The 57,671-nt window shown below is 63.7% G+C and carries 52 protein-coding genes, 1 tRNA gene and 1 CRISPR repeat array (1 of these 54 running past the window's edge); of the genes, 45 read left to right on the top strand and 8 right to left on the bottom strand.

The annotated features are described in order from the left end of the window. From cyoB to HU729_RS02035, 10 genes are all read left to right on the top strand, one after another. Positions 1 to 257, top strand: partial view of a cytochrome o ubiquinol oxidase subunit I gene (gene cyoB, locus HU729_RS02080; RefSeq protein ID WP_186668303.1) — the 3' portion only. Its footprint begins 1,762 nt before the window's first position; only the last 257 of its 2,019 coding nucleotides appear in the window; the start codon falls outside the window, past its left edge; its stop codon occupies positions 255 to 257. 3 nt (positions 258 to 260) lie between these two features. Continuing rightward, complete coding sequence (locus HU729_RS02075) at positions 261 to 884, top strand: cytochrome o ubiquinol oxidase subunit III (protein WP_186668302.1); 624 nt, start codon at positions 261 to 263, stop codon at positions 882 to 884. After that, positions 884 to 1,216 carry a cytochrome o ubiquinol oxidase subunit IV gene (gene cyoD / locus HU729_RS02070; protein WP_054892515.1) on the top strand — a complete coding sequence of 111 codons (333 nt, stop codon included), beginning with the start codon at positions 884 to 886 and terminating at the stop codon, positions 1,214 to 1,216. The genes HU729_RS02075 and cyoD overlap by 1 nt, the downstream gene beginning before the upstream one ends. An 11-nt stretch (positions 1,217 to 1,227) precedes the next feature. Then, positions 1,228 to 2,115 (top strand): heme o synthase, encoded by an 888-nt coding sequence (gene cyoE / locus HU729_RS02065; protein ID WP_054892516.1) that lies wholly within the window; start codon positions 1,228 to 1,230, stop codon positions 2,113 to 2,115. A gap of 120 nt (positions 2,116 to 2,235) precedes the next feature. Beyond that, the gene (locus HU729_RS02060; RefSeq protein WP_186708087.1) at positions 2,236 to 3,363 is read left to right on the top strand and encodes a hypothetical protein; all 1,128 of its coding nucleotides are present in this window, start codon (positions 2,236 to 2,238) and stop codon (positions 3,361 to 3,363) included. 159 nt (positions 3,364 to 3,522) lie between these two features. Further along, the gene (gene alaC, locus HU729_RS02055; RefSeq protein ID WP_186708085.1) at positions 3,523 to 4,731 is read left to right on the top strand and encodes an alanine transaminase; all 1,209 of its coding nucleotides are present in this window, start codon (positions 3,523 to 3,525) and stop codon (positions 4,729 to 4,731) included. Positions 4,732 to 4,931: 200 nt separating this feature from the next. Continuing rightward, positions 4,932 to 5,315: a YkgJ family cysteine cluster protein gene (locus HU729_RS02050; protein WP_186668298.1), complete on the top strand. Its 384-nt coding sequence runs from the start codon at positions 4,932 to 4,934 to the stop codon at positions 5,313 to 5,315. 284 nt (positions 5,316 to 5,599) lie between these two features. Then, on the top strand, positions 5,600 to 19,582 hold the full coding sequence (locus HU729_RS02045; RefSeq protein WP_186708083.1) for an autotransporter-associated beta strand repeat-containing protein: 13,983 nt from the start codon (positions 5,600 to 5,602) through the stop codon (positions 19,580 to 19,582). A gap of 173 nt (positions 19,583 to 19,755) precedes the next feature. After that, positions 19,756 to 20,319: a GNAT family N-acetyltransferase gene (locus tag HU729_RS02040; protein WP_186668294.1), complete on the top strand. Its 564-nt coding sequence runs from the start codon at positions 19,756 to 19,758 to the stop codon at positions 20,317 to 20,319. A 50-nt stretch (positions 20,320 to 20,369) separates the two neighbouring features. Beyond that, positions 20,370 to 20,909 carry a hypothetical protein gene (locus tag HU729_RS02035; RefSeq protein ID WP_186668292.1) on the top strand — a complete coding sequence of 180 codons (540 nt, stop codon included), beginning with the start codon at positions 20,370 to 20,372 and terminating at the stop codon, positions 20,907 to 20,909. Positions 20,910 to 20,919: 10 nt separating this feature from the next. On the opposite strand, the gene HU729_RS02030 is transcribed toward HU729_RS02035, so the two are convergent. Beyond that, positions 20,920 to 21,399, bottom strand: a complete 480-nt coding sequence (locus HU729_RS02030; protein ID WP_186708081.1) for a DMT family transporter — start codon at positions 21,397 to 21,399, stop codon at positions 20,920 to 20,922. Positions 21,400 to 21,489: 90 nt separating this feature from the next. Between HU729_RS02030 and HU729_RS02025 the strand changes: the two genes are divergently transcribed. Together HU729_RS02025 and HU729_RS02020 are read left to right on the top strand one after the other, a co-directional pair. Beyond that, positions 21,490 to 22,407 carry a LysR family transcriptional regulator gene (locus tag HU729_RS02025; protein WP_186708079.1) on the top strand — a complete coding sequence of 306 codons (918 nt, stop codon included), beginning with the start codon at positions 21,490 to 21,492 and terminating at the stop codon, positions 22,405 to 22,407. Positions 22,408 to 22,494: 87 nt separating this feature from the next. Next, positions 22,495 to 22,884 (top strand): lysozyme inhibitor LprI family protein, encoded by a 390-nt coding sequence (locus HU729_RS02020; protein ID WP_186708077.1) that lies wholly within the window; start codon positions 22,495 to 22,497, stop codon positions 22,882 to 22,884. A 204-nt stretch (positions 22,885 to 23,088) separates the two neighbouring features. On the opposite strand, the gene mnmH is transcribed toward HU729_RS02020, so the two are convergent. After that, positions 23,089 to 24,192 carry a tRNA 2-selenouridine(34) synthase MnmH gene (gene mnmH, locus HU729_RS02015; protein ID WP_186708075.1) on the bottom strand — a complete coding sequence of 368 codons (1,104 nt, stop codon included), beginning with the start codon at positions 24,190 to 24,192 and terminating at the stop codon, positions 23,089 to 23,091. Further along, positions 24,192 to 25,226: a selenide, water dikinase SelD gene (gene selD / locus HU729_RS02010; RefSeq protein ID WP_186708073.1), complete on the bottom strand. Its 1,035-nt coding sequence runs from the start codon at positions 25,224 to 25,226 to the stop codon at positions 24,192 to 24,194. Before selD ends, mnmH begins: the two co-directional genes overlap by 1 nt. A 125-nt stretch (positions 25,227 to 25,351) precedes the next feature. On the opposite strand from selD, the gene HU729_RS02005 reads away from it, so the two are divergent. The 4 genes from HU729_RS02005 to phnE are packed head-to-tail and all read left to right on the top strand — an operon-like array spanning position 25,352 to position 28,582. Next, positions 25,352 to 26,206, top strand: coding sequence for a putative selenate ABC transporter substrate-binding protein (locus HU729_RS02005; RefSeq protein ID WP_186708071.1), 855 nt, complete (start codon positions 25,352 to 25,354; stop codon positions 26,204 to 26,206). Then, positions 26,203 to 26,997 (top strand): phosphonate ABC transporter ATP-binding protein, encoded by a 795-nt coding sequence (locus HU729_RS02000; RefSeq protein ID WP_186668277.1) that lies wholly within the window; start codon positions 26,203 to 26,205, stop codon positions 26,995 to 26,997. Before HU729_RS02005 ends, HU729_RS02000 begins: the two co-directional genes overlap by 4 nt. Then, positions 26,991 to 27,818 (top strand): phosphate/phosphonate ABC transporter permease, encoded by an 828-nt coding sequence (locus tag HU729_RS01995; protein WP_186708070.1) that lies wholly within the window; start codon positions 26,991 to 26,993, stop codon positions 27,816 to 27,818. The genes HU729_RS02000 and HU729_RS01995 overlap by 7 nt, the downstream gene beginning before the upstream one ends. Then, positions 27,815 to 28,582: a phosphonate ABC transporter, permease protein PhnE gene (gene phnE, locus HU729_RS01990; RefSeq protein ID WP_186708068.1), complete on the top strand. Its 768-nt coding sequence runs from the start codon at positions 27,815 to 27,817 to the stop codon at positions 28,580 to 28,582. Before HU729_RS01995 ends, phnE begins: the two co-directional genes overlap by 4 nt. Positions 28,583 to 28,677: 95 nt before the next feature. On the opposite strand, the gene HU729_RS01985 is transcribed toward phnE, so the two are convergent. After that, positions 28,678 to 29,568 carry a bestrophin family ion channel gene (locus HU729_RS01985; RefSeq protein ID WP_186668270.1) on the bottom strand — a complete coding sequence of 297 codons (891 nt, stop codon included), beginning with the start codon at positions 29,566 to 29,568 and terminating at the stop codon, positions 28,678 to 28,680. Between the two features lie 258 nt (positions 29,569 to 29,826). On the opposite strand from HU729_RS01985, the gene HU729_RS01980 reads away from it, so the two are divergent. The 4 genes from HU729_RS01980 to HU729_RS01965 all read left to right on the top strand — a co-directional run bounded on the left by HU729_RS01980 (position 29,827) and on the right by HU729_RS01965 (position 32,910). Then, positions 29,827 to 30,882, top strand: coding sequence for a diguanylate cyclase (locus HU729_RS01980; RefSeq protein WP_186668268.1), 1,056 nt, complete (start codon positions 29,827 to 29,829; stop codon positions 30,880 to 30,882). A gap of 533 nt (positions 30,883 to 31,415) precedes the next feature. Further along, on the top strand, positions 31,416 to 31,655 hold the full coding sequence (locus tag HU729_RS01975; protein WP_186708129.1) for a hypothetical protein: 240 nt from the start codon (positions 31,416 to 31,418) through the stop codon (positions 31,653 to 31,655). A 113-nt stretch (positions 31,656 to 31,768) separates the two neighbouring features. Continuing rightward, positions 31,769 to 32,455 (top strand): hypothetical protein, encoded by a 687-nt coding sequence (locus HU729_RS01970; protein ID WP_186708066.1) that lies wholly within the window; start codon positions 31,769 to 31,771, stop codon positions 32,453 to 32,455. Further along, positions 32,446 to 32,910 (top strand): hypothetical protein, encoded by a 465-nt coding sequence (locus tag HU729_RS01965; protein ID WP_186668255.1) that lies wholly within the window; start codon positions 32,446 to 32,448, stop codon positions 32,908 to 32,910. Before HU729_RS01970 ends, HU729_RS01965 begins: the two co-directional genes overlap by 10 nt. A 62-nt stretch (positions 32,911 to 32,972) precedes the next feature. On the opposite strand, the gene HU729_RS01960 is transcribed toward HU729_RS01965, so the two are convergent. Both HU729_RS01960 and HU729_RS01955 read right to left on the bottom strand, forming a co-directional pair. Beyond that, positions 32,973 to 33,230: a DUF3077 domain-containing protein gene (locus HU729_RS01960; RefSeq protein ID WP_186708064.1), complete on the bottom strand. Its 258-nt coding sequence runs from the start codon at positions 33,228 to 33,230 to the stop codon at positions 32,973 to 32,975. A 13-nt stretch (positions 33,231 to 33,243) separates the two neighbouring features. Beyond that, positions 33,244 to 33,477, bottom strand: coding sequence for a hypothetical protein (locus HU729_RS01955; RefSeq protein ID WP_186708062.1), 234 nt, complete (start codon positions 33,475 to 33,477; stop codon positions 33,244 to 33,246). A 374-nt stretch (positions 33,478 to 33,851) separates the two neighbouring features. Here HU729_RS01955 and HU729_RS01950 point away from each other — a divergent pair, with 374 nt between their 5' ends. Then, a complete protein-coding gene (locus tag HU729_RS01950; RefSeq protein WP_186668251.1) occupies positions 33,852 to 34,472 on the top strand; it encodes a LysE family translocator in 621 nt (206 codons plus the stop codon). 113 nt (positions 34,473 to 34,585) lie between these two features. Further along, positions 34,586 to 35,096: a CRISPR direct-repeat array (repeat unit 28 nt; unit sequence GTTCACTGCCGTGTAGGCAGCTCAGAAA). A gap of 226 nt (positions 35,097 to 35,322) precedes the next feature. On the opposite strand, the gene HU729_RS01945 is transcribed toward HU729_RS01950, so the two are convergent. Then, positions 35,323 to 35,407 (bottom strand) — tRNA-Leu (locus HU729_RS01945). Positions 35,408 to 35,515: 108 nt separating this feature from the next. Here HU729_RS01945 and queA point away from each other — a divergent pair. The 6 genes from queA (at position 35,516) to HU729_RS01915 (ending at position 41,589) form a co-directional block, all read left to right on the top strand. Continuing rightward, a complete protein-coding gene (gene queA, locus HU729_RS01940; RefSeq protein WP_186668249.1) occupies positions 35,516 to 36,565 on the top strand; it encodes a tRNA preQ1(34) S-adenosylmethionine ribosyltransferase-isomerase QueA in 1,050 nt (349 codons plus the stop codon). Between the two features lie 14 nt (positions 36,566 to 36,579). Next, positions 36,580 to 37,695, top strand: a complete 1,116-nt coding sequence (tgt, locus tag HU729_RS01935; RefSeq protein WP_162144435.1) for a tRNA guanosine(34) transglycosylase Tgt — start codon at positions 36,580 to 36,582, stop codon at positions 37,693 to 37,695. Between the two features lie 41 nt (positions 37,696 to 37,736). Next, positions 37,737 to 38,072 carry a preprotein translocase subunit YajC gene (gene yajC / locus HU729_RS01930; RefSeq protein ID WP_186668247.1) on the top strand — a complete coding sequence of 112 codons (336 nt, stop codon included), beginning with the start codon at positions 37,737 to 37,739 and terminating at the stop codon, positions 38,070 to 38,072. Between the two features lie 65 nt (positions 38,073 to 38,137). Continuing rightward, complete coding sequence (secD, locus tag HU729_RS01925) at positions 38,138 to 40,000, top strand: protein translocase subunit SecD (protein WP_186668245.1); 1,863 nt, start codon at positions 38,138 to 38,140, stop codon at positions 39,998 to 40,000. Positions 40,001 to 40,010: 10 nt separating this feature from the next. Then, entirely contained in the window at positions 40,011 to 40,919 is a 909-nt protein-coding gene (gene secF / locus HU729_RS01920) for a protein translocase subunit SecF (RefSeq protein WP_186708060.1), read from the top strand. A 121-nt stretch (positions 40,920 to 41,040) separates the two neighbouring features. Then, on the top strand, positions 41,041 to 41,589 hold the full coding sequence (locus HU729_RS01915) for a glycine zipper 2TM domain-containing protein (protein ID WP_186668241.1): 549 nt from the start codon (positions 41,041 to 41,043) through the stop codon (positions 41,587 to 41,589). 96 nt (positions 41,590 to 41,685) lie between these two features. Here HU729_RS01915 and suhB read toward each other — a convergent pair whose 3' ends face one another. Next, positions 41,686 to 42,504, bottom strand: a complete 819-nt coding sequence (gene suhB / locus HU729_RS01910) for an inositol-phosphate phosphatase (RefSeq protein WP_186668239.1) — start codon at positions 42,502 to 42,504, stop codon at positions 41,686 to 41,688. 151 nt (positions 42,505 to 42,655) lie between these two features. Between suhB and trmJ the strand changes: the two genes are divergently transcribed. The 18 genes from trmJ to bamB all read left to right on the top strand — a co-directional run bounded on the left by trmJ (position 42,656) and on the right by bamB (position 57,610). Further along, positions 42,656 to 43,414, top strand: coding sequence for a tRNA (cytosine(32)/uridine(32)-2'-O)-methyltransferase TrmJ (gene trmJ, locus HU729_RS01905; RefSeq protein WP_186668238.1), 759 nt, complete (start codon positions 42,656 to 42,658; stop codon positions 43,412 to 43,414). 5 nt (positions 43,415 to 43,419) lie between these two features. Then, positions 43,420 to 44,205 (top strand): serine O-acetyltransferase, encoded by a 786-nt coding sequence (cysE, locus tag HU729_RS01900; protein WP_054892548.1) that lies wholly within the window; start codon positions 43,420 to 43,422, stop codon positions 44,203 to 44,205. Between the two features lie 167 nt (positions 44,206 to 44,372). Then, positions 44,373 to 44,864 (top strand): Fe-S cluster assembly transcriptional regulator IscR, encoded by a 492-nt coding sequence (iscR, locus tag HU729_RS01895; protein WP_054892549.1) that lies wholly within the window; start codon positions 44,373 to 44,375, stop codon positions 44,862 to 44,864. Positions 44,865 to 44,905: 41 nt separating this feature from the next. After that, positions 44,906 to 46,120 (top strand): IscS subfamily cysteine desulfurase, encoded by a 1,215-nt coding sequence (locus tag HU729_RS01890; RefSeq protein WP_054925565.1) that lies wholly within the window; start codon positions 44,906 to 44,908, stop codon positions 46,118 to 46,120. Between the two features lie 46 nt (positions 46,121 to 46,166). After that, on the top strand, positions 46,167 to 46,553 hold the full coding sequence (gene iscU / locus HU729_RS01885; RefSeq protein ID WP_003443374.1) for a Fe-S cluster assembly scaffold IscU: 387 nt from the start codon (positions 46,167 to 46,169) through the stop codon (positions 46,551 to 46,553). A 24-nt stretch (positions 46,554 to 46,577) separates the two neighbouring features. Continuing rightward, positions 46,578 to 46,901 (top strand): iron-sulfur cluster assembly protein IscA, encoded by a 324-nt coding sequence (gene iscA, locus HU729_RS01880; protein ID WP_003248536.1) that lies wholly within the window; start codon positions 46,578 to 46,580, stop codon positions 46,899 to 46,901. Positions 46,902 to 46,909: 8 nt separating this feature from the next. After that, the gene (gene hscB, locus HU729_RS01875) at positions 46,910 to 47,431 is read left to right on the top strand and encodes a co-chaperone HscB (protein WP_186668236.1); all 522 of its coding nucleotides are present in this window, start codon (positions 46,910 to 46,912) and stop codon (positions 47,429 to 47,431) included. Between the two features lie 43 nt (positions 47,432 to 47,474). Further along, positions 47,475 to 49,337 (top strand): Fe-S protein assembly chaperone HscA, encoded by a 1,863-nt coding sequence (hscA, locus tag HU729_RS01870; RefSeq protein WP_186708058.1) that lies wholly within the window; start codon positions 47,475 to 47,477, stop codon positions 49,335 to 49,337. A gap of 3 nt (positions 49,338 to 49,340) precedes the next feature. After that, complete coding sequence (gene fdx, locus HU729_RS01865; RefSeq protein ID WP_134689986.1) at positions 49,341 to 49,682, top strand: ISC system 2Fe-2S type ferredoxin; 342 nt, start codon at positions 49,341 to 49,343, stop codon at positions 49,680 to 49,682. A gap of 10 nt (positions 49,683 to 49,692) precedes the next feature. Further along, positions 49,693 to 49,893 carry a Fe-S cluster assembly protein IscX gene (gene iscX / locus HU729_RS01860; RefSeq protein ID WP_027920277.1) on the top strand — a complete coding sequence of 67 codons (201 nt, stop codon included), beginning with the start codon at positions 49,693 to 49,695 and terminating at the stop codon, positions 49,891 to 49,893. A gap of 87 nt (positions 49,894 to 49,980) precedes the next feature. Beyond that, the gene (gene ndk, locus HU729_RS01855; protein WP_011532343.1) at positions 49,981 to 50,406 is read left to right on the top strand and encodes a nucleoside-diphosphate kinase; all 426 of its coding nucleotides are present in this window, start codon (positions 49,981 to 49,983) and stop codon (positions 50,404 to 50,406) included. 28 nt (positions 50,407 to 50,434) lie between these two features. After that, entirely contained in the window at positions 50,435 to 51,583 is a 1,149-nt protein-coding gene (rlmN, locus tag HU729_RS01850) for a 23S rRNA (adenine(2503)-C(2))-methyltransferase RlmN (protein ID WP_054892553.1), read from the top strand. A gap of 12 nt (positions 51,584 to 51,595) precedes the next feature. Continuing rightward, positions 51,596 to 52,357 (top strand): type IV pilus biogenesis/stability protein PilW, encoded by a 762-nt coding sequence (pilW, locus tag HU729_RS01845; RefSeq protein WP_186708056.1) that lies wholly within the window; start codon positions 51,596 to 51,598, stop codon positions 52,355 to 52,357. After that, positions 52,354 to 53,361: a RodZ family helix-turn-helix domain-containing protein gene (locus HU729_RS01840; RefSeq protein ID WP_186708054.1), complete on the top strand. Its 1,008-nt coding sequence runs from the start codon at positions 52,354 to 52,356 to the stop codon at positions 53,359 to 53,361. The genes pilW and HU729_RS01840 overlap by 4 nt, the downstream gene beginning before the upstream one ends. A gap of 3 nt (positions 53,362 to 53,364) precedes the next feature. Beyond that, complete coding sequence (gene ispG, locus HU729_RS01835; protein WP_054892556.1) at positions 53,365 to 54,474, top strand: flavodoxin-dependent (E)-4-hydroxy-3-methylbut-2-enyl-diphosphate synthase; 1,110 nt, start codon at positions 53,365 to 53,367, stop codon at positions 54,472 to 54,474. Between the two features lie 24 nt (positions 54,475 to 54,498). After that, positions 54,499 to 55,785 (top strand): histidine--tRNA ligase, encoded by a 1,287-nt coding sequence (gene hisS / locus HU729_RS01830; protein WP_186668219.1) that lies wholly within the window; start codon positions 54,499 to 54,501, stop codon positions 55,783 to 55,785. Positions 55,786 to 55,824: 39 nt separating this feature from the next. Then, positions 55,825 to 56,466, top strand: a complete 642-nt coding sequence (locus HU729_RS01825; protein WP_054892558.1) for a tetratricopeptide repeat protein — start codon at positions 55,825 to 55,827, stop codon at positions 56,464 to 56,466. A gap of 1 nt (position 56,467) precedes the next feature. Beyond that, complete coding sequence (gene bamB, locus HU729_RS01820; protein ID WP_288377005.1) at positions 56,468 to 57,610, top strand: outer membrane protein assembly factor BamB; 1,143 nt, start codon at positions 56,468 to 56,470, stop codon at positions 57,608 to 57,610. Positions 57,611 to 57,671: the final 61 nt, after the last annotated feature.

Raw genomic sequence — 57,671 nt, 5'->3', positions numbered from 1 at the left:
ACACCTCGACCGGTCTGTTCATGGGTCTGTTCCTGACCATCTTCGGCTTCGCTTTCATCTGGCACATCTGGTGGCTGGTGGGTGCGAGCCTGGTAGCAACCATCGCGGTCTTCGTTCGCCACGCTGCACGTGACGATCAGGGCTACATGGTTCCTGCCGAAGAAGTGGCGCGCATCGAAGGCGAACGCCAGCGGGCCCTGCAGCTTGCCGGTGTACCTACCGGTGGCGCACGTGTCGAAACCTTTGAACGGGTGTAATCAATGTCCAGTCAAGTAATTCACGGCGATGCGCATGGTCACGACCATGGGCACGACGATCACCACCACGACTCGGGCCAGATGACCGTCTTCGGTTTCTGGCTGTACCTGATGACCGACTGCATCCTGTTTGCGTCGCTCTTCGCCACCTACGCGGTGCTGTCCGGCAGTTTTGCCGGCGGCCCGTCGGGTCATGACATCTTCCAGCTCGACTTCGTGCTGGTCGAAACCGCGTTCCTGCTGCTGTCCTCGATCACCTTCGGCTTCGCCATGCTGAAGATGTTCGCCGGTAACAAGGCAGGCGTACTGGGCTGGTTGGCTATCACCTTCCTGTTCGGTGCAGGCTTCATCGCGATGGAAATCTACGAGTTCCATCACCTGATCGTTGAAGGCTACGGCCCGCAGCGCAGTGGTTTCCTGTCGGCGTTCTTCGCGCTGGTCGGCACCCACGGCCTGCACGTGACCTCGGGTCTGATCTGGATGGCCATCCTGATGTACCAGATCAACAAGCACGGCATCACGCCGACTGCCAAGACCCGCATGAGCTGCCTGAGCCTGTTCTGGCACTTCCTGGACGTGGTCTGGATCTGCGTCTTCACCGTCGTCTACCTGCTGGGGGTTCTGTAATGGCTAACGCACACGACACTCACCACGAAGGTAACCACGGCAGCGTGAAGTCCTACATGATCGGCTTCATCCTGTCGATCATCCTGACCGCGATCCCGTTCGGCCTGGTGATGTATCCGACCCTGCCGAAGAACCTGACCGTCCTGATCGTGGTGGCCATGGCCGTCATTCAGGTCGTGGTGCACCTGGTGTACTTCCTGCACATGGACCGCTCGAAAGAGCAGCGCTCCACTGTCTCGACGTTCCTGTTCACCGCTCTGGTAATCGCACTGCTGGTAGGCCTGTCGCTGTGGATCATGTTCAGCATCCACTACGAAATGTTGGCCAAGTGAGGTAAGACTGCATGTCCGTGAAGCACTTTATCCAAATCACCAAACCGGGGATCATTTTCGGTAACGTGCTTTCCGTGGCAGGCGGTTTCTTCCTTGCCGCGAAGGGCCATGTGGATTTCGCCCTGTTCCTGGCGGTGGTGGTAGGTACTTCGCTTGTGGTTGCGTCCGGTTGCGTGTTCAACAACTGCATCGACCGTGACATCGACCAGAAGATGGAACGTACCAAGAACCGCGTCATGGTTCAGGGCGGCATGTCGCTGCCCCTCGCACTGATCTACGCCACCCTGCTCGGGGTGGCGGGTTTCAGCCTGCTGTATGTCCAGGCCAACCCGCTGTCGGCGTTCTGTGCGTTGATCGGCTTCGTGGTCTACGTCGGCTTCTACAGCCTGTGGCTCAAGCGCAAATCGGTGCACGGCACCCTGGTCGGCAGCCTGTCCGGTGCCATGCCTCCGGTGATCGGCTATTGCGCAGTGAGCAACAGCTTCGACCTGGCAGCGGTCACGCTGCTGGTGATGTTCAGCCTGTGGCAGATGCCGCACAGCTTTGCCATCGCCATCTTCCGCTTCAAGGATTACAGCGCAGCCAACATCCCGGTCCTGCCGGTGGCTCGCGGTATCCTGGCGGCGAAGAAGCAGATCGTGCTGTACGTGCTGGCCTTCGTGCTCGCCACGTTGATGCTGACGCTGGGTGGGTACGCCGGTCTGGGTTACCTGGCCGTCGCAGCCGCCATGGGTCTGTACTGGTTGTACATGGCCTGGGGTGGCTACAAGGCCGAAGATGACAGCAAGTGGGCACGCAAAGTGTTTGGCTTCTCCATCCTGACCGTCACCGCGCTGAGCGTGATGATGTCGGTGGACAGCCAGACTGCTGCCGACGTGCTGATGACCTACGCACGCTGAAGCCTACGCGCATTACAAGAACCCGGCCTTTGGCCGGGTTTTTTATTGGTAGATTTTCCGTCTGCGCGCTGGTATCCGAACGCACTAGTTTGAGCTTCCAAGTCATAAGGAAGCATCCAAATGAGTGTTTTTACCGTCTATTTCTGCGGAACCGGCTCCCACCGTTTCGATCACAACAACCCTAATTTCTGGAATGGCGAGCTGATCGCCACGCTGGCCAACCATACCTTCGGCAGGGAGTTCGTCGACTGGATCGCAGTCGATGGCCCAGGCAGTGGCAACCTGCAGGACGATGCCTTGTTCGTAGACGACGGCGACTACTACAAAGTGACCGGCACGCTGTTCGGCAAAGGTTGGGATGAGAACGTGCGGCATGCCCTGCAGGTCATCAAGGGCAAGAGTACCTGGGCCCGCACCAAGCTCACCGAGCAGCAATACCAGAACCTGAAGAGCGCTGGCATTCCAATTCCTGATGCCGAGGCCGGTGGCTCGTGGTTCTGGCGCACCTACGACTATGGTGATCGCGCGGTGACCCCCCAGGCCTTGCAAGAGCAGATGATCAGGCAACTGCGCAAACCGTTGATCCCGACCACGGTCAACCTGGTGGGGTGGAGCAGGGGCGGAATCAGTTGTCACATGCTCGCCAACGCAATGGCGCAAGATCCGGAGCTGCGTGATGTGAAGGTCAACATCTTTGCCATCGATCCGGTGCCGGGGGTAGGTAACCTGAAGTCTGAGCGCGTGCAACTGGGAGCCAACGTGAAGGAGTACGTGGGGTTCTATGCGCGAGACGAGCGATCCAAAGGGTTCGCCTGTGTGGTGCCTGCCACAGCGTACGGTACACGTGTCAGCGTCCTGCCGATGCCGGGCCGCCATGCAACGCTGGTGGGCAATGCTTCGATAGACGGCGCAGGTTCTGGTAAGGCACTGCCTGAGCCGGGGATGATCGTGCGGCACTTCGCGGAGGTTTGCCTGAAGCGTTGGGGCGTAAAGCTGGACAAGTGTCTGGAGTTGGACGATGCGGGGCTGATGACCTATCACAAGACCATCGATGCGAACGATGAGCTTTACCGCGCCATGCGCAAGAAGTCCTATACCGTACTGACCGAAGGCACTGCCGATGAGCGTATGGTTCATCGCGGCAGCATTGCCACGGAGTTCAGCCAGGTGCGTGGCGAGCACCTGGACCCCAGCGATGGGTTGAGTATCCAGCGTTTCGACCTGCACGCCTACAAAGCCCTGCGCTGAGTTCTTCGACCCACCAGCGGGTAAGTCTCGCTGGTGGGCGGCGAATCTATCGACAGCCCCTTTACAACGCCGGGGCAACCAGACTATTTTCTGCCTCGGCCACCGCTGTGGCCAACGTCGCTCGGACGGTTCCGGGCGCTTACGTCTCTCGAGGAAAGCATGGCCAACCCAGGTTCGCCGCGCCGCTTTGCGCGCATCGATCGTCTCCCCCCCTACGTCTTCAACATCACTGCCGAGCTCAAGATGGCGGCACGCCGTCGTGGCGAAGACATCATCGACCTGAGCATGGGCAACCCGGATGGCGCGACCCCGCCACACATCGTCGAGAAGCTGGTGCAGGTCGCCCAGCGTGAAGATACCCACGGCTATTCCACCTCGCGCGGCATCCCGCGACTGCGCCGCGCCATTTCCAACTGGTACAAGGAACGCTACGACGTCGAGATCGACCCGGACAGCGAAGCCATCGTCACCATCGGCTCGAAAGAGGGCCTCGCGCACCTGATGCTCGCCACCCTCGACCATGGCGACACGGTGCTGGTACCCAACCCCAGCTACCCGATTCACATCTACGGGGCTGTGATCGCCGGTGCCCAGGTGCGCTCCGTGCCGCTGGTGCCGGGAGTGGACTTCTTCAATGAGCTGGAGCGGGCGATCCGCGAATCGATCCCCAAGCCGAAGATGATGATCCTGGGCTTCCCCTCCAACCCGACCGCGCAGTGCGTGGAATTGGACTTCTTCGAACGAGTGGTGGCCCTGGCCAAGCAGTACGACGTGCTGGTGGTGCACGACCTCGCTTACGCCGACATCGTCTACGACGGCTGGAAGGCGCCTTCGATCATGCAGGTGCCTGGCGCCAAGGATATCGCGGTGGAGTTCTTCACCCTGTCCAAGAGCTACAACATGGCGGGCTGGCGGATCGGCTTCATGGTCGGCAACCCCGAGCTGGTCAGCGCCCTGGCGCGGATCAAGAGCTACCACGACTACGGCACTTTCACGCCGCTGCAGGTGGCGGCGATTGCCGCGCTGGAAGGTGACCAGCAGTGCGTGCGCGACATCGCCGAGCAGTACCGCCAACGCCGCAACCTGTTGGTCAAGGGGCTGCATGAGATGGGCTGGATGGTCGAGAATCCGAAAGCCTCGATGTACGTCTGGGCCAAGATCCCCGAAGCCTATGCACACCTCGGCTCGCTGGAGTTCTCCAAGAAGCTGCTGGCCGAGGCCAAGGTCTGTGTCTCGCCCGGTATCGGTTTTGGCGACTATGGCGATGACCATGTGCGCTTTGCCCTGATCGAGAATCAGGACCGCATCCGCCAGGCCATCCGCGGTATCCGTCAGATGTTCCGCGCCGACGGGCTGACCAGCAAGTAAGCCCCAGGCGTCAAGCCGCAAGCCGGTCTGCGATGGCAGGCCGATTGCGGCTTTTGCCTGCCACGGTCGGCATGGCGCTCGAGGGCTGCGACCAGCGGCCGTCTTTTTTTCATTTCCCCTCTATCCAGCCGCTCGTGCTTGGATTAAAAATGGCGCCGCGAGCGCCCGCTCGATAACAACAACTTCCCTTCCTGGCCATCATGTCCGAACAGAACCCTTGCCTGACCTGCGGCGCCTGCTGCGGCTACTTTCGTGTGTCTTTCTTTTGGGGTGAATGCCAGTCTTCGGGCGGGTTGGTGCCCGACGATCTGGTGGTGCAGATCAATCCGACCCGCGTGGCCATGATCGGCACCGACGCCAAGCCTTGCCGCTGTATCAGCCTGGAAGGCGAGATCGGCAACAAGGTGGGGTGCACCATCTACGAGAATCGTTCCAGCCCCTGTCGCGAGTTCGACGCGTCGTGGGAGAACGGCGTGCACAACCCCAGCTGTGATGACGCCCGTGCCGCCTATGGCCTGCCACCGCTGACCCCGCCTGGCGCCAACGAACCGCACTGGCCTGACGATGGGGCAGAGGTCGCCTGAACGGCCAAACACATCACGTTTTGCCCACCGGACATGACCGTTCGTCGGTTGGATCCAAGCGACACCCTGCTGCAGCCCGCGAAATACGTGCTGCCTCGAGAAAGTATTAACACCATTTGACCGTCCCCGCGTCCCTTCGCGCCTGCTCGCCAGCGGCTACACATTCCCAACAAGGAATCATGTAGCCATGGTCAGGTGTTTCGTCGTCGCGTGTTCGACTAACCGGCAACATAGCAGTGCACGCGTTCAAGGACCGAACCACCTGATCCACGAAGGAGCTCTCCGTGGACAGAAGCGTCGCCTCCATTTTGCCTACCCGTCTTTCCCATTTGTCGCTCGCTGTGAGCCTGGCTGTCGGAGGCCTGGCCTTCGGTCTGACGAGCGAGCAGGCCCTGGCCGTGTGCAGTGCGGCCGGTTCCACCATCACGTGTAACGGCGCCGCCAACCCTCTGGCACCGAGCTATACCAACGGCGGCAGCGGCCTGACGGTCAACGTGAACCCTGGCGCCAGCCTGGGTACCTTGCTGGGCGTAGGGGGCACTTCGCTGTCGCTGGCGGGCAACAACAACACGTTGAACAACTCCGGCACCATCGACCCTACATTGCTGGGGCTGTTGAGCATTCAGTCCAGTGCAGTGCTGATCGGCAATACCGGCACCGGCAGCACGCTTAACATCAACAACAATGCCACGGGTGTGATCAAGGGCACGGGTGCCTTGCTCGGCGCCAACCTTCTTAACCTCACGGGCATGGCGCTGGACGCGCGCAACGGTGCGGCCGGTACCACTACCATCACCAACGCCGGCAGCATTGGCTCCTCGGCATTGGCTTCACTGACGCTGCTCAGTGAAGACACCCCGGTCATCGCGGTTACCGGCGGCAGCACGGTGAACTTCACCAACACCGGCACCATTCTTGGCCGGGCAGCGTTCGAGGCTTCTGCCGCAGGCAACACCTTCACTAACGCCGGCACCTTGACCGGCAGCTTGTCGATGGGGGCCAACAGCACCAACCGCTTCAATGCCATCACTGGTTCGAGTGTCGGTGCCGGGCTTGGTATCAGTGTCGCCTTGCTGGTCACCAGTAATCCCAACCTGGCTTTCGCAGCCGCCGGCAAGATCGACGGCGGTGCCGGCGGCACCAACACGCTGGCCTTGCAGAACGCTATTGGTGGCGGCAGCGGGACTGCCGGCAGCGGCACGATCAACGCCAACAACTACATCAACTTCAGCCGTCTGATCGTCGATAGCGGCACCTGGAGCCTGATCGGCGCGGTGCTCAGCGGCACGACCCAGACCACCCTCAACGGCGGCGTGCTCAACTTCGACAACTCCAGCGCCTTCGGCAGCGGCGGCATCACCGTCAACGGTGGCAGCCTGTTGGGCAGTGTCGCGGGGTTGAGCCTGGCCAACGCCCTGACCCTCAACGCCGGCCTGAGTGTCGGCGGTGGCAACGACCTGGCCCTCAACGGCGTGGTCTCGGGCGTCGGCGGGCTGACCAAGACCGGCGCCGGCCTGCTCACCCTCGGTGCCACCAACACTTACAGCGGCGGCACCAACCTGACTGCGGGCGGCCTCAACCTGACCAGTGCTGCGGCGCTCGGCAGTGGAGCGCTCACCGTCAGTGGTGCGGGCAGCCTGCAAGGCAGTGTGCCGCTGGTATTGAACAACGCGGTGGCGCTGAACGCGGCGCTGACCTTGCCCGGCAGCAACGCCCTGAGCCTTGGCGGCGTGCTGAGCGGCACGGGCTCGCTGGTCAAGAGCGGTACCGGCAACCTGACGCTCAATGGCGTCAATACCTTCTCCGGCGGCACCACCCTCGGCACAGGCACGCTCACCCTCGGCAATGCCAGCGGTCTGGGCAGTGGCGCGTTGACCCTGACCGGCAACGGCACCCTCGATACCACGGCCGTCATGACCCTGGGCAATGCCATCAACCTGGGCAGCAGTGCCTTGACCCTGACTGGCAACAACGCGCTCACACTGGGCGGTGTGATTGGCGGTACCGGCAGCCTGGTCAAGAACGGCGCGGCCGACCTGACCCTGAACGGCGTCAATACCTTCAGCGGCGGCACCACGCTCAGCACCGGCAAACTCACTGTCGGCAACAGCGCCGCGCTGGGTACGGGCGCTCTCGCATTGACTGGCAACGCCAGCCTCGACGCCAGCGCAGCGGTCAGCCTGGGTAACGCGATCAACCTCGGCGCCAACACCCTCAACCTGCTGGGCACCAGCGCCACCACCCTGGGCGGGGTGATCAGCGGCACCGGCGCACTGGTCAAGAGCGGCGCAGCCGACCTGGCGCTCAACGGCAACAACACCTTCAGCGGCGGCCTGACCCTCAACACCGGCAAACTCACCGTGGGCAACAACAACGCCCTGGGCGGCGGTGCCCTGACCTTGGGTGGCAATGCCAGCCTCGATGCCAGCACCGGTGTCAACCTGGGCAACGCCATCAGCCTGGGCGCCAATACCCTCAACCTGCTGGGCACCAGTGCCACCACCCTGGGTGGGGTGGTCAGCGGCACCGGCGCGCTGGTCAAGAACGGCGCCGCCGGCCTGACCCTCAACGGCGCCAACACCTTCAGCGGTGGCACCACCCTCAACGCCGGGGTGCTGACCGTCGGCAACAACGCCGCACTGGGCACCGGTGCCCTCAGCCTGGGCGGCAATGCCAGCCTCGACGCGGGCGTGGCCGTCAACCTGGGCAACGCCATCGACCTGGGGGCCAACACCTTGAGCGTGCTGGGCAGCAACGCCACCACCCTGGGCGGGGTGGTCAGTGGCACTGGTGCGTTGATCAAGAGCGGTGCCAGCAACCTCACCCTCAGTGGTGCCAATACCTTCAGCGGCGGCCTGAACCTCAACGCCGGCACCCTGACCCTGGCCAGCGCCGTGGCGCTGGGCACCGGCGCGCTCAACGTTGGCGGCGCATCCACACTCGCCAACAGCGCGGCGATGACCCTGAACAATGGCGTCAACCTCGGCGCCAACCTGACCCTCTCCGGCGCCAACAACCTGACCCTGGCTGGCAACCTGAGCGGTACCGGCGGCCTGATCAAGAATGGGGCGAGCACCCTTACCCTGAGCGGCAGCAACACCCAGAGCGGTGCCACCGCGCTCAACGCCGGCACCCTGGTGGTCGGCAGCGCCACCGCCCTGGGCACAGGCGCGCTCAACGCCGCCGCAAACACCACGTTGGATTCTTCGGTGGCCGGGCTGACCCTGGGCAACGCGTTGAACCTGGCCGGTAACATCACCCTCGCCGGCAGCAACGACCTGACCCTGGGCGGCGTTATCGCCGGTATCGGTGGCCTGACCAAGAACGGCAGCACGACCCTGACCCTCAATGGCGCCAACACGCAGTTCGGCGCCACCAACCTCAACGCCGGCACCCTTGTGGTCGGCAGCAACACGGCCTTGGGCACTGGCGCGCTGAATGCCGCTGCCGGTACCCACCTGGACGCCAACACCGCAGTCAACCTCGGCAACGCCGTGAACCTGGCCGGTGCCCTGACCCTCGACGGCACCGCCAACCTGGGCCTCGGTGGCGTGATCGCCGGTGCCGGCAGCCTGGTCAAGAACGGTGCCGCCACGCTGACGCTCTCCGGCCCCAACACCTTCCTGGGCGGCACCACCCTCAATGCCGGTGGCCTGGTGCTGGGCAATGGAGACGCACTGGGCGTCGGCAAGTTGACCGTCGCAGGTGCCGGTACCCTGGATACCACGGCTGCGCTGACCGTTGGCAACGCCGTTACCCTGGATGCCGACCTCACCCTGGCCGGCAGCAACAACCTCAACCTCTCCGGCCTGGTCGATGGCACCGGCCGTCTGATCAAGAATGGCACCAGCACGCTCACCCTCGGCGGCCTGAACACCTATGCCGGTGGCACACTGCTCAACGCTGGCGCCCTGGTGCTGGGCAATGGTAGCGCCATCGGCACCGGCGACCTCACCGTCGGTGGCGCCGCAAGCCTGGACGCCAGCGCCGCACTTAGCCTGGGCAACAACATCGGCCTGAACGCCGACCTCACCCTCACCGGCAGCAACGCGCTGACCCTCGGTGGTGTAGTCAGCGGGACAGGGAAGTTGGTCAAGAACGGCAATGCCAGCGTGACCTTGGACGGGGTCAACACCTATGCCGGTGGCACCACGCTCAACGCGGGTGGCCTGGTGATAGGCAACGGCAGCGCCCTGGGGACCGGTGCCCTAACCGTGGCCGGCGCCGCCAGCCTGGACAACAGCGCGGTCGCTACCCTGGGCAACGACATCGCGCTCAACGCCAACCTGACCCTCGGCGGCAGCAACGACCTGACCCTGGGCGGTGTCATCAGCGGTACCGCAGGTCTGATCAAGAATGGCCTGGCCGACCTCACGCTGACCGGCAACAACACCTTCAGCGGCGCCGTCGACTTGCTCGGCGGCAGCCTCACCACCATAGGTACTGGCGCCCTCGGCAACAGCTCGGGCGTCAACGTCGGGGCGGGCGCCAGCCTGAACCTCGGTGCCAGTACCACGATCGGCGGCCTGAGCGGTGCCGGCGCGGTGAGCGTGGCGGGGGGCAGTGACCTGACGGTCGGCGGCAACAACCTCAACAGCGTTTTCAGCGGCGCCCTGGCCGGTAGCGGTGGCCTGATCAAGGCAGGTACCGGTGCTCTGGAGCTGTCCGGTGTGAACGTGCTTGGCGGCGCCACCACGGTCAATGGCGGCCTGCTCAATGTCAGCGGTTCGCTCGCCAGCTCCGGCGTACAGGTCAATGTCGGCGCCAGCCTGGGCGGCACCGGCAGTCTGCTGGGCGCGGTCGACATCGCCAACGGCGCACACCTGTTGGCCAACAGTGGCGCGACCCTCAATACCGGCGCGCTGACCCTGCACAGCGGCTCGATTCTCGACTTCGGCCTCGGCTCGCCCTCCACGGGCGGCACTGCCTTGGTCAACGTCAACGGCAACCTGACCCTCGACGGCACCCTTAACGTCACCGACCTCGGTGGCTTCGGCACCGGTATCTATCGGCTGTTCGACTACACCGGCGCGCTGGTCGACAACGGTCTGGTCGTTGGCGCGTTGCCGGGTAGCGTTCTGCCGGGCGATGTCCAGGTGCAGACCGCCATCGGCGCGCAGATCAACCTGCTGGTGGGCGGTGCCACCGGCACCGTGCAGTTCTGGGACGGTGCGCAAAGCGTGCCGAACGGCGTCATCGACGGTGGCGCCGGCACCTGGGATGGCAGCAATACCAACTGGACCGATATCAACGGTGTGCTCAACGGCAGCTGGGCCAGCGATTTCGCCGTGTTCCAGGGCACCGCTGGCGATGTCAACGTGGTGGGCACCCAGGCTGCCACCGGTCTGCAATTCGTCACCAATGGCTATCGCCTGATCGGTGCCGGTGTCCTGGACCTGGTCAACGCCAGCAACGGTGCCTTTGCCGTGCGTGTCGACCCGGGCGTTACCGCGACGATCAACGTCGGCCTCTCCGGCAGCGGCCAACTGGCCAAGCTCGACACCGGCACCCTGGTGCTCAACGGCGCCAACAGCTACACCGGCGGGACGCTGCTCAACGGTGGCACCCTGGTAGTAGGCAACGACACCGCCCTGGGCACTGGCGCGGTCAGCGCCGCAACGGGCACCACCCTGGACAGCAACACCGCAGTCACCCTTGGCAACGCCCTGGCCCTGAGTGGCGCGCTGACCATCGCTGGCAGCGCCGACCTCGGCCTGTCTGGCGTGGTATCGGGTGCCGGCAGCCTGGTCAAGAACGGCGCGGCCAACCTGACGCTGGGCAACGCCAACACCTACAGCGGCGGCACCACCCTTGCCGCTGGCACCTTGACCCTGGGCAACGACCTGGCCCTCGGCACAGGCGGCCTGAACGTCACTGGCGCTTCCAGCCTCGCCGCTACTGGCAGCGTGGCGCTGGCCAATACTGTAGCGCTGAACGCCAACCTGACTGTGCCAGGCACTGGCAACCTCACGCTCAACGGCGCACTCAGCGGCACCGGTGGGCTGATCAAGAACGGCACCGGCGTACTCACCCTGAACGGCAGCAACAGCCAGCAGGGCTCTACCAGCCTCAATGGCGGCACCCTGGTGGTTGGCAGCAACACCGCCCTGGGCACTGGCGCGCTGAATGCCACAGGTGGCACAACCCTGAGTGCAGGCGCCAACGTGACCCTGGCCAATGCGCTCAACCTGGCGGGCAACCTGACCATCGCCGGCGCGCAGAACCTGGTGCTGGGTGGCAACGTCAACGGCGTGGGCGGCCTGACCAAGACCGGCAGTGGCACACTGACCCTGAATGGCATCAATGGCAACCTGGGCAACACCAACCTCAACGCCGGCACCTTGGTGCTCGGCAGTGCCAGCGCGCTCGGCCTCGGCCAGCTCAACGCGGCTGCGGGCACCACGCTGGACAGCAACTCGGCGCTCACTATCGGCAACACCGTCAACCTGGGCGGCAACCTCACCATCGCCGGCAGCAACGACCTGGGCCTGGGTGGGCTGGTCACGGGCGCTGGCAGCCTGACCAAGAATGGCGCCGGCAACCTCACCTTGAGTGGCCCCAACACCCTGTCCGGTGGCGTGACCCTCAACGCCGGCACCCTGACCCTGGGCAATAACTCGGCACTGGGCCTCGGCAACCTGACCGTCGGCGGCGCCAGCAACCTGGCCACTACTGGCCCCCTGATCGTGGCCAATCAGGTCACGCTCAACGACACCCTGACCCTGCCTGGTAACAACGACCTGGCCCTGAGCGGCGTGATCAGCGGTACTGGTGGGCTGACCAAGACCGGCACCGGCAACCTGACCCTCGGTGCCGCCAATACCTACCAAGGCACCACCACGCTCGCCGCAGGCACCTTGACCCTGGGCAACGGCAGCGCGCTGGGCGCTGGCAACCTCTCGGTGACTGGCAACAGCACCCTGGCCACCACGGGCGCCCAGCAAGTAGCCAACGCCATCGGCCTGGGCACGGGCGCTACCTTGGGCGTCAACAACGCCCAGACGCTGACCCTCGATGGGGTCATCAGCGGCGGCGGCGGCCTTAACAAGACCAGCACCGGTCAACTGGTGCTCAACGGCGCCAACAACTACACCGGCGGCACCTCGTTGCAAGCCGGCAGCCTGCTGCTGGGCAACGCCAGTGCCCTGGGCAGTGGCGCCCTGAACGTCACCGGCGCCGCAGCCCTCGACGCCAGCCAGGCTCTGGCTCTGGTCAACGCGGTCAACCTGACCGGTGGCAACCTTACCCTCGGTGGCAGCCAGGCGCTCACCCTCAACGGTGTGGTTTCCGGCGCCAACGCACTGGTGAAGAACGGCGCCGCCGGCCTGACCCTCAATGGCAACAACACCTACAGCGGCGGCACCACGCTCAACGCCGGCACGCTGACCGTCGGCAGCAATACCGCGCTGGGTACCGGGGATCTGAGCACAGGTGCCAATACCTCCCTCGATGCCAGCGTGAGCGCCGCCTTGGCCAACAATGTGCACCTGGGCGGCACGCTCAACCTGCCAGGCACCGCCGACCTGACCCTCAATGGCGTGCTCGACGGTGTCGGTGGCCTGAACAAGGCTGGCGCCAGCACCTTGACCCTCAATGGCGCCAACAACTACCTGGGTGGTACCACCCTGGGCGCCGGGCAACTGGTGGTGGGTAACGACAACGCGCTGGGGCAGGGCGCCCTGACCGTCGCCGGGGCCTCGACCCTGAGCAGCGGCGTCGCCAGCACCACCCTGGCCAACAACGTCACCCTCAACGCCGGCCTCACTGTCGCCGGCACCAACGACCTGACCCTCAACGGTGTGATCAACGGTACCGCTGGGCTGACCAAGAACGGCAGCGGCAACCTCACCCTTAACGGCAACAACGGCTACCAGGGCGGCACCGAGCTCAATGCCGGGCGCCTGACCCTCGGCAGCAGTGGCGCCCTGGGCACCGGCACCCTCAGCGTGACCGCCGACGCCACCCTGGCCAACAGCGCGCCGATGGCACTGGGCAACACCATCGCCCTGAGCAACGGCGCCAACCTGACTGTCGACGCTGCCAGTGCCCTGATCCTCAGTGGCGATCTGGGCGGCACAGGCAACCTGGTCAAGACCGGTGTCGACGACCTGACCCTGGTCGGCGTCAAGACCTTCACCGGCAACGTCGATATCCAGGCCGGCTCGCTCACCACGCTCGGCAGCGGCGTGCTGGCCAACGTCGACACCCTCAACGTCGGTGCCAGTGGCCAGCTCAACCTCAACGGCAACACCAGCCTTGGTGCCCTCACCGGCAGCGGCAACGTCGATGTCGGCGTTGGCAGCACCCTGAACCTGGGCAGCAACAACGCCAGTACGACCTTCGGTGGCGCCCTCAGCGGCTTGGGCGGCCTGGCCAAAGATGGCACCGGTACTCTGACCCTTACCGGCACCAGCAACCTGGCCGACAACACCCAGGTCAACGCTGGCACCCTGAAAATCGATGGCAGCCTGGGCAGTAACCTGCTGACCGTCGCCAGCGGCGCAACCCTCACCGGCAGCGGCTCTGCCAATGCCTCGGTGGTGATCGACAACGGCGGCCACCTGGCAGGCCAGAGCGGCGCCACCCTGGGCCTCGGTTCGCTGGTGCTCAACAGCGGATCGATCGTCGATGTCGGTCTGGCTTCGCCAGGCACGGGCGGCACCGCGCTGTTCAATGTCGGCGGCAACCTGACCCTCGACGGCACCCTCAACGTCAGCAATATCGGTGGCTTCGGCAACGGCGTGTACCGTTTGTTCGACTACGCCGGCGCGCTGACCGACAACGGTCTGGACTTCGGCACCCTGCCGCTGGGCGTGAGCCTTGGCGATGTGTCGCTGCAGACCGCCCTGGCCAACCAGATCAACCTGCTCGTCAGCTCCAGCGGCCTGAACATCCAGTTCTGGGACGGCAGCCAGACTGCCCCGAACGGCCAGGTCGATGGTGGCACCGGCGTGTGGAACGCCGGCAACACCAACTGGACCGACCTCAACGGCACCGTCAACACTACCTGGGGCAGCACCTTCGCGGTGTTCCAGGGCACGGCAGGTGACGTCACCGTCGACGGCAGCCAGAGCGTCAATGGCATGCAGTTCGTCAGCAACGGCTATCGCCTGCTGGCCGGAACCGCCGGCCTGCTCGACCTGGTCAACGGCAGCGGTGGCGATACCAGCGTGCGGGTCGATCCCGGCGTGATCGCGACCCTCGATGTCGGCCTGGGCGGTGTCGGCAAACTGAACAAGCTCGACACCGGCACCCTGGTGCTCAACGGCAGCAACAGTTACAGCGGCGGCACCCAGCTCAGTGGCGGCACCCTGGTGCTGGGCAGCAACACCGCCCTCGGCACCGGCCTGCTGGACACTGCCAGCGGTACCACCCTGGACACCAACAAGAGCGTGAGCCTGGCCAATGCGATCACCCTCGCCGGCCCGCTGAACCTGACCGGCAACAACGATCTGGCGCTCACCGGCAACATCGGCGGCGCCGGCAGCCTGGTCAAGGCCGGCAATGCGCAACTGGCCTTGTCCGGCAACAACAGCTACAGCGGCGGCACCGCGCTGAACGGCGGCACCCTGGTGGTAGGTTCCAACACCGCACTGGGTACCGGCGCGCTCGATGCGGCGGCAGGCACCAGCCTGGACAGCAGCCAGGCCGTGGCACTGGCCAACAACGTCAACCTGGCCGGTAACCTCAACGTGCTGGGCGGCAATGACCTGAGCCTCGGCGGCACCGTCGCTGGCGCTGGCCGTCTGATCAAGTCCGGCATCGCGCGGTTCAGCCTGCTGGGCGCCAATACCTTCAGCGGCGGCACCGAGCTGCAGGCCGGCACCCTGGTGGTCGGCAACAACGGCGCGCTCGGCACAGGTGGCCTGGACGTGACCGGCAACGCCAACCTCGACAGCAGCGCTGCGGTCACGCTGGCCAATCCGGTCAGTGTCACCGGCATCCTCAACGTGCTGGGCAGCAACGACCTGCAACTGGCCGGTGTGCTCAGTGGCAACGGCGTGCTGAACAAGAACGGCCTGGCCGACCTCACCCTGTCGGGCAACAACACCTTCAGCGGTATCCTCAACATCCTCTCCGGCAGCCTGAGCACTATCGGCACCACCGCGCTGGGCACCCAGAGCGAGTTGAACGTCAGTGCAGGCGCCAGCCTCAATCTTGACGGCAACACCACGCTGGGCGAGATCGGTGGCACCGGCGCGATCCAGATCGCTGCAGGCAACAGCCTCAACGTCGAAGGCGGCGTGTTCGACGGCAACATCAGCGGCACCGGCACGCTCAATAAACTCGGCACCGGCACCCTGGCCCTGAGCAGCAGCAACAGCCATACCGGCAATACCAACGTGCAGGCCGGTGGCTTGAAGGTGGATGGATCGCTCGCCAGCAGCGCGGTCAACGTTGCCAGTGGGGCGACGCTGTCGGGTGCGGGCAGCCTCGGTGGGGCGGTGACCGTCGCCAGCGGCGGCAGCCTCGCAGCCACCAGCGGCACGACCCTGAACGCGGGCAACCTGTCGCTGGATGCCGGTTCGAACTTCAACGCGGCCCTTGGCGCGCCGACTGGCGGCAATTCGCCGTTGGTCAACGTATCCAACAACCTGACCCTTGGCGGCACCTTGAACGTCACTGATATCGGTGGCTTCGGTGCCGGTGTGTACCGCCTGTTCGCCTACGGCGGCAGCCTCGTCAACAATGGCCTGGCCTTTGGCACCACGCCCGTTCCAGTGACCGACCTGACGGTGCAGACGGCCATTGCCAACCAGGTCAACCTGGTGGTGGGCGGTGCCAGCAACGTGCTGTTCTGGGACGGCAGCCAGAGCGTGGCCAACGGCCTGATCGATGGCGGCAGCGGTACATGGGATGCCACCAATACCAACTGGACCGATGCCAACGGCGTGCTCAACACCACCTGGAACGACACCTTCGCCGTCTTCCAGGGCGCCACCGGCACCGTCACCGTGAACGGCAGCCACAGCATCACCGGCCTGCAGTTCATCACCGACGGCTATGTGCTAGATGCCGGGACGGGGGGCGAGCTGCTCACCAGCACCAGCGGCACCACCAACCTGCGGGTAGACAGCGGCGTCACCGCCACCCTCAACGTCGCCCTCAACGGTGCCGGCAACGTGGCCAAGTACGATGCTGGCACCCTGGTGCTCAACGCCGCCAACGGCTACAGCGGCGGCACCGCGCTCAACGGCGGCACCCTGGTGGTCGGCAACGACAGTGCGCTGGGTAGCGGCACGCTGACGGCCGCCGCGGGCACCACCCTGGACAGCAACACCGCCGTCACCCTGGCCAACGCCGCAGTACTCAACGGCGCACTGGCCATCGGCGGCAGCAACGCGCTGACCCTCAACGGCGACATCAGCGGTGTCGGCGGGCTGGTCAAGAATGGCGCAGGACTGCTGACCTTGGGCGGCAGCAACAGCTACAGCGGCGGCACCCAGATCAACGCGGGCAGCGTGGTCGGCAACACCACCAGCCTGCAGGGTGCGATCCTCAACAACGCGGCGCTGACCTTCGAGCAGAACGCCAACGGCAGCTACACCGGCAACCTCACTGGCAGCGGTACGCTGACCAAGAACGGCAGTGGTGAACTGCTGCTGACCGGTGTCAACGGCTTGACCGGTGCCACCACCGTCAATGCCGGCAGCCTGCTGGTCAACGGACGCCTGGACAGCGCCACGGTACTGGTCGCTACCGGCGCTCGCCTGGGCGGCAGCGGCACCTATGCCGGGGCTGTGCAGATCGCCGACGGCGCCACCCTGGCCGCAGGCCAGAGCAGCACACCGTTGACGGTGGGCAGCCTGAACCTGAGTTCCGGCAGTGCCCTGGACTTCTCGCTCGGGGCGCCAGCGGCGTCCACTACGGTGGTCAAGGTCGACGGCAACCTGGTGCTCGACGGTACGCTGAACATCACCAATGCCGGCGGCTTCGGCACCGGTGTCTACCAGCTGTTCAACTATGGCGGCGCGCTGACCAACAATGGTCTGGTCTTCGGCGCTGTCCCCGGCAGCGTGGCACTGGGCGACCTGAGCCTGCAGACCGCCATCGCCAACCAGATCAACCTGGTGGTGCAGGGCGCGGGCGACCAGCTGCAGTTCTGGAACGGCGGCAAGACCAATCCGGACGGCAGCATTGGCGGCGGCAGCGGCACCTGGGGCCCTGGTACCAACTGGACCAACGCCAACGGCACCACTGGCGAAACCTGGAGCGATGCCTTCGCCGTGTTCGGTGGCCAGCCTGGCACCGTCACCGTGGTCGGCAACCAGGCGTTCAGCGGCATGCAGTTCCTCAGCGACGGCTACCAGGTGGTGCCGGGTACAGGTGGCAGCCTGACCCCGGTCAACGGCGCCGATGGCAGCCTGGCGCCGGTACGGGTCAACGCAGGTGCCAGCGCCGTGATCAGTGCGCCACTGGTTGGCACTGGCGGTATCGAAAAACTCGACGCAGGCACCCTGGTGCTGACCGGTGCCAACACCTACAGCGGCGGTACCACCGTCAGCGGCGGCACCTTGGCCGGTAACACCACCAGCCTGCAAGGCAACATCACCAACAACGCCAACCTGGTGTTCGCGCAGGGCACCAACGGCACCTTCAACGGCACCCTCAGCGGCACCGGCACCACCACCAAGCAAGGGGCGGGCAGCCTGTTGCTGACCGGCAACCAGCCGTTCAGCGGCGCCTTCAACGTCAACCAGGGCACGCTGCAGGTCGGCAATGCCGACAACCCGGGCACCAACCTTGGCGCCCAGGTCACCGTGGCCAACGGCGCGGCGCTGACCGGCAACGGCACCGTCGCCAGCCTGACCAACCACGGCACCGTGCTGCCAGGGCCTGCGGGCAACCTCAATGTCAGTGGCAACTTCACCAACGCCAGTGACGGCAACCTGGTCATCGACCTGGGCACCGCCCCGGTGAACTACCTGAATGTCGGCGGCACCGCCAACCTGGGCGGCAGCCTGACGGTTGCCAACCTCTCCGGCGGCAACGGGCAGTACACCGTGGTCAGTGCAGCTGGCGGCATCAACGGCACCTTCGCCAGCAACAACCTGGTGAACTCGGCGTTCCTCAACAGCTCGATCGACTATGGCGCCAACCAGGTGACCCTGTCGGTCAGCCGCAACGGCAACTCGTTCGCCGATGTCGCTGCCTCCAGCAACCAGCGTGGTGTCGCCACGGCCTTGGAAAGCACCGGTGCGCCGACCAGCCTGCGCGACAACATCCTGCCGCTCGACCGTCAGGCCGCGCAGTCGGCGTTCGACAGCCTGTCCGGGGAAATCCACGCCAGCACCGCGACCGTGCTGATCGAGGATTCGCGCTACATCCGCGACGCGGTCAACGACCGTATGCGTCAACCGGATTGCAGCCGCGAGGACGACCCACGCCGCACCCTGGCGCCGACCGCCAACCAGCAGCTGACCAGCGAAGGTTGCCAGGGCCAGGCGGTGGGCTGGATCCGCGCCATCGGCGGCTGGGGTGACTACGACGGCAGCAGCAGCCATGCCAGCGTCGACCGTGACCTGTCGGGCTTCATGCTCGGTGTCGATCGTGCCCTGGACGATCAGTGGAAGGTCGGTATCGCTGCCGGGTACACCCGCAGCAGCATCGATGCCCACCGTCGTCAGTCGGACGCCAGCGTCGACAGCTACCACCTGGCCACCTACCTGGGTTACCAGATGGATGCCTTCGCCGCACGCCTGGGCGCCAGCTACACCTGGCACGACATCGATACCAAGCGCGATGTCCAGGTGGGCAGCTACGACGACCGCCTGAAAGCCAAGTACAAGGCACGCAGCGCCCAGGTGTTCGGCGAGGTGGGTTACGCCATCGACGCTGGCGGTATCGCCCTGGAGCCGTTCGCGGGCCTTGCCTACGTCAACTACGACAGCGACAGTGCCCGTGAGAAGGGTGGGGACGGTCGCCTGAAGGCCAGCGTCGATCAGGACGTGACCTTCTCCACCGTCGGGGTGCGCGCCGGCAAGCGTATCAAGCTGGACAACGGCAGCGAGATCACTCCGCGCCTGTCGGTCGGCTGGCGCCACGCGTTCGGCGATACCAAGCCCGATGCCGATGCACGCTTCATCGCCGGAGGTGCGAGCTTCAGCACCGAAGGGGTGCCGATCGCGCGGGATGCGGCGGTGGTCGAGGCGGGTGTCGACCTGGCCGTGGGCCAGAGCGGCAAGCTGGGCCTGGGTTACTCCGGGCAGTTGTCCAGCGAGAACCGCGACCATGGCGTGGTTCTGAGCTTCAGCATGGGCTTCTGATCGGTTGAACCGCAGGGGCTGTTCTGCAGCCCCGTTACATAACAAGCCCGCGCCACAAGACCTGTGGGCGCGGGCTTGCTACGTGACGGAGCCTTCACCGCCACCTCGACTTACTTTCATCACGCCGCTGACGCTAGACTGTCATCTTCCCAAAGTCGGACAGGAGTCCCGGCGTGACCCACCCCCGCAGTTTCCCCAGCGACCTGTGCCTGGACAGCCCGCGCCTGCAACTGCGCCCCATGCGTCATGGCGATGCGGCGCAGTGGCTGGCGATCATGGCCGACCCGGAGGTCATGCGTTTTTGGCACCATGCCCCCTGGCAAGAACTGGCCGAGGCCGAAAGCGCCCTGGCCGCCGACCGTGAAGCCTATGCCGCCGGCACCCTGCTCAAGCTCGGCATGTACCGGCGCGACAACGGCGAGCTGATCGGCATGGTCCAGTTGTTCAATCTCGATGACGATTCGCGTCGCGGCGAGATCGGCTACTGCCTGGCCAAGGCCGTGCAAGGTCGGGGTTACATGGACGAGGCGCTGACCTGCTTCATCGACTATCTGGCCCACACCCTGCACATGCGCCGCCTGGAGGCGGAGATCGACCCGCGCAACCAAGGCTCGGCGCGCACCCTGGAGCGCCAGGGCTTCGTCCTCGAAGGCACGCTGCGCGCCCGCTGGTGCGTGGCGGGCGAGCTGTCCGACTCGGGGATTTACGGGCTGTTGCTGGAACCGCCTGTCGCCTGAGGCGCGGGTGCGGTAAGGTCGGGGTTTCGCCCGATCCGATGGAGCTTCGGTTGCCAGCCTACTACCTCAGTATCAGCCTGCTGCTTTACCTGCTTGGCCTGTGTTTCGACGGCGTCCTGATGGGGGCCGGGCGGCACATGCCCGCTTTGCAGATGCTGCTCTACGGCCCCTGGGGCGTGGCATTCGAGCTGTACCAGTGGTTCGCCAACCCCCTGATGGCGCTGGCGGTCCTGAGCCATCGGCGCTTGCGGCGACTGTCGCTGCTGTTCGGTCTGCTGGCGCTGTACCTGGCCGCAAGCAGCCTTGGCCTCGAGCGGCTACCCGACAACCGCAGCTACGCGTTCCACGACGTCACAGGTTTCGGTGCCGGGTTCTACCTGTGGTCGCTGTCGATCCTGACCTTCTGCGCGGGCCAGGCCTGGTGGTGCTGGAAGGCCCGCAAGGCCGACGACATGCCAGGGTGGCACTGGCTGGACGTGGCCCTGATCGCGGCGCTCGGGGTGATGCTGTATGCCGCCACGCAGATGCCCTCGCTGCGCTTCGAGGTGGATCAGGTGCTGATGCCGCCCGAGCCTGCACAAAGCTTGTAGAGCCCTGGCCTCAGGCGCTGCGCGCCGTGCCCCACTGCACCACCAGCATGCCCCCGACGATCATCACCACCCCCAGCAGCCGTGGCAGGTTCACGGGTTTCTCCGGCAGGCCCATCAAGCCGAACTGGTCGATCAGCAACGACGACAGCACCTGCCCGGCGATCACGCAGACGATGAACCCCGCCGCGCCCAGGCGTGGCGTCAGCACCAACGCAGCGGTGATGTAGATCACCCCGGCGACGCCCCCCAGCCAGGCCCACCAGGGTGCCTGGGCCAGGTTCTGCAGCTGTGGCATGGGCGCGCGCATCAACAGCAGCGCTGGCACCAGCATCATCAGGCTGACCAGCAGCGAAACCCCCGCCGCCCACAACGGGTGCCCGAGCAAGCGCCCCAATGCAGCATTGCTGCCAGCCTGAAAAGGCACCGCCGCTCCGGCGAGCAGGGCGACGAGCAAGGGCAGGATGGCGGACAAGGCAAAGACGTTGGGCATGGCGTGAGCTCCTGTGGATAACCTTGGCCCAGTCTCTTGTATGCGCTTAAATGATGGAAATTCGAATTCTGCACAGGCTTTATTCGTCACATGGATGATTTGCGTCGCATCGACCTCAACCTGCTGCTGACCCTGCATGCCCTGCTCAGCGAGCAGCACGTATCCCGGGCAGCTATCCGCCTGCACCGCAGCCAACCGGCGGTGAGCCATGCCTTGGCGCAACTGCGCGACATCTTCGCCGACCCGCTGCTGGTACGCCGTGGCGCCCGCCTGGTACTGAGCCCTCGCGCCCAGGCCCTGCGCGATCCGCTGCAGCAGGCGCTGGCGCAGCTCGACGGGCTGCTGGGCAGCCCGGGGTTCGAGCCGGGCAAGGCGCGCCGCACCTTTCGCCTGGCGATGTCCGACTACGGCGCCCAGGTGGTCCTCCCTGCGCTGATGCGCGAGTTGCGTAGCGTGGCACCGCAGATCGATCTGGTCATCTCCCAGGGCAGCCGCGAGGCGATGCTCGGGCAGTTGATCGATGGCGAAGTGGATCTTGCCCTCGGGGTGTTTCCCGAGTTGCCCTCGGAGGTCCATGAGCAGGGCTTGTTCGAGGAGTCGTTTGTCTGTGTGGCCGATCGCAGCAGCCTGCCAGCACGTGGCGGCCTGACTCTGGACACCTGGCTGGCGCGCCCGCATGTACTGGTGGCGGTACGTCCTGGCATCGACAACGAGATCGACCAGGCACTCAAGGCCCTCGGCGTCCGTCGGCGCATTGCCCTCACGCTCCCGCACTGGGGGGTGGCCCAGACCGTGCTGGCCGGGACCGACCTGGTGCTGACCGTGGCCCGGCGCAGTCTGGCAGCAAGCCCGCCAGACAAGGCCCTGCGGGTCTTCGAGCCGCCGCTGCCGATCAGCGCGTTCAGCTTTGCCCAAGCCTGGCATGCCCGGCGCGAGGGCGATGCTGGGCATCAGTGGTTGCGCGAGCTGATCCATCGCCACTGCCAGGGCTGGCATTCACCTGCGTAGGACGGGTCCGATTTCACAGGGTTACAGGGGCCTTGCGGCGTACTTGCTGCTAGGCTGGCAATCTTTCCGATCAGAGGGTTCTCTTCGATGTTCAAGCATTCCCTGGCAGCCGTCGTTGCCGCGCTGGTATTCGCCTCGCAGGCACAGGCCGACGAGAACTCCCCCGCCTATACCCAATGCATGGACAACGCCTCCAGCACCGTTGCGATGAGTGCCTGCATCAAGGATGAAACCAAGTTGCAGGATGATCGCCTCAACCGGGTCTACAAGCAGTTGCTCGGCAAGCTCGAGGCGCCGCAGCAGAAAAGCCTGCGCGAAGTGCAGCGCGACTGGATCAGCTTCCGCGACAAGAACTGCAAGTTCCACGTGCAGGCCAGCGGCGGGACCCTGGCGCAACTCGAAGGCGGCATGTGCGTACTGGACATGACCCGCGAGCGCGCCGCGGAGCTGGAGCGGATTCTCAGCCCCGGGCAGTGAATGGTCTCGAACCCTGTAGGAGCGGGCTTGCCCGCGAAAAAGACACCGCGCTGCCTGGCACGGGCTACGCCCGTGTTCGCGGCGGTTCGGCGCCCCGACAAGCCCGCTCCCACAGGGGGGGGGGCTGGCCTTTAGATTTTGAGCAAGACAGTTGCTCCTCCAGGTATCGCACCGGCAAAGCCGGTGCCATGCCCCACGAGGCAATCAGCGCCGGCGCAGCGCCCGTGCTTTCAGGTACTCCCGCACCTCGACCGCATCGCCGGCAAACTCGATCCTGCCCGACTTCGCCTCACGCTGGTACGCATACATCGGGTCGTAGTACTCGTTGAGCAGACCCTCGATCCAGCCTCGGTGCAGATCCACCTCACCGCTGTGCAACTGCACCTGCAGCGCCTGCTCCAGCAGCGAATACAGCCGCTGGAAGCGTTCGCCCCCCAGACGCTTGTGGATATTGCCCATGCTCTGACGCAGGCGCTCGGCAAACAGGCGGCGCCCATCCTCTTCGCCATGCAGGGCAACGAATTCGGCACACAGGTTGATCACGTAGTCGCGCAGGATGCGCTCGACGCGATGGGCAAAACTGTCTTCCAGCCACACCAGCGGATACTGCTGCATGCCTTGGTACAGCGCCAGCGGCACCGAGCAGCTGCCGACCATCCGCCCCTCGTCCTCCAGCACGAACTGCTGCACGCCCCGCGCCCGCTTCTTGAGCACATCGATGGCCAGGCGGTTCTCGAAGTCGATCGGTGCCGGTTGCGCGGTGGCGCGCTTGCCGAAGCTCGAACCCCGGTGGTTGGCGTGGCCTTCGAGGTCGAGCACGTTGTCCAGTTGCAGCAGCACGTCGGTCTTGCCGGTGCCGGTCAGGCCGCCCAGCAGCACGAAGTCGCATTGCTCGACTGCCTGTTGGGTGGTGTCCATCAGGAAGGTCCGCAGGGCCTTGTAGCCGCCTTTGACCCGCGGATAGTCGATGCCCACGTCTTTCAGCCAGCCCTGGACGATCTGCGAGCGCAGGCCGCCACGAAAACAGTACAGATACCCTTGGGGGTTGGCCTGGGCGAATGCGGCCCAGGCTTCCAGGCGCGCCTGCTTGACCGCGCCGCTGACCAGTTGGTGGCCCAGGGCGATGGCTGCGCTTTGGCCCTGATGCTTGTAGCAGGTGCCAACCTTCTGCCGCTCCTGGTCGTTCATCAGCGGCAGGTTGATGGCGCTGGGGAAGGCACCCTTGGCAAACTCGACCGGTGCACGCATGTCCATCATCGGCGCATCGTCGAGGAACAGCTGTTTGAAGTCAGTGCAGTCGGGGCGCATCAAATCACCTCGACTGCGTAGGTCTGTCGCTCGACCAGTGTGCCGATCGGCGACAGGGCCAGGCCCAGTTCAGCGGCGACCGCCAGAAACTCCGCCTCACCCTCGGGACTCACGGCTACCAGCAGGCCACCACTGGTCTGCGGGTCGCACAGCAGGTGCTTCTGCTCATCGCTCAGGGTGCCGATCTTGTGGCCATAGCTGTCGTGGTTGCGCAGCGTACCGCCGGGAATGCAGCCCTCGGCCAGATAGTGATCCACACCCGGCAGGCGCGGTACTGCCTCGAACTGCAGGCGCGCGGTCAGGCCGCTGCCTTCGGCGACTTCGACCAGATGGCCGAGCAGGCCGAAGCCGGTCACGTCGGTCATCGCCTTGACCCCGTCGAGCTTGCCGAAGCGGCTGCCGGGTGTGTTCAGGGTGCACATCCAGTCCCGCGCCAGGCCTTGGTCCTGTTCACGCAGCTTGGACTTTTTCTCGGCGGTGGTGAGGATGCCGATACCCAGTGGCTTGGTCAGGTACAGCGTGCAGCCGACGGTCGCGGTGTCGTTGCGCTTGAGATTGCGCTTGCCGACCACGCCGGTCACCGCGAGGCCGAAGATCGGCTCGGGCGCATCGATGGAGTGGCCGCCGGCCAGTGGAATGCCCGCTTCGGCGCAGACCGCACGGCCACCACGGATCACCTCGCGGGCAACCTCAGGCGGCAACACGTTGACTGGCCAGCCGAGGATGGCGATGGCCATCATCGGGTCGCCGCCCATGGCGTAGATGTCGCTGATGGCGTTGGTCGCGGCGATACGGCCGAAGTCGTACGGATCGTCGACGATGGGCATGAAGAAGTCGGTGGTCGAGACCACCCCGCGCTCGTCGTCCAGGGCGTACACGGCAGCGTCGTCACGCGAGGCGTTGCCGACCCAGAGCTTGGGGTCCAGCGCCTGGCTGCCGCTTTCGGCAAGGATCACATCCAGCACCTTGGGGGAGATCTTGCAGCCACAGCCTGCGCCGTGGCTGTACTGGGTCAGGCGAATCGGCTCGCTCATTAGGCACCTCGGGGTCCAATTGTTGCGCGATTGTAGCAAAGCTGGCCTTTGCGCCATCGGCTCTTATAATTCCCGCAGTCGGTGCGTCGCCGGCACTTTCCCCGCTATTGAACCGGAGAACTCCCATGCTCAAACGCCCCTTGGCGCTCGCCGCCGGCCTCGTGCTGTCCTGCTGCGCCGTCATCGCACAGGCCGCCGACACTTTGCGGGTCAGCGCTATTCCCGACGAAGCGCCGACCGAACTGCTGCGCAAGTTCAAGCCGCTGGGTGAATACCTCGAGCAGCAACTGGGCATGAAGGTGCAGTTCGTACCGGTCGCCGACTACCCGGCGGTGGTCGAGTCGCTGGCCAGCAATCGCCTGGACCTGGCCTGGCTGGGGGGCTTCACCTTCGTCCAGGTGCACCTGAAGGATCCGACCGCCACTCCGCTGGTGCAGCGTGAGCAGGATGCGCAGTTCACCAGCAAGTTCATCACCGCCAACCCGGACGTGAAGAGCCTGGCCGACCTGAAGGGCAAGACTTTTGCCTTCGGTTCGATCTCCTCGACGTCCGGCAGCCTGATGCCGCGCTATTTCATGCTCAAGCAAGACAACATCAAGCCTGAAGACTACTTCAGTCGGGTCGCCTATTCCGGTGCACACGACGCCACCGTGGCCTGGGTTCAGGCGGGCAAGGTCGATGCCGGCGTGCTCAACGCCAGCGTCTGGCAGAAGCTGGTCGATGCGGGCAAGGTCGACACCAGCAAGGTGAAGGTGTTTGCCACCACGCCGACCTACTACGATTACAACTGGACCGTGCGCGGCAACATGGACCCGGCCCTGAAAGACAAGATCAAGCAAGCCTTCCTCGCCCTCGACCCGGCCAAGCCTGAGCACAAGGCGATCCTCGACCTGCAAGCGGCCAGCCGCTTCATCGAAACCAAACCCGAAAACTACGCCGGCACCGAACAGGCTGCCCGTGAGGCCGGCTTGCTCAAGTGAGTATTCAACTGCACGCGGCAGGGCTTCGGCATGGTCAGGTACGCGCCCTCGAAGACGTGAGCCTGCGCATCGACAAGGGCGAGCGGGTGGCGGTGATCGGGCCATCGGGAGCGGGCAAGTCCAGCCTGCTGCACCTGATGGCCACGGCCGTGCAGCCCGGCGCCGGGCACCTGGAGTTGCTTGGCGCACAGCCCTGGGCATTGTCGGCGGGTGCGCGGCAGCGCCTGCGGGCGCGGGTCGCGCTGGTGCACCAGGCGCCGCCGCTGCCGCCGCGCCAGCGGGTGGTCACCGCCGTCCTGGCCGGGCGCCTTGGCCAGTGGGGCACCTTGCGTGGCCTGCTCAATCTGCTGCACCCCAGCGATGTGCCGGGCGCGCGACAGGTGCTGGCGGAGTTGGGGCTGGCCGACAAGCTGTTCGTGCAGTGCGGGCAGTTGTCCGGTGGCCAGTTGCAAAGGGTGGGTATCGCTCGGGCGCTGTATCAACAACCTGAAGTACTGCTGGCCGACGAACCCGTCTCGGCGATGGACCCGGTGCTGGCTGATCACAGCCTGGCCCTGCTCAATCGCCACGCGCAAACCCATGGCGTGACACTGGTCGCCAGCCTGCATGCCGTGGAGCTGGCGCTCGCGCATTTCCCCCGGGTGATTGGCATCCGCGAAGGGCGCGTGGTGTTCGATTGCCCGGCAGTGGCGGTGACCGATGCCTTGCTCGACGCCCTCTACGCCAATGAGCAACTGGCGTCGCCAACGACCGTGGGGCCGACGCTGACGGTGCAGATCCCGCGATGCTGAAGACCGATGCCCGCGACCCTGCGGCGTTGCCACGCCTGTTGCTGACGCTGTTGTGCCTGGCCCTGTTGTGGCCGGGCGTGCAGTTGAGCGAACTCGACCCCGGGGTGCTGTTGCAGGCCGAGAACCGTCAACAGATGGCAAGCTTCGTTGGCGCCTTCTGGCCACCGGCCCATGACCGGGACTTTCTGGCGTTGCTGTTCGAGGCCACCCTGCAGACGCTTGCCGTGGCCACTGCCGGCATGACCCTGGCATTGCTGCTGGCCATCCCCGCCAGCCTGCTGGGCAGCCGGGCATTGTCGTTGAGGGCGGCATCCCGCGCGGGTCGCCCCGGGCCTTGGTCGCGGCTGGTGCGCATGCCGGTACGCGGCATGCTGGTGTTCCTACGCAGCGTGCCGGAGATCGTCTGGGCGTTGTTGTTCGTGCGCGCCGTGGGGCTGGGACCGACGGCGGGGGTACTGGCCATCGCCATCACCTACAGCGGCATGCTTGGCAAGGTCTATGCCGAAATCTTCGAGTCGGTGGACCAGCGCCCGGCCCACGCCTTGATGCAGGCCGGCAGCGGACGGCTGAGTGCGTTCTGCTATGGCATCCTGCCGGTGGCGGCGGCGGAGGTGGTGTCCTACACGGTCTATCGCTGGGAATGCGCGGTGCGGGCTTCGGTGGTGATGGGCTTTGTCGGTGCTGGCGGGCTGGGGCAGCAGATCGACCTGTCGATGCGCATGTTCGCTGGCGCCGAGGTGGCGAGCATGCTGCTGGCGTTTCTCGTACTGGTGACCCTGGCCGATGTGTTGAGCCGCGTGTTGCGCGGGAGGCTGGCATGAACCGGGCGATCAACCTGCTGGTGATCGTCGCCATCGTCGCGGCGGTGGTGGCGTCGTTCGCCTACCTGGAACTCGACCTTGCGGCCGTCGTCGGCAATGGTGGATTGGCGCAGATGGGCGAGTACGCCTCGCGCTTCCTGAGCCCCGACCTGTCCCCCGAGCATCTGCGTGCCGTGGGCCGTGGTGCATTGGAAACCCTGGCGATGTCGGGGCTGGGCACCTTGCTGGCGATGGTGCTTGGCCTGCTGCTGGCATTGCCCGCGGCCGGGCGCTTCGGCTGGCCGCTGCAGGGGGCGGCGCGCTTGCTGCTCAATGCCCTGCGGGCTATCCCTGAGCTGGTGTGGGCGGCCTTGACCGTGCTGGCAGCCGGGCTCGGGCCCAATGCCGGCACCCTGGCCCTGGCGCTGCACACGGCAGGCGTGCTGGGGCGCCTGTTCGCCGAGGCGCTGGAGAACGCGCCCGCAGAGCCGGCGGCGGCGATCCGCTTGCAGGGCGGCAGCCAGGTCGCAGCGTTCTGCTTCGGCACCTTGCCCAATCTGTGGCCGCAGTTGCTGGCCTACAGCCTGTATCGCTGGGAGAACAATATCCGCATGGCCAGTGTGCTGGGCTTCGTTGGTGCGGGCGGGTTGGGGCAGATGCTCTACACCACCCTCAGCCTGTTCCAGGAAGCCCAGGCCAGCACGGTGATCATCGGCATGCTGGTGCTGGTGTTGCTGGTGGATGCCTTCAGCGATGTGCTGCGCCAGCGCTATGTGCGGGCCTGAGCACTCTCCGTAAGCGTGGCGATTCGCTGGCTACTGTGGGGATGGCACCGGCTTTGCCGGTGATCGCGGGACAAGCCCGCTCCCACACATCGACCTCAATCCACCCATTCCCCACACTGCGCCTCGCGCTGCATCGACTCCAGGTTCCGTTCGATGGCCTCGCAGATCGTGTCCATCGGAATCTGGTGCTCGCTGCGTCGAAACGGGCTCTGCAGGTCGGTGCCGATCCGCTCGATCGCCAGCAGCATGAAGCCCACCACCGTCGAAGCCAGCGGCGTGAACCACTCCAGCGACTCCACCAGCCCGATCGGCACGATCACGCAGAACAGCGTGATGAACAACCGCGGAAAATACACGTAAGGGTAGGGCAGTGGCGTATTGGCGATCCGCTCCATCCCGCCCTGGGCGTTGGACAGGTCCACCAGCGTCGACTCCAGCCGCGCCAGGCGAATGCTGTCCAGCCGCCCGGCCTTGTATTCGCGTGCCAGCAAGGCGGCGGAGCCGGCGAGGATGTCGTTGGCGAAGTTGTTCGAACCATTGCGCCGCTCGAACTCGTGATGCGGGATGAACGCCATCAGCTCCGGCGGGCACGGCTCGTTCTTCAGGTGCGCTGCCAGGCAGTTCACATAGGCCACATGCCGACGCAGCAAGGTCGCTTTGACCGGGTTGAGCCCGTCATCTGGATCGTCTACCAGCGTCAGCACCTGCCGCGCAAAGCTGCGTGAACTGTTCACCATCGCCCCCCACAGCGTGCGCGCCTCCCACCAGCGGTTGTAGGCACTGCTGTTGCGAAAGCTCACCAGCACCACCAGCGCCGAACCCAATAGCGTCAGCGGGATCAGCGGCAGGCTGAACTTGCTGTTGAAGAACAGCATGAAGTCGATGGTGACCAGGATGTCCCACACCAGCAGCCACAGCAGCGACCAGCCGATGTAGTTGAAGGTCTTGAGGACCAGGCGGTACTTGCGCACGAGGTAGTTTTTCACGCAGGGATCTCTTCGTGGAGCGGATGAAGGATCCGACGTCGGGGGCGGGGCAAGGTTCGGTGGACTGGATGTTACTGGACGTGTTTCTCGCGAGGTCGAGGCGGAATTGACCCGACGGTTAGTGTATTTCGTCCAGCACGTTTGAAGTCCTGTTTTCGATAGTGGCACAATGCTCGAACGCCGACCCCCAGGGCATTTTCCCGCCTGGCTGCCTGTCCGGTGCATTCAAGGACAGTCCATTTTTTCGGTGAGCCCTCGATGATCGAGCGAACGGGTAAGGGTCTTTCCTTCGCCAAACGCATGTACCCACCCCGCGCCATTGGCACCGGGCTGGGGTTCTTCTGTGTGCTGATCGGCATCTGGCCGCTGCAGCCGGCCTGGTGGACCTGGGCCTTGCTCGCGCTGCACGGCTTCGTCTGGCCGCACGTCGCTTATCAGTTGGCCCGGTTGTCGAAGCAGCCCTTTCGCGCCGAGCAACGCAACCTGGTGTTCGATGGCTTCGCCGGAGGCTGCTGGGCTGGTGTCATGGGGCTCAACCCGCTGCCGAGCGTGATCATCCTGTCGATGATCGCCATGGACAAGATCGCTGCTGGCGGCTGGCACATGCTCGGCAAGACCTTCCTCGCCCAGGCGCTGGGCATTGGCCTGGGGCTCTGGTTGTACGCGCCACCGCTATTCCCGCCTACCAGCCAGGCACAGATGCTTGCGTGCCTGCCGATCCTGCTGATCTACCCCATGGCCATCGGCCTGATCTGCTATCAAGTTACCGTCCAGCTCGCCCAGCACAAACGCACCCTGGCGCGCCTGAGCCAGACCGACAGCCTCACCGGCCTGATCAACCACGGCGCCTGGAAAGACCTGCTGCTGCGCGAATTCCAGCGTTGCCGCCGCGACAATCAGGCCAATGTGCTGGCGCTGATCGACATCGACCATTTCAAGCAGATCAACGACCGTCACGGCCACCTGATGGGCGACGACATCCTGCGCACCCTCAGCGCGTTCCTGCCGACCCACCTGCGCAAGAGCGACCCGGTGGCGCGCTATGGCGGTGACGAGTTCTGCGTGATGCTGCCCGGCGTCAGCGTGGCGCAGGCCGAAGAAGTGCTCGAGCGGCTGCGCGAGGCGGTGGAGTGTTATCGCCATCCTGAATTGCCGGAGCAGGGGTTGAGCCTGAGCATCGGCATCGCGCCTTTTGGCGGGCATCTTCAGAGCGCCGAGGCCTGGTTGCATGAGGCGGATATGGCGCTGTACCAGGCCAAGAGTGCGGGTCGAAATCGGATTGTGGTGGCGGGGCGGTATGGGGCGATGGTCTAACACCAGCAATTCCATAGCTGCTATGTGTTGGTTTTTAGTTGGCTCAGCAGGTCGACCTCTTCTGACCCGCGCAGCTCAAAAATAAACGGACGCCAATCATCCGATTGTTCTCGATAAGCAGGCTCTTCAGCTATGTTTAGGCGTACCCAACCCTATGGATAAACGGATTTAATCGTCCGTTTATTTTAATTAGTCGGACATATTTGGCCGCTTATGGAAAGATTTTTTCCGGTAGATTGTGACGCAAGCCTCCAGCGTATAGGGCTTCTAGTCAAAACGGCGCGCCTGGAGCAGGGTGTCCGGCAACTGGATGTCGTCAGTAGACTTGGCGTTACCGAGAAGATGCTGCGTCGCATCGAAGGTGGTGATCCATCCGTCAGTGTCAGATCGTTGATGCTCGTGTTGTGGAACCTTGGTCTCACAGACAAGGTTTTCCGTCCTCTGGAGGACGCTTCAGTCTCCTTCGTTGAGTTGAAGGACGAGACCAGTGGCCGCCGAGCGCGCAGACGTCGCGCCAAGCCGGAGGACTTCTGATGCCCAGTGCCTACATCTACATGGAGCCCCCCCAGACCGGTGAGGTTCTGACGCTTGGGCGCCTGACCTTGAATGGCAACCGCCCTGGCGAGTTCGTCTATTCTCCCGCCGCGCAGGATGAGGCGGACCCGGTTGCCGGTTGGGCTGATGAGTTGAAGGAGTACTACGCGGACTTTCTGCAAGGCAAGGTGCTGGAACTGGCGCGCAATGCGACCACCGCACAGAGGATTCTGGGCTGAGCGTCAATGGCGGGCTGCATGCGGAAAAATCCGACTGATATTTGGGATGTGTACTGCTGATCTGGTAAGTGGCAAACGGTTAGAACTGGCGTTTCGACGCTGGAATGTTTGCCATGGAAAAGCTGGTCCGGTGGACCAAGGTGCAAACGGAGCATCTTGCGCAAATTGAAAGCCCAACATTTGCCAGACGCAGGGTTGAAAGCGCTCTTCGGCATGATGAGTATCTTGTTGGCCTTGATGAGCTGATCCGATCCTGTACTCATTCATCTCCTCTGCGAGCTGGTACGTCTTGCACTGAAACCTTGCTAGCACACGTCGAGCACGGGCGATGGCTGTTAATTACTCCTAGGCCACTCAGGCCTTTCGTCTCCGGTGGACTTGGCCATTACCCGCATTTGTCATGGTGCCAATCCAATCCAGGTTGTCCTAGCACCTCCGTGTTGCATGAAGGTCCTGGAAAATGGCGAACAGTAGATATCAGTGTTGATATGGGAAAAAGTGCCTTGGCCTTCGCTGCCAACCTCCTGGTGTCTCGCGGTGAAGACCGAATGTTCTTGTCTGAAGGCAAGGATTACTCGAATACGGTTCGAACGATCACACAGAGATGGACTCCGCTGGAGGAGCATGAATTGCGGATGTCGCTTCGCTCAACCAAACGTAACTATGGCGAAATTCGGCACATTAGACCGGTTTATGTCGAGGCTGATGATCATTGGCCTGTTGACGGTAAGTCTTGGCATTGGCGACCTGTCGTCGCGGACACTATCTATGAACAGAAAGGAGGTGTTTTTTGGCCCTGATGAACGATCGTCTTCAGCGATTCACCCAATTATGCTGGGGCGCGATGGATGCGCTCATCATCGTGCTCTACGCAGTCGCCAGTATTCGCCGTGGTCGGATTCCATTTTGGGATGATCTGCAAAGCATTGTGGCCTTGTCACGCGAGCATGGTGAGTTGGCATTGTTTATCGGCCTTACAGGCGTAGCGGTGCATCTCTCGGTAGTCGCCAGTGGTTTGCTGTTTATCAAAGGTGTGCGTGTTGCGGCCTATGTCGGCCTGGCCCAGGCGCCATTTCGAATGATCCTGCTTCCCTCGATACCTATCGCCTTCCTATGGCCCAACATCCTTGTTACGCCAGCACCCTGGCTGCTTTTTCTACTGGGAGTTGTCACGGAAGCCGTTAAAGTGTGGAGTTTGGTACTGCTGGTGCGAAGCCAGCGGTTCGCCCAAGCGACTGAATCACAGCCTGTGTAGCCGATGCGACTCAATAGGCCGGGGCTACGTGCAGCCCCACCTATCGACAATGCGGCTCTGACCTAGCGGCTTTCCCGTCCGCGCCCTATCTCCACGTCATCCATCACCGCCTTGACCATGTCGCACAGCAAGTGCGCAGCCCAGCCCAGGTCGGCTTCGCCATCGGTGGAGGCGAGCAAGGTCATGCGCTTGGCGCAGGCCATCATTGCCGACGCCTGTTCCATTGCCAGTTTCGAATCATGCCCGGGCTCGACCCGGAACAGCGGCTTGTCGCCATCGCCGTAACCGAACTCGGTGACGCCTGCAGTGGTATCGCTCATGTTCGATGCTCCTTCAGTGACGGACCTGGATCCTGCTCAGTGCGGTTTCCGCCAGCGTCAGAGCGGCATCGACTTCGTGGGCGGTGGCGATGGTCAGGGGCTGGGCGGGGGAGCCGAGGGTGAAGGCGGTGCTGTGATGGGTGATGGCTAGGGCGCAGGTGAGGTGTTCGATGATTTGGAGGACGAGGTCTTCGAGTGCGTGGGGATTTTCGGGGGAGAAAGGGGGATCGGGGACGATCTTTAACATGGTGAACTCCTCGCTGATGAAGGGACCACCACCATTGCTGTCAAACAAGAGGGTGGCAGCTGTAAGCAGGTTGACAGACCGGTCAGCAAGGAAACCCGGCGCACCCGAAGGTGCCCCACCTACAGCCGCCATAAAAGCGAAGCCGTGTGAGTTGCAATGCTGATTCGGCCTGTCATAGCCGGTCGTTGATGAGCAACGACCGGGCGAGACTAGAACGCGCCCCATGGCACCGCAACGGCTTTAGGCGGCCGAGAGTATGTTTGGGAAACGGACTACAGGGAATGGGGAAAAACTGAAAATCGAGCCACTTATCCACAACGAAAAAAGCTGCGCCCAAGCTAATCTAGGGCAACTTCCCGTCAGGTAGAGCCCCCATGTCCATCGCCGACAATCTGATTGCCTTCACGCTCGCGGCTACCCTGCTGACGATAACCCCCGGCCTCGACACCGCCCTGATCCTCAGAACCTCCGCCGTCGAAGGACGCAAGCAGGGACTGCGCGCGGCCCTGGGCATCAACGCCGGTTGCCTGCTTTGGGGCGCGGCGGTCGCCTTCGGCCTTGGCGCATTGATCGCCGTCTCCGAGCTGGCGTACGACATCCTCAAGTACTGTGGCGCTGCCTATCTGGCATGGTTGGGCGTGAACATGCTCCTGCGCCCACGCCAGTCGCTGGCGCCTGCCGAGGCTGAGGGGAGACCGGCAGCGAACTGGTTTCTCAAGGGCATGATGGGCAATCTGCTCAATCCCAAGGTCGGGATTTTCTACGTGTCGTTCCTGCCGCAATTCATTCCGCAAGGCCAGCCATTGATTGCATGGACCTTCGGGCTTGTGGGCATTCATGTGCTGCTGGGGTTGATCTGGGCGGTGGGGTTGATCAGTGCGACACAATCCTTTGCAGGCATCCTGCGCAAAGGAAACCTCATCAAATGGATGGATCGAGTAACAGGTATGGTCTTTGTACTGTTCGCTGCACGTTTGGCACTGAGCCGACGTTAAAGGCTGCGATACGACTCCTTGCAGCCACGGGCTTGTCGAAACGCCGCGAGCACGGTGTAGTTCGTGCCATCCTCGGCGAGTAACCAGAAGTAGTTTCGCTACGACTATTTTGTTGAGCTGCCTACGCGGCAGTGAACTACGGCCTCGGCCCAGTGCGGGGCTGGGCTTGTTTCTGAGCTGCCTGCACGGCAGTGAACAGACAACCGCCGCCTGGCGATATTTTTTTTCCTTTCCTGAACTGCCTACGCGGCAGTGAACGGACAGTTGCAGGGATTCACCTGTTGGGCGTCTTTCTGAGCTGCCTACACGGCAGCTCAGAAATTGACGGAAGCGACAGCCGCCGCCGTGCCCTTGTTCACTGCCGTGTAGGCAGCTCAGAAAATGTAGGCTAGGGCGATCATAGAAGGTGTCCTCGTTCACTGCCGTGTAGGCAGCTCAGAAACACGACACGGGCGCCGCCGGTGCCGACAAGCTGTTCACTGCCGTTTAGGCAGCTCAGAAACACACGGGCATGAGCCAGAGCGCGCTCTATCAAGGTTCACTGCCGTGTAGGCAGCTCAGAAAAGTCCGGTCGCCCGATCCATCCAATGAATCACGTTCACTGCCGTCTAGGCAGCCCACAAACAGTTTCCGAGTTGGCACGTAAATCACTAAAGGGTTTACCCGCGAAGCCACTGACTGTCTGGGTGGCATCGGCATTGCCAGTGTTCGTCGCGGTTCGCCGCCCCGATATGCCCACTACGACCAGGGCGAGATGAGAAGAGGGCGATTTCCGCTGACGCTTACCGCTTTCAGGCCCTGAATCCCGGCCACAAAAAAACCGACCATAAGGTCGGTTTTTTCTGGATCTTGGTGCCCCGAGGGAGACTCGAACTCCCACTCCTTTCGAAAACGGATTTTGAATCCGCCGCGTCTACCAATTCCGCCATCAGGGCTTGTGGCGCCGCAGTATAGAGAGGCTCCTGCAGTCGGTCAATCGGCTTTCATGGTCAATTTTCATGCATTGGGCTAAACTTCCCGGCCCTGCCAAGCCGAACACGATCATGCGCGTCGCCGATTTTTCCTTCGAACTCCCCGATTCCCTCATCGCCCGCCATCCTCTGGCCGAGCGCCATGGCAGCCGTCTGCTGGTCCTTGACGGGCCGAGCGGGGAGCTGGCGCATCGGCGCTTCACCGATTTGCTCGAGTACCTGCGCCCGGGCGACCTGATGGTGTTCAACAACACTCGGGTGATTCCGGCGCGGCTGTTCGGTCAGAAAGCCTCCGGCGGCAAGCTGGAAGTGCTGATCGAGCGCGTGCTCGATAGCCATCGGGTCCTGGCCCATGTGCGTGCCAGCAAGGCACTGAAGGTCGGCGCCACGGTGCTGATCGATGGCGGTGGCGAGGCCGAGATGGTCGCGCGCCATGAGACGCTGTTCGAGCTGCGCTTCACCGAAGAGGTGCTGCCACTGCTCGATCGCGTCGGTCACATGCCGCTGCCGCCGTATATCGACCGCCCGGATGAAGGCGCCGACCGTGAGCGCTACCAGACCGTGTACGCCGAGCGTGCCGGTGCGGTTGCTGCACCCACGGCGGGCCTGCACTTCGACGAGGCGCTGCTGGCGCAGATCGCCGCCAAGGGCGTCGAGCGTGCCTTCGTCACCCTGCACGTGGGCGCCGGCACCTTCCAGCCGGTGCGGGTCGACAAGATCGAAGACCACCACATGCATAAAGAGTGGCTCGAAGTGAGCCAGGAGGTGGTCGATGCCATCGAGGCTTGCCGCGCCCGTGGCGGGCGGGTGGTCGCGGTCGGCACCACCAGCGTGCGTTCGCTGGAGAGCGCCGCGCGCGATGGCGTGCTCAAGGCGTTCAGTGGCGACACCGACATCTTCATCTACCCCGGCCGGCCGTTCCATGTGGTCGATGCCCTGGTAACCAACTTCCATTTGCCCGAGTCCACGCTGCTGATGCTGGTCTCGGCCTTTGCGGGGTATCCCGAGACCATGGCCGCGTACGCCGCGGCGGTCGAGCAGGGATACCGCTTCTTCAGTTACGGTGATGCCATGTTCATCACCCGCAATCCGGCGCCGCGCGGCCCCGAGGATCAAGCATGAGTCGCACCTGTCGAATGTCCTTCGAACTGCTGGCCACCGACGGCAAGGCCCGTCGCGGTCGGCTGACCTTCCCCCGTGGCACCGTGGAAACCCCGGCGTTCATGCCGGTGGGCACCTATGGCACGGTCAAGGGCATGCTGCCGCGGGACATCGAGGCCATTGGCGCCGAGATCATCCTGGGCAACACCTTCCACCTGTGGCTGCGCCCGGGCACCGAGGTGATCAAGAAGCACAACGGCCTGCACGACTTCATGCAGTGGAAAGGCCCGATTCTCACCGACTCCGGCGGCTTCCAGGTGTTCAGCCTGGGTGCGATGCGCAAGATCAAGGAAGAGGGCGTGACCTTCGCCTCGCCGGTAGACGGCTCCAAGGTGTTCATGGGCCCCGAAGAGTCGATGCAGGTACAGCGTGACCTGGGCTCGGACATCGTGATGATCTTCGACGAGTGCACGCCATATCCGGCCGAGCACGACGTGGCGCGCACCTCCATGGAGCTGTCGCTGCGCTGGGCCCAGCGCTCGAAGAACGCCCACGGCGACAACACCGCGGCACTGTTCGGCATCGTTCAGGGCGGCATGTACCAGGACTTGCGCATGCGCTCGCTGGAAGCGCTGGTCAACATCGACTTCGACGGCTTGGCCATCGGCGGCCTGTCGGTGGGTGAACCCAAGCACGAGATGATCAAGGTGCTGGATTACCTGCCGGCACAAATGCCTGCTGACAAACCTCGTTACCTTATGGGGGTAGGCAAACCGGAAGATCTGGTTGAGGGTGTGCGCCGCGGCGTCGACATGTTCGACTGCGTGATGCCCACGCGCAACGCGCGCAACGGCCATCTGTTCGTCGATACAGGGGTGATCAAGATCCGCAATGCGTTCCATCGCCACGATGATTCGCCGCTGGATCCGACCTGTGACTGCTATACCTGCACCAACTTCTCCCGCGCTTATTTGCATCACCTGGACAAGTGCGGCGAAATGTTGAGCAGCATGCTGAATACCATCCACAACTTGCGCCATTACCAGCGCTTGATGGCCGGTTTACGCGAGGCTATTCAACAGGGTAAATTGGCCGCCTTTGTCGACGCCTTCTATGCCAAGCGCGGACTTCCCGTTCCGCCTTTGGACTGACTGTTCGCACACATAACTAAATTCAGCAACTGGAGTGCTACATGAGCTTTCTGATTCCCGCCGCTTACGCGGACGCTGCAGCCCCTGCCGCCGGCCCAGCTGGTACCGGCTTCGAGTGGATCTTCCTGGTCGGCTTCCTGGTCATCTTCTACCTGATGATCTGGCGCCCGCAGGCCAAGCGCGCCAAAGAGCAGAAAAACCTGCTCAGCGCACTGCAAAAGGGTGATGAAGTGGTCACCAACGGCGGTATCGCCGGCAAGATTGTCAAAGTTTCCGACGATTTCGTGGTACTGGAAGTGTCCGACAACGTCGAGCTGAAGTTCCAGAAGGGTGCCATCGCGGCCACCCTGCCAAAAGGTACGCTCAAGGCTATCTGAGTTACCGGTTTCATTTTTTCCAGTCGGGGCGCGCAAAGCGCCCCGCGTCTTGAACGGGCGGCGTGATGCTGAACAAATACCCTCTGTGGAAATACCTGCTGATCCTGGTGGTACTGGCGGTCGGCTTTATTTATTCCGCTCCCAACCTCTACCCGGATGACCCGGCGGTGCAGATCAGCGGTGCAAGTTCCGCGCTGCACGTGAGCCAGGCCGACCTCGACCGCGCTACCAAGGCGCTGGTTGATGCCGGTATCACCGTCAAGGGTGGCAGCCTGGGCGAGAAGGGCAGTGCGCTGGTGCGCCTGACCAACCAGGAAGACCAACTGCCGGCCAAGGATGTGGTGCGCAAGACCCTGGGTGACGACTACGTCGTCGCACTGAACCTGGCCCAGACCACCCCGCAGTGGCTGCGCAACCTGGGTGCCAGCCCGATGAAGCTGGGCCTGGACCTCTCCGGTGGTGTGCACTTCCTGCTGGAAGTGGACATGGACAAGGCCATGAGTGCCCGCCTGAAGGTCTACGACGGCGAAGTGAAGACCCTGCTGCGCAAAGAGCGCGTGCGCTACCGTAGCCTGCCCCAGCAGGACGGCAGCATCATGCTGGGCTTCTCCGACGATGCTACCCGCGAACAGGCGCGTGCCCTGGTCCGCAAGAATTTCAATGATTTCGACATCACCACCACCGAGCGCAACGAGCTCTCCGTGCTGCGTCTGGCGCTGACCCAGGCCAAGGTCGCCGAAATCCGCGAATACTCCATCAAGCAGAACCTGACCACCGTCCGCAACCGTGTGAACGAGCTGGGCGTGGCCGAGCCGCTGGTTCAGCGCCAGGGCGCCAACCGTATCGTGGTCGAGCTGCCCGGCGTGCAGGACACGGCCGAAGCCAAGCGTATTCTCGGCAAGACCGCCAACCTCGAGTTCCGCTTCGGCGCTGAGCCAGGTGCTTCGAAAGCGACTACCGAGGTCTTCGAGTTCCGTGATGGCAACCGTTCGGCTGCGGTCGAGCGTGGCTTGATCATCACCGGTGACCAGGTCACCGATGCCCAGGCGAGCTTCGACGAGCACGGTCGTCCGCAGGTGAACATCCGCCTGGACGGCCACGGCGGCGAGTTGATGAGCCGCGCCACGCGCAGCAACGTCGGTCGCAGCATGGCGGTGATCTTCATCGAGCAGAAGCCGGTGACCCGCTACGTCAAGCAGACCGTCGACGGCGTCGAGAAGGAAGTGGCGGTACAGAGCTTCCAGGAAGAGAAGAAGATCATCAGCCTGGCGACCATCCAGTCGCCGCTGGGCAGCCAGTTCCGCATCACTGGCCTGAACGGCCAGGGCGAGTCGTCGGAACTGGCCCTGCTGCTGCGTGCCGGTGGTCTGGCAGCGCCGATGTACTTCGCTGAAGAGCGTACCATCGGCCCGAGCCTGGGTGCCGACAACATCACCAAGGGTGTCGATGCGTCGCTGTGGGGCATGCTGTTCGTCTCGCTGTTCATCATCGCCATCTACCGTGGCTTCGGCGTGATCGCCACCATCGCTCTGACGGGCAACATGGTGCTGCTGCTGGCGCTGATGTCGCTGCTGGGCGCGACCCTGACCCTGCCGGGTATCGCCGGTATCGTGTTGACCATGGGTATGGCGGTCGACGCCAACGTGCTGATCTTCTCGCGGATTCGCGAGGAGCTGAAAAACGGCATGTCGGTGCAGCGTGCCATCCACGAAGGCTTCAACCGTGCCTACACCGCGATCATCGACGCCAACCTGACCAGCCTGCTGGTCGGCGGCATCCTGTTCGCCATGGGTACTGGCCCGGTCAAAGGCTTCGCGGTCACCATGTCCCTCGGGATTTTCACCTCGATGTTCACCGCCGTCATGGTGACCCGCGCAATGGTCAACCTGACCTGTGGCGGGCGTGACATCAAGAAGCTGTGGGTTTGAGGGAGCTGCGATGAAAACCATCAACTTCATGGGCGTGCGCAACGTTGCGTTCGCCGTCACTGTCCTGTTGACCGTACTGGCGCTGTTCAGCTGGTGGCACAAGGGCTTGAACTTCGGCCTGGACTTCACCGGCGGTACGCTCATCGAGCTGACCTACGAGCGTCCGGCCGACCTCAAGGCGGTGCGTGCCGAGCTGGTCGAGTCCGGCTTCCACGAGGCCATCGTGCAGAGCTTCGGTGCCACCACCGACCTGCTGGTGCGCATGCCTGGCGACGACCCGCAACTGGGCAATCAGGTTGCCCAGGCGCTGCAGAAAGTGGGCGGCGACAACCCGGCCACCGTCAAGCGTGTCGAGTTCGTCGGCCCGCAGGTCGGTGAAGAACTGCGTGACCAGGGCGGCCTGGGCATGCTGCTGGCGTTGGGCGGGGTACTGATCTACCTGGCGTTTCGCTTCCAGTGGAAGTTCGCGGTGGGGGCGATCGTCTCGCTGATTCACGACGTGATCGTGACCGTGGGCATCCTCTCGTTCTTCCAGATCACCTTCGACCTGACGGTGCTGGCGGCGGTGCTGGCGATCATCGGCTACTCGCTCAACGACACCATCGTCGTGTTCGACCGGGTGCGTGAGAACTTCCGCGTGATGCGCAAGGCCTCGCTGATCGAGAACATCAACGTCTCGACCACCCAGACCCTGCTGCGTACCATCGCCACGTCGGTGTCCACCTTGCTGGCGATCGCTGCGCTGCTGTTCTTCGGTGGCGACAACCTGTTCGGCTTCTCCCTGGCCCTGTTCATCGGTGTCATGGCGGGTACCTATTCGTCGATCTACATCGCCAACGTGGTGCTGATCTGGCTGAACCTGAACAGCGAAGACCTGATCCCGCCGGTCAAGGCCGAGGGTGTGGACGACCGTCCGTAAGGGCTTGTCCTGCGCCGTTTGGCGTAAAGGGAGGCGCGAGTGTTGAACTCGCGCCTTTTTTTTTGCTCCAAGGCATGGAGAAGGCGGGCAATGTCCCGCGGGTATGATCAGGAGATTCCACGTGAACAAATCAATGCTGGTGGGTGCGGTTTTGGGTGCTGTCGGTGTTACAGCCGGAGGTGCTGTGGCGACCTACAGCTTGGTGAACAAAGGGCCGGAATATGCCCAGGTCACTGACGTACAGCCGATCAAGCAACAGGTGAAGACACCGCGCGAAGTGTGCAAGGACGTGACCGTGACGCGCCAGCGTCCGGTGCAGGACCAGCACCAGATCGCAGGTACCGTGGTGGGCGCCTTGGCCGGGGGGCTGCTGGGTAACCAGATCGGTGGCGGCACCGGCAAGAAGATCGCAACGGTGGCCGGTGCGGTCGGTGGCGGTTATGCCGGCAACAAGGTGCAGGAGGGCATGCAGGAGCGTGATACCTACACCACCACGCAAACGCGCTGCAACACGGTCAACGACGTCAGCGACAAGGTGGTGGGTTACACCGTGAAGTACACCATCGGTGATCAGGCGGGTGTGGTGAAGATGGATCACGAGCCGGGCTCGACCATCCCGCTGGACAAGAATGGCAAGCTGATACTGAGCCAGGCACAGCCAGGGCAGTGACCTGCGTGCCGGCCCCATTGCGGGTCGGCAGGGTTGTGGAAAACAGGCATAAAAAAGCACCCCGAGGGGTGCTTTTTTTGCATCTGGAGCCTTGGCTCAGCGCTTCAGGTTCTCTGGCAGGTGCGGCTGGATCGCAGTCAGCACCGCCTTGAAGCACTTGATGTTGCCGGCAACGATGTGGCCTTTGTCGAGGAAGTCATGGCCACCGTTGAAGTCGCTCACCAGGCCGCCTGCTTCCTGGATCAGCAGTACGCCTGCAGCCATGTCCCACTCGGACAGGCCCGACTCCCAGAAGGCGTCGAAGCGGCCTGCAGCAACGTAGGCCAGGTCCAGGGCGGCGGAGCCGGCGCGGCGGATGCCGGCGGTCTGGCCGGTGAGGGCGCGGAACATGCCGAGGTAGTTGTCCAGGTCAGCCATCTGGTTGTCGCGGAACGGGAAGCCGGTACCCAGCAGGGCGCCTTCCAGGCTGGTGCGCGAGCTGACGCGCAGGCGACGACCGTTGAGCTGGGCGCCACGACCGCGGCTGGCGGTGAATTCTTCCTGGCGGACCGGGTCGACGATGACCGCGTGCTCGAGACGGCCGCGGTATTTGCAGGCGATGCTGACCGCGAAGTGCGGAACGCCACGCAGGAAGTTGGTGGTGCCGTCCAGCGGATCGATGATCCACAGGTAGTCCTTGCCTTCCTCGCCGGAGCCGGCGTGCAGGCCAGTCTCTTCACCCTGGATCGAGTGGTTCGGGTAAGCCTTGCGCAGGGCGTTGACGATGGTCTGCTCGGCGGCGCGATCGACCTCGGAGACGTAGTCCTTGGCCTCTTTCTCGTCGACCTTGATGCTGTCCAGGCGTTCGATGGAGCGGAAAATCAGTTCACTGGCGCTGCGAGCGGCGCGCAGGGCGATATTCAGCATAGGCTGCATGGGCGTTTCACCTGGAGATGTTAAAGAAGAAAGCCGCATAGTCTATCAGAAAACTGTTCCGGCAGAAGGGTGACATTCGCATTCGTGGCGTTACGCCCGTCGCTTAGGTAAGATCGTTCCCCCCTTTATAGGCATCCGTGAGCTCGACACCTTGCTGCAGAATATTCGTGTTGTTCTGGTCAATACCAGCCACCCCGGCAACATCGGCGGCGCTGCTCGTGCCATGAAAAACATGGGCTTGTCGCGCCTGGTGCTGGTTCAGCCACTGGATTTCCCCGCTGCGGACGCCAGCGCTCGTGCCTCCGGCGCCGACGATGTGCTGGACGGTGCCGTTGTGGTCGATACGCTCGAGCAGGCGCTGGCTGGCTGCAGCCTGGCGATTGGTACCAGCGCCCGTGACCGCAGCATGCCGTGGCCGATGCTCGACCCGCGCGAATGCGGGGTGCAGAGCGTCGCGCGTGCGGCCGCCGGCGAGGAGATCGCCCTGGTGTTCGGTCGCGAACATGCAGGCCTGACCAATGACGAACTGCAGCGATGTCACTTCCACGTGCACATTCCATCGAACCCCGACTTCAGCTCGCTGAATCTTGCTGCCGCAGTCCAGGTGCTCGCCTACGAGGTGCGCACCGCATGGCTGGCGGCGCAAGGTGCGCCGGCGAAGGTCGAGAAGGTCGATGCCAGCGACGAGCTGGCCACCCTGGACGAAATGGAGCTGTTCTACGAACACCTGGAAAAGACCCTGGTGGACATCAGCTTCCTCGACCCTGAAAAGCCCAAGCACCTGATGGCGCGTCTGCGCCGGTTGTATGGGCGCAGCTCGGTCAATCGTTCGGAAATGAGCATTTTGCGCGGCATCCTCACCGAGACTCAGAAAGTCGCCCGGGGTGATGCGCACAAGCGGAAGGACTAGAAACAATGTTCGAGCGTCTGCGTGAAGATATCCAGAGTGTGTTTCATCGTGACCCCGCGGCACGCAATGCCTTTGAGGTGCTGACCTGCTACCCCGGGATGCATGCCATCTGGCTGCATCGACTGGGCAATGCGCTGTGGAAGCGCGACTTCAAGTGGCTGGCGCGCCTGGTGTCGAACTTCGGGCGCTGGATGACCGGCATCGAGATCCACCCCGGCGCCACCATCGGCCGGCGTTTCTTCATCGATCATGGCATGGGCATCGTCATCGGCGAGACCGCCGAGATCGGCGATGATGTGACGCTCTATCAGGGCGTGACCCTCGGCGGCACCAGCTGGAACAAGGGCAAGCGACACCCGACCCTGGAAAACGGCGTAGTGGTGGGGGCGGGCGCCAAGGTGCTCGGCCCGTTCACGGTGGGCGCCGGGGCCAAGATCGGCTCCAATGCGGTGGTGACCAAGGCCGTGCCGGCCGGTGCCACGGCAGTCGGGATCCCGGGGCGGATCATCGTCAAGACCGAAGACAGCGAGGTCGAGGCCAAGCGCAAGGCCATGGCCGAGAAGATCGGCTTCGATGCCTACGGCGTCAGTGGCGACATGCCCGACCCGGTGGCGCGCGCCATCGGCCAGATGCTCGACCACCTGCAGGCGGTCGACGAGCGCCTGGAGGGCATGTGCGGGGCGCTGACCAACCTGGGCAGTGACTACTGTGCCAAGGCCTTGCCGGCCCTGCCGGAAGAGGACTTCGCCGAGGTCAAGCAGGCTGCGCAGAGCGACACTCCGTCGCATTGATTACGCCGGGCTGATACACGGGGCGTGTGCTCGCGCCCCTTGTCTGCTATCATCGCGCCCGCTTCCCGCGTGCAAGCCCGACTAAAGCACTAGGTCTTATAGTTGACTTAAATGCTCGGGAATCGCATACTCGCACACATCCTGTAACTCCCGTGGTACCCATAGCCATGCGATTGACTACCAAAGGCCGTTACGCCGTCACCGCCATGCTCGACCTGGCGTTGCACGCGCAGCATGGGCCGGTATCCTTGGCCGACATTTCCGAGCGCCAGGGCATCTCCCTCTCCTATCTGGAACAGCTGTTCGCCAAGCTGCGCCGCAGCAGCCTGGTTTCCAGCGTGCGCGGTCCGGGTGGCGGCTACCAGCTGTCGCGGGGCATGGAAACCATCCAGGTGGCGCAGGTAATCGACGCGGTCAACGAGTCGGTAGATGCCACTCGCTGCCAAGGCCTCGGGGATTGCCACGCCGGTGATACCTGCCTGACCCACCACCTGTGGTGCGACCTCAGCCAGCAGATCCACGAATTCCTCAGCGGCATCAGCCTGTCCGACCTCGTCATGCGCCGCGAGGTGCAGGAAGTCGCCCAGCGCCAGGACCTGCGCCGAGTCGCCGGTCGCGTTGCCCAGCTGGACAAGATTGAGACGTCCGCCGTCGACTGATGCAGCGACGAGCGACGCCAACGCCTGATAGGAGATACTCAATGAAGTTGCCGATCTACCTCGATTACTCCGCGACCACCCCGGTCGATCCCCGCGTCGCCCAGAAGATGGCCGACTGCCTGCTGGTCGACGGAAACTTCGGTAACCCGGCCTCGCGTTCCCACGTGTTCGGCTGGCGCGCTGAAGAGGCGGTCGAGAATGGCCGCCGCCAGGTCGCCGAGCTGATCAATGCCGACCCGCGCGAAATCGTCTGGACCAGCGGTGCCACCGAGTCCGACAACCTCGCGCTCAAGGGTGTCGCGCACTTCTATCAGACCAAGGGCAAGCACATCATCACCTCCAAGATCGAGCACAAGGCGGTCCTCGACACCGCTCGCCAGCTCGAGCGCGAAGGTTTCGAAGTCACCTACCTCGAACCCGGTGAAGACGGCATCGTCACCCCGGCGATGGTCGAGGCCGTGCTGCGCGACGACACCATCCTCGTCTCGCTGATGCACGTGAACAACGAAGTCGGCTCGATCAACGATATCGCCGCCATCGGTGAACTGACCCGCTCGCGCGGCGTGCTGTTCCACGTCGATGCCGCGCAGTCGGCCGGCAAGGTCGAAATCGACGTGCAGAAGACCAAGGTCGACCTGATGTCGTTCTCGGCGCACAAGGTCTACGGCCCGAAGGGCATCGGTGCGCTGTACGTCAGCCGCAAGCCGCGTGTGCGCCTGGAAGCCATCATTCACGGCGGTGGCCATGAGCGCGGCATGCGTTCGGGCACCCTGCCGACCCACCAGATCGTGGGCATGGGCGAGGCCTTCGCCATCGCCAAGCAGGAAATGGCCGCTGAAAACGTGCGCATCAAGGCGTTGAGCGATCGCTTCTTCAAGCAGGTCTCCGACCTTGAAGAGCTGTACGTCAACGGCAGCCAGACCCAGCGCGTTCCGCACAACCTGAACCTGAGCTTCAACTACGTCGAAGGCGAGTCGCTGCTGATGTCGCTCAAGGACATCGCCGTATCGTCCGGTTCGGCCTGCACCTCCGCGTCGCTCGAGCCTTCTTATGTACTGCGCGCCCTGGGCCGCAACGACGAGCTGGCGCACAGCTCGATCCGCTTCTCCTTCGGTCGCTTCACCACCGAGGAAGAAGTTGACTACGCCGCGCAGGAAGTCTGCAAGGCCGTGAACAAACTGCGCGAACTGTCGCCGCTGTGGGACATGTACAAAGACGGCGTCGACATCTCCAAGATCGAGTGGGCCGCCCACTAAGCAGTCGCCAGCAAGAGCGGCTCCCTGATGAGGAAGGAATTGCACCATGGCATACAGTGAAAAGGTCATCGACCACTACGAAAACCCGCGCAACGTCGGCAAGATGGACGCCGAAGACCCGGACGTCGGTACCGGCATGGTCGGCGCCCCGGCGTGCGGTGACGTGATGCGTCTGCAGATCAAGGTCAACGAGCAAGGCATCATCGAAGATGCCAAGTTCAAGACCTACGGCTGCGGTTCGGCCATCGCCTCCAGCTCCCTGGCCACCGAGTGGATGAAGGGCAAGACCCTGGACGAAGCCGAAACCATCAAGAACACCCAGCTGGCCGAAGAACTGGCGTTGCCGCCGGTCAAGATCCACTGCTCGGTACTCGCCGAAGATGCCATCAAGGCAGCCGTTCGCGATTACAAGCAGAAGAAAGGCTTGATCTAAGTCGCCGCGAGGTAAGGAGTTCCGATGGCTATCAGCATGACAGAAGCCGCCGCCAACCACATTCGCCGCTCCCTCGACGGGCGCGGCAAGGGTGAAGGCATCCGCCTGGGCGTGCGCACCACCGGCTGCTCGGGCCTGGCCTACGTGCTGGAGTTCGTCGACGAGCTGGCCGACGAGGACCAAGTGTTCGAGAACCATGGCGTGAAGGTCATCATCGACCCGAAAAGCCTGGTGTATCTCGATGGCACCGAGCTGGATTTCGTCAAGGAAGGGTTGAACGAAGGCTTCAAGTTCAACAACCCCAACGTGCGCGGTGAGTGTGGCTGCGGCGAAAGCTTCAATGTCTGAGGCTTGACGTGGGTACTCCTTGCCATTTCGCCCTGTTCGACCTGCAGCCGGGCTTTCGCCTGGACCTCGACAAGCTGGCCACCCGTTATCGTGAGCTGGCCCGCGAGGTCCATCCAGACCGCTTTGCCGACGCCTCCGAGCGTGAGCAGCGTGTTGCCCTGGAAAAGTCCGCAGCACTCAACGACGCCTACCAGACGCTGCGCAGCGCGCCGCGTCGTGCGCGTTACCTGCTGGCCGTCAGCGGCCACGAAGTGCCCCAGGAAGTCACGGTCCACGACCCCGACTTCCTGCTGCAGCAGATGCAGTGGCGTGAAGAACTCGAAGAGCTGCAGGACGAAGCCGACCTCGACGGTGTTGCCGTGTTCAAGAAGCGCCTGAAGGTCGCCCAGGACACGCTCAATGAGGATTTCGCCGCCTGCTGGGATCAAGCTGCCGAGCGCGACAAGGCCGAGCGCCTGATGCGCCGCATGCAGTTCCTCGACAAGCTCGCCCAAGAAGTGCGCCAACTCGAAGAGCGCCTCGACGATTAACCCCGGCGTTGCCCGTGATGACGCCTAAGGTATTCAGATAAGCATGGCCCTACTGCAGATCGCCGAACCCGGTCAGAGCCCCCAGCCGCACCAGCGTCGCCTGGCGGTGGGTATCGACCTGGGTACCACCAACTCTCTCGTCGCTGCAGTGCGCAGCGGTCGCAGCGAGCCCCTGCCCGACGCCCAGGGCAATGTCATCCTGCCGTCCGCCGTGCGCTATTTGCCAGGGCACTGCGACGTCGGCCAGGAAGCTCGTGACGCAGCCTCCAGCGACCCGCTGAACACCGTGCTTTCGGTCAAGCGCCTGATGGGTCGCGGTCTTGCGGACGTCAAGCAACTGGGCGAGCAACTGCCTTACCGCTTCGTTGGCGGTGAATCGCACATGCCATTCATCGACACTGTCCAGGGGCCGAAAAGCCCGGTGGAGGTGTCGGCCGACATTCTCAAGGTCCTGCGCCTGCGCGCCGAGCAAACCCTCGGTGGCGAGCTGGTGGGTGCGGTCATCACCGTGCCGGCCTATTTCGACGACGCCCAACGCCAGGCCACCAAGGACGCGGCGCGCCTGGCCGGCCTGAGCGTGCTGCGCCTGCTCAACGAGCCGACCGCTGCCGCCGTGGCCTATGGCCTGGACCAGAACGCTGAAGGCGTGGTGGCGATCTTCGACCTGGGGGGCGGCACCTTCGATATCTCGATCCTGCGCCTGACCGCGGGCGTCTTCGAAGTGCTGGCCACGGGGGGGGACACTGCCCTGGGTGGCGATGACTTCGATCACGCCATCGCTGGCTGGATCATCGAGCAGGCCGGTCTGTCCGCCGATCTCGACCCGGCTACCCAGCGCCAACTGCTGCAGACGGCCTGTGCCGCCAAGGAAGCCTTGACCGATGCCGACACCGTCAGCGTCGCCCACGGCGCCTGGCAGGGTGAGCTCAGCCGTGCCGCCTTCGAAGCCATGATCGAGCCACTGATCGCCCGCAGCCTCAAGGCCTGCCGCCGCGCCGTGCGCGACAGCGGTGTCGAGCTGGAAGAGGTCGGTGCCGTGGTGATGGTCGGTGGCTCGACCCGCGTGCCGCGTGTACGCGAAGCCGTTGGCACGCTGTTCGGCCGCACTCCGCTGACCTCGATCGATCCTGACCAGGTCGTGGCCATTGGCGCCGCGATCCAGGCCGACACCCTGGCCGGTAATCGCCGCGAAGGTGGCGAATTGTTACTTCTGGACGTCATCCCGCTGTCGCTGGGTCTTGAGACCATGGGCGGGCTGATGGAAAAGGTGATTCCGCGCAACACCACGATTCCCGTGGCTCGTGCCCAGGAGTTCACCACCTACAAGGATGGCCAGTCGGCCATGATGATTCACGTCCTGCAGGGCGAGCGCGAGCTGATCAGCGACTGTCGTTCGCTGGCCCGCTTCGAGCTGCGTGGCATCCCGGCGATGGTGGCCGGTGCAGCGAAGATCCGCGTGACCTTCCAGGTCGATGCCGACGGTCTGCTCAGCGTCGCGGCCCGCGAGCTGGGCTCGGGCGTGGAGTCGAGCATTCAGGTCAAGCCGTCCTACGGCCTGACCGATGGCGAGATCGCCCGTATGCTCAAGGACTCCTTCGAGCACGCAGGCTCCGACAAGCAGGCGCGCCAGTTGCGCGAGCACCAGGTCGATGCCGAGCGCTTGCTCGAAGCGGTGCAGGGCGCCCTGGATGCCGACGGCGAGCGTCTGCTCAGCGCTGACGAGCGCGAGGCCATTGCCTTCCAGATGCAAGAATTGCGTGATTTGCTCACCGGCACCGATGGCGCGGCCATCGAGCAACAGACCAAGCGTCTGTCGCAGGTGACCGATGCCTTTGCCGCCCGTCGCCTTGATTCGACGGTCAAAGCCGCACTGGCCGGGCGCAACCTGAATGAGATCGAGGAGTAACCGATGCCCCAGGTGATTTTCCTGCCGCATGAGAAGTTCTGCCCGGATGGGCTGGTGGTCGAAGTGGAGCCAGGCACCAACATTCTGGAGCTGGCCCACGAACACCATATCGAGATGGAAAGCGCGTGCGGCGGCGTGTGTGCCTGCACCACCTGCCACTGCATCGTGCGTGAAGGTTTCGACTCGCTGGAAGAAGCCGACGAGCTGGAAGAAGACATGCTGGACAAGGCCTGGGGCCTGGAAGCGCAGTCTCGCCTGGCGTGCCAGGTGATCGTGGGTGATGAAGACCTCACCATCGAGATTCCGAAATACTCGCTCAACCACGCTGCCGAAGCGCCGCACTGAGGTTTTCAGCATGAGCCTGAAATGGATTGATGTACTTGAGATCGCCATCCAGCTTGCGGAAAGCAAGCCAGACGTCGATCCTAAATATGTGAATTTCGTCGATCTGCACCGTTGGGTGCTGGCTTTGCCAGAGTTCAGCGACGATCCGTCACGCGGCGGTGAGAAAGTGCTCGAGGCCATCCAGGCGGCCTGGATCGAAGAAGCCGACTGAGCGTCTCTGCAGGTTAGGCAATCCCCTGGAACCCGCGTATAATTCGCGGGTTTAATTTTTCGCAACACTCAAATTCTGGAGTTTTCCATGGCTGTTCAACGTACTTTCTCCATCATCAAGCCTGACGCAGTTGCCAAGAACGTCATCGGCAAGATCACCACTCGCTTCGAAGAAGCCGGCCTGAAAATCGTCGCTTCGAAAATCAAGCAGCTGTCCAAGGCCGAAGCCGAAGGCTTCTACGCCGAGCACAGCGCTCGTGGCTTCTTCGGTGATCTGGTTGCCTTCATGACTTCCGGTCCGGTCGTCGTTCAGGTGCTGGAAGGCGAGAACGCCATCGCTCTGAACCGTGAGCTGATGGGCGCCACCAACCCTAAAGAAGCCGCTCCAGGCACCATCCGTGCCGACTTCGCCGAGTCGATCGACGCCAACGCCGTTCACGGTTCGGACTCCGAAGCCGCTGCAGCTCGCGAAATCGCTTACTTCTTCGCTGCTACCGAGGTAACCACTCGCTAAGCGAAAGCTTACGAGTGAGGGTGAATCCATGACGACATCTACTGGCAAAATCAACCTGTTGGGGCTGACCCTGCCGGAAATGGAACAGTTCTTCGACTCGATCGGGGAGAAGCGCTTCCGTGCCGGTCAGGTGATGAAATGGATTCACCATTTTGGCGTGTCCGACTTTGCGGACATGACCAACGTCGGCAAGGTCTTGCGCGAGAAGCTCGAGGCCGTTGCCGAGATTCGCCCCCCGGAAGTGGTCAGCGAGGACATTTCCGCCGACGGTACCCGTAAATGGGTAGTCCGCGTTGCCTCCGGCAGCTGCGTCGAGACCGTCTACATTCCCACCGACGACCGAGGTACCCTCTGCGTTTCGTCGCAAGCCGGCTGTGCCCTGGACTGCAGTTTCTGCTCCACCGGCAAGCAAGGCTTCAACAGCAACCTCACCGCCGCCGAAGTGATTGGCCAGGTGTGGCTTGCCAACAAATCCTTCGGGACCGTCCCGGCCAAGATCGACCGCGCTATCACCAACGTGGTCATGATGGGCATGGGCGAGCCCTTGCTGAACTTCGACAATGTCATCGCCGCGATGAAGATCATGATGGACGATCTGGGCTATGGCATCTCCAAGCGTCGCGTCACCCTGTCCACTTCGGGTGTCGTGCCGATGATCAATGAGTTGGCCAAGCACATCGACGTGTCGCTGGCGCTGTCGCTGCATGCGCCCAACGACGCGCTGCGCAACCAGTTGGTCCCGATCAACAAGAAGTACCCGCTCAAGATGCTGCTCGAGTCCTGCATGGGCTATATGTCCACGCTCGGCGGCAAGCGGGTGCTCACCATCGAGTACACCCTGCTCAAGGACGTCAACGATCAGCCTGAGCATGCCGCGCAGATGATCGAGTTGCTGCGTGACGTGCCGTGCAAGATCAACCTGATTCCGTTCAACCCGTTCCCGCACTCCGGTTACGAGCGTCCCAGCAACAATGCGATCCGTCGCTTCCAGGATCTGCTGCACCACGGCGGCTTCAACGTCACCACCCGCACCACCCGCGGCGAAGATATCGACGCGGCCTGTGGTCAGCTGGTGGGGCAGGTCATGGACCGCACTCGCCGCAGCGAGCGCTACATCGCCGTGCGCCAGATCAACGCCGATGGCAGCGAGCTGCAAGACAGCGCTGCGCGCCACTGACGGAAGCCGCCGATGACCCTGCGCGCCGCGCTGTCGATGCTGTCGCTTTTGCTGCTGGCCGGCTGCGTGTCCGGCGGTGCAGGTGATCCGCTGTCCAGCCGACAGGGCAGGGCGGAGGCAGGGCGTGCCTATGTGCAGTTGGGGCTGGGGTATTTGCAACAAGGCATGACTGAGCAAGCCAAGGCCCCGCTGGCCAGGGCGCTTGCGTTGAACAGCCACGATGCCGATGCACACGCCGCCCTGGCCCTGGTCTTCCAGGCCCAGGGCGAGCCCGATCTGGCCGATGGCCATTTCCGCGAAGCCTTGTCGCAACGCCCGAATGACACGCGGATTCGCAACAACTTCGGCAGTTTCCTATATGCTCAGGGGCATTTTCGCCAAGCAGAACAGATGTTTCGCCAAGCTGCTGCCGATACCCTGTATCCTGAACGTTCCCGGGTATACGAGAACCTTGGCCTGACCGCCCTCAGGCAAGGGCGTCGCGAGCAGGCTCACGAATACCTGGACAAGGCCCTGCAGCTCGATCAGCGGCAACCACGAGCGCTGCTGGAAATGGCTGAGTTGTCCTACGAAAACAGGCATTATGTGCCGGCCCGGGACTATTTCGAGCGCTTCAGCCAGCATGGCGATCACGACGCTCGCAGCCTGCTGTTGGGCAGCCGCCTCGCCCGAGTCTTCGAAGAGCACGGCACCGCAGCCGAGCTGGGCCAGAAATTACAACGACTTTATCCCGGTACGCCGGAATATCAGCAATACCTGTCGGAGCAACGATGAAAGCCGCGCACCCCGAAGCAGCAGCAGCGATTCAGCAGAATCCAGGTGATATCTTGCGCCAGGCCCGCGAGAACCGGAACTGGTCGCAGGCCGAGGTCGCCCGTAAGCTGAATCTCACGGTCACTTCGCTGAACAACCTGGAAACCGGCGCCTTCGACAAGCTTCCCGGACACACCTTCGCGCGCGGCTATATCCGTGCTTACGCCAAGCTCATGGACATGGACCAGGCGCCGCTCGTCGAGGCTTTCGACCAGATCACCGGGACTCACGCCAAGGGCAGCGAAGTACATGCCCTTGGTCGTATCGAGGAGCCAGTGCGCCTTTCGCACAATATTCTGCGTGTCGTCAGCCTGTTGCTGCTGGTGGCCGTGGTCGGTGGCGGGTTCTTCTGGTGGCAGGACCAGAGCAGCCTGCGTGGCAAGGACCTGGCCAAGATCGCCCTGGAGCATGTCGAGGTCGAAAGCGCCGACGGCACCACGCAGATCCACCCGCTCGATGAGCCGGAAGATCAGGCCGTGACTGCGGGCCAGCAGCCAGAGAGCGCGCCACTGCCGCTTGAGCAGGCTACGACCGAAGCTGCCGCCGAGGCTGCTGAACAGGGCACCCCGGGCACCGCAGCATCCGCCGCCGCTCCAGCCGCTCCGGTTGCCCAGGCTCCTGCCCAGACGCACGCGCCCGCCACCGCGCCCGCACCAACCGCACCGGCCACCCACGCCGTACCGACTGCGCCAGTTGCCAGCGAGCCTGCCGTGGTTGCTGCGGGCGATGGGAAGATCGCCATTCAATTCACCGCCGATTGCTGGACCCAGGTCACCGATGGCAACGGCAAGGTGCTGTTCAGCGCGATCAAGCGCAAGGGTGACAGCCTGGAACTGACCGGCAAGCCGCCGTTCGCGGTCCGCCTGGGCTTTGCCCGCGGCGCTCAGGTCAGCTACAACGGTCAGGCCGTCGATGTCGCCCCGTTCACCAGTGGCGAGACCGCTCGCCTGAAGTTGGGACAGTAAGTCATGCACGGCGAATCTCCGATCAAACGTCGCGAATCCCGCAAAATCTGGGTCGGCAATGTGCCGGTGGGTGGTGATGCACCCATCGCGGTACAGAGCATGACCAACACCGACACCAATGATGTCGCCGCCACCGTTGGGCAGATCCAGCGCCTGGTCGATGCTGGCGTCGACATCGTCCGCGTCTCGGTGCCGGACATGGACGCGGCCGAAGCCTTCGGCAAGATCAAGCAATTGGTCAGCGTGCCATTGGTCGCCGACATCCATTTCGACTACAAGATCGCCCTGCGCGTCGCCGAGCTTGGTGTTGACTGCCTGCGCATCAACCCGGGCAACATCGGTCGCGAAGACCGTGTGCGCGCGGTGGTCGATGCCGCTCGCGACCGTGGTATCCCGATTCGTATCGGCGTCAACGCGGGTTCGCTGGAAAAGGACCTGCAGAAGAAGTACGGCGAGCCGACCCCGGCAGCGCTGGTGGAGTCGGCGCTGCGCCATGTCGAGCACCTTGACCGCCTCGACTTCCAGGACTTCAAGGTCAGCGTCAAGGCCTCCGACGTGTTCATGGCCGTCGAAGCCTACCGCCTGCTGGCCAGGCAGATCGTGCAGCCGCTGCACCTGGGCATCACCGAAGCCGGTGGCCTGCGTTCGGGGACGGTGAAATCCGCTGTCGGCCTCGGTATGCTGCTTGCCGAAGGCATTGGCGATACCATTCGCATCTCCCTCGCTGCCGATCCGGTCGAGGAAGTGAAAGTCGGCTACGACATTCTCAAGTCGCTGCACCTGCGTTCCCGTGGCATCAACTTCATCGCCTGCCCGAGCTGTTCGCGGCAGAACTTCGATGTGGTCAAGACCATGAACGAGCTGGAAGGGCGTCTGGAAGACCTGCTGGTGCCGCTGGACGTCGCGGTGATCGGCTGCGTGGTCAACGGCCCGGGCGAAGCCAAGGAATCCCACGTCGGCCTGACCGGTGGTACCCCCAACCTGGTGTACATCGATGGCAAGCCGGCGCAGAAGCTGACCAATGACAACCTGGTCGATGAGCTGGAAAAGCTCATCCGCCAGAAAGCGGCCGAGAAGGTCGAGGCCGACGCGGCGCTGATCGCCCGCGGCTGATACACAGATTCGTAAGGACTTTTCGTGAGCAAATCGCTGCAAGCCATCCGTGGCATGAACGACATCCTGCCCGAGCAGTCGCCCCTGTGGCGCTACTTCGAAGGCACCGTGGCCGGCCTGTTGGACGGCTACGGCTACAGCCAGATCCGCACGCCGATCGTCGAGTTCACCGAGCTGTTCAAGCGCTCGATCGGTGAAGTCACCGATATCGTCGAAAAAGAGATGTACACCTTCCAGGACAACAAGGACTCGCTGACCTTGCGCCCGGAAGGCACTGCCGCGTGTGTGCGTGCGGTGCTCGAGCACGGCATCATCGGCAATGGCCAGGTACAGAAGCTCTGGTATGTCGGCCCGATGTTCCGCCACGAACGCCCACAACTGGGGCGTTATCGCCAGTTCCACCAGATCGGCGTCGAGGTGTTCAACCTGGCCGGTCCGGACATCGACGCCGAGCTGATCCTGCTCACCTGGCGCCTCTGGGCGCGCCTGGGTATCCAGGACGCGGTCACACTCGAACTCAACAGCCTGGGCACTAGCGAAGCCCGTGCGCGCTATCGCGACGCGCTGGTCGAGTTCCTCAGCGAGCGTATCGATCAACTGGACGACGACAGCAAGCGTCGCCTGAAGAGCAACCCGCTGCGCATCCTCGACAGCAAGAACGAAGGCACCCAGGCCGCTCTGGTGGGCGCACCGAAGCTCGAAGAGTACCTGGACGAAGAGTCCCGCGTGCACTTCGAGGGCGTGAAGGCCCGCCTCGACGCTGCCGGTATCCCGTTCGTGATCAACACCAAGCTGGTGCGTGGCCTGGACTACTACAGCAAGACCGTGTTCGAGTGGGTCACCGACAAGCTCGGTGCCCAGGGCACTGTCTGTGCTGGTGGCCGCTACGATGGCCTGGTCGAGCAGATGGGCGGCAAGCCGACGGCTGGCGTGGGCTTCGCCATGGGTATCGAGCGACTGCTGCTGCTGATCGAGACGCTGGGCCAGGTGCCCGAGTCGATCAGCCGTACGCTGGATGTCTACCTGTGCGCCTTCGGCGAGCAGGCGGAGCTGGCGGGCCTGAAGATCAGCGAGCAACTGCGCGATCGTCTGCCGGGCCTGCGCCTGGCGGTCAACGCCGGTGGCGGCAACTTCAAGAACCAGTTCAAGAAGGCCGACAAGAGCGGGGCGCTGTTTGCCCTGATCCTGGGGGACGACGAACTGGCGCAACAAGTGGTAGGTTTCAAGCCCCTGCGTGGCCAGGGCGAACAACAGAACATTGCCTGGGATGCTCTGGCCGAGCACCTGCAAGCTGCTCTCGCGCAGGCGTGAAGCGGTCAAACAGCCGAATTGCTGAAAAGGAGTATTGGGGTGTCGAGTACCGATGATGATGGCCTGGCCGCAGCCAAGGACTGGTGGAACCGCAACGGCAAGCCGCTGCTGACCGGTGCCCTGCTCGCCGCTGCGGTGGTGATGGGCTGGCAGGCCTGGCACAAGTACCAGAGCAACCAGTCGCAAGGCGCTTCGGCGCTGTACCAGGCGTTGCTGGAAACTACCCTGACGCCTGACGGCAAGCCGGATGCGACCAAGGTCGCCGAGCTGTCCGGCAAGCTCAAGAGCGAATTTGGCGGTTCGGCCTATGCCCAGTACGGCAGCCTGTTCGTGGCCAAGGTCGCGGTCGACAGCGGCAAGCTGGACGACGCCGCCGCCGAGCTCAAGAGCGTGATGGACAAGCCGGCCGATGCCACCCTCGGCGAGATCGCGCGCCAGCGTCTGGCCCGTGTGCTCGCTGCCCAGGACAAGGCCGAGGAGGCCCTCAAGCTGCTCGACGGTGACGCCGACAAGGCGTTCCTGGCCAGTCGTGAGGAGCTCAAGGGTGACTTGCTGGTCCAGTTGGGCCGTGCCGACGATGCCCACGGTGCGTATGAAAAAGCCAAGGCCGCGCTGTCCGACGACGCCGCGATCGGTGGCCTGCAACTGAAGCTGGATGACCTGGCCAAAGGGGACGCGTGAAGTGACCGGTTGGAAACAAGCAGCAGTGCTCGCCCTGGCCGTGCTGGCCGCGGGTTGCAGCAGCAACAGCAAGAAGGAACTGCCCCCGGCCGAACTGACCAAGTTCACCGAAGAGGTGGTGCTCAAGAAACAGTGGAGCCGTTCGATCGGTGACGGCCAGGGTGACAAGTACAACACCCTGGTGCCGGCCATCGAGAACGACCGCATCTACGCTGCCGATGTCAACGGCAAGGTCTTCGCGCTGAACCGCAGCAACGGTGACGTGGTGTGGAAGAAGGACCTGGACGTACCGGTTTCCGGCGCTGTCGGCGTGGGTTACGGCCTGGTGATGATGGGCACCCTCAAGGGTGAAGTCATCGCACTGGACTCCAGCACCGGTGAAGAGCGCTGGCGCTCGCGCGTCACTAGCGAAGTGCTGGCTCCGCCAGCGACCAACGGTGACGTGGTGGTGGTGCAGACCCAGGACGACCGTCTGATCGGCCTGGACTTCAACACCGGTGATCGCCGCTGGATCTACGAGAGTTCGCCAGCAGTGCTCACGCTGCGTGGTACCGGCGCGCCGATCGTGACCAACCGCCTGGCGGTGGCTGGTCTGTCCACCGGCAAGGTGATCGCGGTCGACACGCAGAACGGCGTGCCGGTGTGGGAGGCCCGCGTGGCCGTTCCGCAGGGCCGTTCCGAGCTGGACCGTGTAGTGGACATCGACGGTGGCTTGCTGCTGTCCGGTGGTACCCTTTACGTCACCAGCTACCAGGGTCGCGTCGCGGGCCTGGACCTGGAAAGCGGTCGCGTGCTGTGGCAGCGCGATGCCTCCAGCTATGTGGGTGTCGCCCAGGGCTTTGGCAACGTCTACGTGAGCGAGGCTTCGGGCACTGTCGAGAGCATCGATGAGCGTTCGTCTTCGGCGCTGTGGACCAACGACTCCATGGCCCGTCGCCAACTGTCGGCGCCGGAAGTGTTTTCCAGCTATGTCGCGGTAGGTGACTTCGAGGGTTACCTGCACCTGCTCAGCCAGGTCGATGGTCGCTTCGTCGGCCGTGAGCGTATCGACAGCGATGGCCTGCGCGCCCGCCCCCTGGTGGTCGGCGACACCATTTATGTCTATGGCAACAGCGGCAAGCTCGAGGCACTGACCATCCGCTGAAGCTATGCTTGAGACCGTCATCGGTTTCAGGCTGCGGCGCAGGAAGCGCCGCCCGAACTCC

The sequence above is a fragment of the Pseudomonas sp. RW10S2 genome (assembly GCF_014268985.1).
Taxonomy (GTDB): domain Bacteria; phylum Pseudomonadota; class Gammaproteobacteria; order Pseudomonadales; family Pseudomonadaceae; genus Aquipseudomonas; species Aquipseudomonas wayambapalatensis.
This window is presented reverse-complemented; position numbering and strand designations above follow the sequence as displayed.

Coding starts and splice junctions, on each gene's coding strand:
- fdx (WP_134689986.1), top strand. CDS start 49,341: ATGCCCCAGGTGATTTTCCTGCCGCATGAGAAGTTCTGCCCGGATGGG.
- iscX (WP_027920277.1), top strand. CDS start 49,693: ATGAGCCTGAAATGGATTGATGTACTTGAGATCGCCATCCAGCTTGCG.
- cyoD (WP_054892515.1), top strand. CDS start 884: ATGGCTAACGCACACGACACTCACCACGAAGGTAACCACGGCAGCGTG.
- rlmN (WP_054892553.1), top strand. CDS start 50,435: ATGACGACATCTACTGGCAAAATCAACCTGTTGGGGCTGACCCTGCCG.
- secF (WP_186708060.1), top strand. CDS start 40,011: ATGAAAACCATCAACTTCATGGGCGTGCGCAACGTTGCGTTCGCCGTC.
- phnE (WP_186708068.1), top strand. CDS start 27,815: ATGAACCGGGCGATCAACCTGCTGGTGATCGTCGCCATCGTCGCGGCG.
- HU729_RS02025 (WP_186708079.1), top strand. CDS start 21,490: ATGGATGATTTGCGTCGCATCGACCTCAACCTGCTGCTGACCCTGCAT.
- tgt (WP_162144435.1), top strand. CDS start 36,580: ATGTCCTTCGAACTGCTGGCCACCGACGGCAAGGCCCGTCGCGGTCGG.
- HU729_RS01890 (WP_054925565.1), top strand. CDS start 44,906: ATGAAGTTGCCGATCTACCTCGATTACTCCGCGACCACCCCGGTCGAT.
- HU729_RS01995 (WP_186708070.1), top strand. CDS start 26,991: ATGCTGAAGACCGATGCCCGCGACCCTGCGGCGTTGCCACGCCTGTTG.
- HU729_RS01980 (WP_186668268.1), top strand. CDS start 29,827: ATGATCGAGCGAACGGGTAAGGGTCTTTCCTTCGCCAAACGCATGTAC.
- HU729_RS01975 (WP_186708129.1), top strand. CDS start 31,416: ATGCCCAGTGCCTACATCTACATGGAGCCCCCCCAGACCGGTGAGGTT.
- HU729_RS02020 (WP_186708077.1), top strand. CDS start 22,495: ATGTTCAAGCATTCCCTGGCAGCCGTCGTTGCCGCGCTGGTATTCGCC.
- HU729_RS02030 (WP_186708081.1), bottom strand. CDS start 21,399: ATGCCCAACGTCTTTGCCTTGTCCGCCATCCTGCCCTTGCTCGTCGCC.
- HU729_RS01955 (WP_186708062.1), bottom strand. CDS start 33,477: ATGTTAAAGATCGTCCCCGATCCCCCTTTCTCCCCCGAAAATCCCCAC.
- secD (WP_186668245.1), top strand. CDS start 38,138: ATGCTGAACAAATACCCTCTGTGGAAATACCTGCTGATCCTGGTGGTA.
- HU729_RS01970 (WP_186708066.1), top strand. CDS start 31,769: ATGGAAAAGCTGGTCCGGTGGACCAAGGTGCAAACGGAGCATCTTGCG.
- iscU (WP_003443374.1), top strand. CDS start 46,167: ATGGCATACAGTGAAAAGGTCATCGACCACTACGAAAACCCGCGCAAC.
- iscA (WP_003248536.1), top strand. CDS start 46,578: ATGGCTATCAGCATGACAGAAGCCGCCGCCAACCACATTCGCCGCTCC.
- HU729_RS02005 (WP_186708071.1), top strand. CDS start 25,352: ATGCTCAAACGCCCCTTGGCGCTCGCCGCCGGCCTCGTGCTGTCCTGC.
- HU729_RS02060 (WP_186708087.1), top strand. CDS start 2,236: ATGAGTGTTTTTACCGTCTATTTCTGCGGAACCGGCTCCCACCGTTTC.
- pilW (WP_186708056.1), top strand. CDS start 51,596: ATGACCCTGCGCGCCGCGCTGTCGATGCTGTCGCTTTTGCTGCTGGCC.
- ispG (WP_054892556.1), top strand. CDS start 53,365: ATGCACGGCGAATCTCCGATCAAACGTCGCGAATCCCGCAAAATCTGG.
- HU729_RS02075 (WP_186668302.1), top strand. CDS start 261: ATGTCCAGTCAAGTAATTCACGGCGATGCGCATGGTCACGACCATGGG.
- cysE (WP_054892548.1), top strand. CDS start 43,420: ATGTTCGAGCGTCTGCGTGAAGATATCCAGAGTGTGTTTCATCGTGAC.
- queA (WP_186668249.1), top strand. CDS start 35,516: ATGCGCGTCGCCGATTTTTCCTTCGAACTCCCCGATTCCCTCATCGCC.
- alaC (WP_186708085.1), top strand. CDS start 3,523: ATGGCCAACCCAGGTTCGCCGCGCCGCTTTGCGCGCATCGATCGTCTC.
- selD (WP_186708073.1), bottom strand. CDS start 25,226: ATGAGCGAGCCGATTCGCCTGACCCAGTACAGCCACGGCGCAGGCTGT.
- cyoE (WP_054892516.1), top strand. CDS start 1,228: ATGTCCGTGAAGCACTTTATCCAAATCACCAAACCGGGGATCATTTTC.
- yajC (WP_186668247.1), top strand. CDS start 37,737: ATGAGCTTTCTGATTCCCGCCGCTTACGCGGACGCTGCAGCCCCTGCC.
- suhB (WP_186668239.1), bottom strand. CDS start 42,504: ATGCAGCCTATGCTGAATATCGCCCTGCGCGCCGCTCGCAGCGCCAGT.
- HU729_RS01840 (WP_186708054.1), top strand. CDS start 52,354: ATGAAAGCCGCGCACCCCGAAGCAGCAGCAGCGATTCAGCAGAATCCA.
- hscA (WP_186708058.1), top strand. CDS start 47,475: ATGGCCCTACTGCAGATCGCCGAACCCGGTCAGAGCCCCCAGCCGCAC.
- ndk (WP_011532343.1), top strand. CDS start 49,981: ATGGCTGTTCAACGTACTTTCTCCATCATCAAGCCTGACGCAGTTGCC.
- mnmH (WP_186708075.1), bottom strand. CDS start 24,192: ATGCGCCCCGACTGCACTGACTTCAAACAGCTGTTCCTCGACGATGCG.
- HU729_RS02050 (WP_186668298.1), top strand. CDS start 4,932: ATGTCCGAACAGAACCCTTGCCTGACCTGCGGCGCCTGCTGCGGCTAC.
- iscR (WP_054892549.1), top strand. CDS start 44,373: ATGCGATTGACTACCAAAGGCCGTTACGCCGTCACCGCCATGCTCGAC.
- HU729_RS01950 (WP_186668251.1), top strand. CDS start 33,852: ATGTCCATCGCCGACAATCTGATTGCCTTCACGCTCGCGGCTACCCTG.
- HU729_RS01960 (WP_186708064.1), bottom strand. CDS start 33,230: ATGAGCGATACCACTGCAGGCGTCACCGAGTTCGGTTACGGCGATGGC.